Raw genomic sequence first — 57,238 nt, 5'->3', positions numbered from 1 at the left:
GGGACAGGTGATCGGCCACTGCCAGGATGCCGCCCAGGTTATCCGAAGGGTGCCCCCACTCGGCGGCTAACCAAGTGTCGTTATAATCCAGCCAGCGCACGATGCAGCCTATATCCCAAGCTGCCTTCATGGGATCAAGGCGGAATGATGTACCGGGAACACGGGCGCCGTGGGGAACAACCGTGCCTTCCACCAACGGCCCAAGGTGCTTCGTGCACTCCGGGAAACGCAACGCCAGCAGACCACAGCCGAGGGTGTCCATCAGGCAATTGCGTGCCGTGTTCCAGGCTTCTTTACTTTTCACCCGATAGGTCAGAACGTAGTCTGCAATCTGCTGCAGAACGTCATCGTAATCGGGCCGTTCGTTGAGATCGAAGGTTGCAGACATATCGGTTCCTCCTTTCGGGGCTCGTGTTTTGAGGTGAAGGGTTTAAGGTTCAGGCCTCCCCTGGTATGCGTACCCAGCCCTCCATCAGAATGCGGGCGCTGCGGCTCATGATGGCCTTGGTGGCTGTCCACTGACCGTTCACTTCTTTTGCTTCTGCGCCTACCTGCAGCGTGCCTGAAGGATGGCCGAAGGTGACCGAGGTACGATCACCGCCACCAGCCGCCAGGTTTACCAGCGTTCCGGGAATAGCCGCTGCGGTTGCGATTGAGACTGCAGCTGTACCCATCATGGCGTGATGTAGCTTGCCCATGGACAGTGCGCGAACCAGCACATCAATGTCACCTGCAGCAATCTTCTTGCCGCTTGATGAAGTGTAGTCGGCCGGTGGCGCTACGATGGCTACTTTCGGGGTGTGCTGCCGGGATTCAGCTTCTTCAATGTTCTGGATCAACCCCATTTTCAAAGCACCGTAGGCACGGATTGTTTCGAACATCGTCAGAGCTTTGGGGTCGCTGTTGATATCGTCCTGCAGCTCCGATCCTTTATAGCCAACTTCAGCCGCATTGATGAATACGGTTGGAATGCCGGCATTGATCATGGTGGCTTTCAGGGTACCAACGCCCGGTACTTCCAGTTCATCCACCAGATTGCCAGTCGGGAACATGGAGCCTTCGCCATCGGCCGGGTCCATGAATTCGACCTGAACTTCTGCCGCCGGAAAAGTCACTCCGTCCAGCTCAAAATCGCCGGTTTCCTGCACTTCGCCGTTGGTGATGGGTACATTGGCAATGATGGTTTTGTGGATGTTGGCCTGCCAGATTCGAACAACTGCGGTGCCGTTTTCCGGGATACGGTCTTTGGCCACGAAGCCGCTGTTGATGGCGAACGCGCCCACCGCTGCTGTGAGGTTGCCGCAGTTGCCGCTCCAGTCTACAAAGGGTTTATCAATGCTCACCTGCCCGAACAGATAATCCACATCGTGATCCGGTTGGGTGCTTTTACTCAGGATGACCGTTTTGCTGGTGCTGGAAGTGGCGCCGCCCATGCCGTCGGTTTGCTTCTGGTAGGGGTCCGGGCTGCCGATGACTCGCAGAAGCATGTTATCCCGAGCTGGGCCTGGTGTTTGGGCTTTTTCCGGGAGGTCGGCGAGGCGAAAGAACACGCCTTTGCTGGTGCCGCCACGCATGTATGTGGCGGGGATTTTGATTTGGGGAGTGTGTGGCATTTTAAGCCGCCCCTTCCGACTGCAGGAAGTCCTCAGCAAAACGCTGCAACACGCCACCAGCAGAATAAATCGACAGCTCCTCCGCCGTATCCAGCCTGCAAATAACCGGCACTCGCTCGGTGCTGTTGTTCTTGCGGTGGATAACCAGAGTCAGTTTCGCTCCAGGTGCAGCCGTGCCTTCCACATCAAAGGTTTCTGTCCCTTCAATATCCAGGGTTTTGCGTGTGGTGCCTTCCTCAAACTGCAGAGGCATAACACCCATACCGACCAGATTGGTCCGGTGAATACGCTCGAACCCTTCAGCGACAATCGCTTCAACACCTGCCAGCGCCACGCCTTTCGCGGCCCAGTCACGGGACGAGCCCTGGCCGTAGTCCGCACCGGCGATGATGATCAGTGGCTGCTTGCGCTCCATGTAGGTTTCAATGGCTTCCCACATGCGGGTGACCTTGCCTTCCGGCTCGATCCGCGCGTAAGAACCTTGTTTCACGTTCCCGTTTTCATCCAACACCATTTCGTTGAACAGTTTCGGGTTGGCAAAGGTTGCACGCTGTGCCGTCAGGTGGTCGCCACGGTGGGTTGCGTAGGAGTTAAAGTCGACCTCCGGCAGGCCCATTTTGTGCAGGTATTCACCGGCGGCGCTGTCCATCATGATGGCGTTGGACGGCGACAGGTGATCCGTGGTGATGTTGTCTGGCAGCACGGCCAGCGGGCGCATGCCTTTGAGCATCTTCTCGCCGACCATACCGCCTTCCCAGTATGGCGGGCGGCGGATGTAGGTGCTCGTTGGCCGCCAGTCATACAGCGGATTGGTGTTGGCCTGGGCATCACGGGTGATGTCGAACATCGGGATGTAGGTGCTGCGGAACTGCTCCGGCTTCACCGACTGTTTCACGATGGCGTCGATTTCTGCATCATCCGGCCAGATGTCTTTCAGGGTGACGGGGTTGCCGTCTTTGTCGTAGCCCAGCACGTCTTTTTCGATGTCGAAGCGGATAGTGCCGGCAATCGCGTAGGCCACTACCAACGGCGGTGACGCAAGGAACGCCTGCTTGGCATAGGGGTGAATCCGGCCGTCGAAGTTGCGGTTACCGGATAGAACCGCCGTTGCGTACAAATCGCGATCAACGACTTCTTTCTGGATGACCGGATCCAGCGCACCGCTCATGCCGTTACAGGTGGTGCAGGCAAAGGCCACTACGCCAAAGCCGAGGTTTTCCAGCTCGGACAAGAGCTTGGCGTCTTCCAGGTACATTTTGACGGTTTTGGAGCCCGGGGCCAGCGAGGACTTCACCCAGGGCTTGCGGGTCAGGCCCAGCCTGTTGGCGTTACGGGCAATAAGGCCGGCAGCCACCATGTTGCGCGGGTTGCTGGTGTTCGTACAGCTGGTGATAGCAGCGATGATAACGGCGCCATCGGGCATTTTGCCCTCTTCTTTCACCCACTCCCCGGCAATCCCGCGCTCTGTGAGCTCGGAGGTCGGCAGGTGCGCGTGTGGGTTCGACGGGCCGGCCAGTGTGCGGGCAACGGTGGAGAGATCAAACTTCAGAACGCGCTCGTACTCAGCGGTTTTCAGGGCATCTGCCCAGAGACCCGTGTGCCTGGCGTACTGTTCTACCAGAGCCACCTGCTCGTCTTCACGGCCAGTCAGCTTCAGGTAGTCGATGGTCTGGCCATCAATGTAGAACATCGCGGCTGTAGCACCGTATTCCGGCGTCATGTTGGAGATGGTGGCGCGGTCTCCAATGGTCAGGCTGTCTGCGCCTTCGCCGTAGAATTCCAGGTAGGCACCTACTACACGCTCTTTACGCAGGAACTCGGTCAGGGCCAGTACCATGTCTGTGCTGGTAATGCCCGGCTGCAGTTTGCCCGCAAGCTCAACACCTACGATATCCGGCAGGCGCATCATGGAGGCGCGGCCAAGCATTACGCTCTCGGCTTCCAGACCACCCACACCCACGGAGATAACGCCCAGGGCGTCCACCATTGGCGTGTGGCTGTCTGTGCCGACGCAGGTATCCGGGAAGGCAACCCGCTTGCCTTCCCCATCTACGCGCGCCTGCACCACCGGAGACATTTTCTCCAGATTGATCTGGTGCATGATGCCGTTGCCGGGCGGGATCACATCCACGTTCTTGAACGCGGTTTTGGTCCAGTTGATGAAGTGGAAACGGTCGTCGTTGCGGCGGTCTTCGATAGCCCGGTTTTTCTCGAATGCGTCGGCCTCAAAGCCAGCGTGTTCGACGGCCAGGGAGTGATCCACGATTAGCTGCGTGGGAACAACCGGGTTCACTTTGGCGGGATCACCGCCCTTCTCGGCAATGGCATCGCGCAGGCCAGCCAGATCTACCAGAGCGGTCTGGCCCAGGATGTCGTGGCAGACCACACGGGCCGGGTACCAGGGAAAGTCGAGATCGCGTTTGCGTTCGATGAGCTGTTTCAGGGAATCCGTCAGAGCATCCGGATCGCAGCGGCGAACAAGCTGTTCGGCCAGGATTCTGGAGGTGTACGGAAGCTTGTCATAGGCGCCAGCCTGGATATCTTCAACAGCCTCGCGGGTGTCGAAATAGTCCAGGTCTGTGCCTGGGAGGGGTTTGCGATAGTTTGTGTTCATGAGAAAAGTCGTATCCCTTGAATTATGCGCGCTTATCAATCGGCAGCCATTCAGCATGGTCCGGGCCAGTGTAATCGGCGCTTGGGCGGATTATCCGGTTGTTGGCGCGCTGCTCTTTCACGTGGGCGGTCCAGCCGGACACGCGGGACATAACGAAAATCGGCGTGAACAGCTCGGTCGGGATGCCCATGAAGTGATAAGTCGAGGCATGGAAGAAGTCAGCATTACAGAACAGCTTTTTCTCGCGCCACATAACTTCTTCGCAGCGCACGGATACCGGGTACAGAACCGTATCGCCCGCTTCCCTGGACAGCTTTTCAGACCACTTCTTGATGATCACGTTGCGGGGATCGGACTCGGTGTAGACCGCGTGGCCGAAGCCCATGATCTTTTCCTTCCGCTCGAGCATACCCATCACGCCTTTCTCGGCCTCATCAGCACTCTGGAATTTCTGGATCAGTTCCATGGCCGCTTCGTTAGCGCCACCGTGCAGTGGGCCACGCAAGGTGCCGATTGCACCGGTCACACAGCTGTGAATGTCAGACAGCGTGGAGGCGCAGACGCGCGCGGTGAAGGTGGAGGCGTTGAATTCGTGCTCGGCGTAGAGGATCAACGACACGTTCATCACCCGCTCGTGCAGTTCACTCGGCTTTTTACCATGAAGCAGCTCGAGGAAATGGCCACCAATGGAGTCCACATCACTGCTGGTTTCAATGCGCACGCCTTCGTGGGCGAAACGGTACCAGTAGGTGATGATGGACGGGAACAAGGCCAGCATACGGTCGATCTTGTCATCCTGCTCGCTAAAGTCCTTCTCGGTTTCCAGGTTGCCCAGCATGGAGCAGCCGGTGCGCATTACGTCCATCGGGTGAGCGGTTTTGGGGATGTTTTCCAAAACAGTTTTCAGGGCGTGGGGCAGCCCACGCAGGGTCTGAAGCTTTTTCTTGTAGGCATCCAGTTCCTGCTGGTTCGGCAGTTTGCCGCGCAGCAGCAGGTAGGCGACTTCTTCAAACTGGGCGTTGTCTGCCAGATCGCTGACGTCGTAACCGCGATAAGTCAGACCCGTGCCTGTTTTACCAACGGTGCACAATGCGGTTTCGCCCGCTACCTGACCGCGCAGGCCTGCGCCACCTGATTTTTTTGCTTCTGCCATGGGTTGCTCTCCCTTAATTATTTGGACTGCTGGAACAACTGATCCAGCTTCTGTTCGAAATCGTGATAGTTCAGGTAATCGTAGAGTTCCATGCGGGTCTGCATCAGATCAACCACGTCTTTCTGGTCGCCCTTCTCCAGAATGCTCTGGTACACAGTTACGGCCGCTTTGTTCATGGCGCGGAAGGCGCTGAGCGGGTACAACACCATGCTGGCACCGGATTCGCCCAGCTCTTTACGGTTGTACAGAGGCGTGGCACCAAACTCGGTGATGTTGGCCAGCAGCGGGACGTCACCCAGGGCTTCAGAGAAGGCTTTGTAGTGTTCCAGCTCGGTAACCGCTTCGGCGAAGATGCCGTCGGCGCCGGCTTCAATACAGGCCTTGGCGCGATCAATCGCCGCTTCCAGGCCGTCCTTCTGGAACGCATCGGTACGGGCCATGATAAAGAAGTCTTTGTCTACCCGGGCATCGGCAGCTGCTTTGATGCGGTCGACCATTTCTTCTTTGGAAACGATTTCCTTGTTCGGGCGGTGCCCACAGCGCTTCTGGGCTACCTGATCTTCAATGTGAACAGCCGCCGCGCCTGCGCGTTCCATTTCCCGGATGGTACGGGCAATATTGAACGCCCCGCCCCAGCCGGTATCAATATCCACGAGCAACGGCAGGTCGGTTGCTGCGGTAATGCGGCGCACGTCTTCTACCACATCGTTCATGCTGGTCATGCCCAGATCCGGCAGGCCATAGGAGGCGTTCGCCACGCCGCCGCCGGAAAGGTAGATAGCCTGGTGCCCGACTTTTTCCGCCATCATGGCCGCGTAGGCATTGATGGTCCCCACAATCTGCAGGGGCTTGTTGTCTTTCAGGGCTTTGCGGAAACGCGCACCCGGGGAGAGTTTGCTGGACATATTATTTTCCTTCTCTTCAGATGGTTAAAACCGTCAGATAGATAAAACGCCTTCCTGAATCTTTTTCTCGATGTTTTCACGAGCGGCGTTGATGTGTCTTTTCATCAGAAATTCTGCAAGCTCACCATCGCGCTGGGCAATGGCTTCAACAATACGACGGTGTTCGCCAAGGGCACGGTGGGGGCGCCCGGCGGAGGTGCTCAACCGATAGCGGTACATTCGCACCATGTAGTACAGATCACCAAGGAGCATCTGGGCAAGCTTTGTATTCCGGCTGCCGGTGGCAATACGATGGTGGAAATCGTAGTCCCCTTCGGCTTGATAATAGGCCTGTCCGCGAGCTTCGTCGATCATGGCTTCGTGGGTATCCAGAGTAGCCTGAAGGTCGGCAATTTCCTGGTCGGTCATGCGCTCCGCGGCCTGGCGTGCTGCAAGGCCTTCCATGACTTCCCGTATGCGGTACAACTCCACCAGTTCCGATGCGCTTACAGAGACGACTTTCACACCAGCGTGAGGCCGACGAACCAGAAGCCCGCGAGATTCGAGGCGGCCGAGAGCCTCTCGAAGCGGGCCGCGCGTCAGTTCGAAGCGCGAGCACAGATCCAACTCACCGATTTTGTCACCCGGAGCAAGATCGCCTTTAACGATCGCTGTTTGCAGACAATCAAAGGCCTCGTCGGCACGGGTGTAGGTTTGAGAAATGATATCCGGCATAGTTTGTCGACAATATGAGCGTGATTTCGTCAAAATTTACGCCCGATATTGGGGATTGTCAACAATCCATAGCAAGTATTGTTAACAATCCCAACGGTTCCGTTTAACTGATTGTTGATGAATCAGTAAAGCTTACGCTCGGATACAGGTGGCGGCGTGTACTGATACACCCATGTTTCGGTGAGTGGCTCATCGCCCAGGCGAAGATACATACGGATGTTAACGGGTTCTTCGGAGTCGCCCGGAACCAGGTCAAACATCCCTCTATAACCATTGATTGCAGACAATGGGCGCGCCGAGGTTATTTCCACCTCGCCGCGACTCGCACTGATGACAGCCTCAACTTCGGCATTATCGCCCAACATATCGAGTACGCCTCCCGCAAAATCCACGGCAAACCGCCAGGAGAAGTACTCTCGATCTTGACCAATAACACCGCCCAGCCCCGTGCGGGTTGCCTGCACTGTCGCAAGTTCTTGCGGGCTGACTGGCATACGCTCGCCCCAGTGCAACCGGTAGGCATACAGATACTCCTGCCCCGGCTTCAGTGGTGCCTCCGGGTGCCAGAACGCAACGATGTTATCGAAGGTTTCATCCACAGTAGGAATCTCGACCAGATCAATACTGCCCTTACCCCACTCGCCTTTTGGCTGCACCCATACGCTGGGGCGGCGCTCGTAGAACACGCCATCGTCCTGATAGTGGTCAAAATTACGATCACGCTGCAGCAGCCCGAAGCCCTGGGGGTTGTTATCGCTGAAACTGTTAAAACGCAGGTGAGCCGGGTTCTCAAGCGGTCGCCAAATCCATTCGCCACGGCCGGACAGCATGGCCAGGCCATCGGAATCGTGAATCTCGGATCGCCAGTCGTAATCCATGCGCCGGTTGTTTTCACCTACCTGGTACATGCTGGTGAGAGGCGCAATGCCGGCACGTTTCAATTCCGTACGGGGATAAAGTGCAACGTCTACATCCATCACCATGTTGCGACCAGGATCAAGAACAAAAGCATAGGCACCGGCTGTGCTGGGTGAATCGAGCAACGCCCACACCCGCATTACCTGGCTGCCGGGTTGGGGCTTTTCCAGCCAGAAGGCACTGAACCTCGGGAACTCCTCTTCGCCGTTTACACCGGTATCAATTGCGAGCCCCCGGGCAGACATGCCGTACTGCATCTCTGAACCCACCGCACGGAAGTAGCTGGCACCGAGGAAAGCCGCAAGATCCAGGGAGAAGTTGGTTTGATAGTGGAGGCGGAACCCCGCGTAGCCCAGGTTACTCGGCAGATCGCCGAGTGGCTGCTCGCCTTCGTAATCAAAAAAATCGGGGTTATAGCGAAGCGTGGTTGCTGTGCCGTCAATCACTTCGTGAATGATGACAGGGGATTGAAAATATAGCCCCAAATGGAAAAGTTGTACCTGAAACGCAGACTCGCTATCGGCCCACAGCGCGTGGTCTTTCCGGAACCGGATGGCCTGGTAGTCGTCCCAGGATAATTGTTTCAGGCTCTGCGGCAGTTCACCTTCATGAGAGAGATAAGGCTGAGCGGCCAATTCCCGCGCATGTCCCTTCAGCCATGCATAGCTGAAGGGCTTCTCGTTATCGCCACTACCAGCCTCAGACTCCTGCGCCCACAACAAAGGCGCCAGCGGCAGCGCGCTCGCCCCAAGGCCGGCTATCAGGGTTTTTATAAGCGTTCGTCGATCCATAGCATCTCTCATCCTATGCTGCTCTGCCCCTCGTTCTGAGGTCCTATGTGTCTTTGGATTGAGCACTGAGCTGCCCGATACATCGGCCCCAGAAGCTATCAGGGGAAGCACGCCAGGCACCTTCGTGCAACGCCTTCAGTGATTGCCGGTCTCTGGCAATCTGGCTCATTTCGGAACGTGACAGCGTATCCGGCCCGTCTTGAAGACATCGTGCCACGCACGATTCCAGCTCTGCCTTGCGCGAACCGAGCCGATGATCCCAGGCCAGCGCCTGGTGCAGGCGGTTGTGGTCAAGCCTCAACACCGCCTGTTCAAGCGGTGTAAGGGTTGAGTTCACAATTTCACGGGAGCGGAACAACACGGCGTCTTCAAGCAGCGGCATGGCAACGCTCTCCTCAGGTATGAGCAGGAGCCGACGCTTTCTTAGCGCCTGCCCGAGGGAATTCCGGCTGAGATAGACCGCGGTCGGCGCAGCCAGAATTAACGGCAGAGCAACGGGCAGCGACCATAAGAAAAACATGGTGTCGAGGCTCCAGGCGAACGCGGACCAGCCACCACCCAGCAGCATGCCCGGCAGCTGGGTAATAAAGGCGTCCTTCCAGGTCGTTTCCTCAGTGCGGTTCTGCCCTGCCCATTCAAGGGACACGTTCAACAGTGCCGAGACGACATAACGACTGTGTGCCCACATGCGCAGCGGCGCCAGCAAAACTGAAATCATAATTTCCAGCATAACGCTACAGAACAGGCGGAACAGGCCACCAAACTCGCCGGTGAACCTGTGGATCATGGCGTCGAGAATAGCCAGGAATTTCGGCAGGAACAGCAGGGCCAGCGTACTCAGAGCAAGACCCAATGCCCACTCGGGACGCCACTCAGGCCAGAGGGGGAAAAGCCCCTGATGGCCGTCGGGAAAGTATTCGATGGGCGACAGTGTCATATCAGCGGCTGCAATCGTGGTAAGAATCAGGAACCCCAGCCATAGCGGTGACGCCACATACGCCATGATGCCGTTAAGAAACGCCATACGATGGGCGAAGCGGAGATTGGGCTCCCGCAACATAATCCACAGGTGCTGAAGGTTGCCTTTGGCCCAGCGGCTGTCCCGGGCAAGCTCATCGGACAGTGTTGGCGGCGATTCTTCATAACTCCCACCCAGCCCCGGCTCCAGCCAGACTTCGTAACCGGCGCGCCCCATGTATGCCGCCTCAACAAAATCGTGGCTCATAATAGGGCCACCGAAGATCCCGATACCCGGCAACTTGCGCAGCCCACAATGTTTCATGAAAGGTTCGATACGGAGAATGGCGTTGTGGCCCCAGAATGCGGCGTCCCCCATCTGGATGGCCGCCAGCCCATTCGCAAACAACGTGGAGTAAAACCGATTGGCGAACTGCTGGATCCGGGCAAACAGCGACTGGCCGTTGATGATGTTGGGATTGGTTTGAAGAATACCGACACCGGGCTCGCGCTCCATGAGCCGCACCATGCGGACAATGGTACTGCCGGTCATAAGGCTATCGGCATCCAGCACCACCATATACTTGGAGCGCTTACCCCAGCGCCGGAGAAAATCCGCAACGTTGCCACTTTTATAGTTGAGATTCACCGGGCGCCGGCGGTAGAAAATCCGCCCCTCCGCGCCCAACTCTTTAGCCAGGTTGTTCCATGCCACCTGCTCTTCCAGCCAGACGTCTGGATCCCGGCTGTCGGAGAGTATGTAAAACTCGAAGTGTTCGATCTGGCCGCTGCGCTCGATATCCCGATACACAGCTTTCAGGCCGCTTAAGGTCCAATGCACCGGCTCGTGGTAGATGGGCAGTAACACGGCTGTTTTCGCCAGCGGCGTTTCCATCAGCTCCGGTTCCGTGTGGCGTTTGAGTATCGAGTGGCGGTCGCCGCCCGTCAGCCTGATCACGAACCCGAATACTGCTGTCCAGAATCCAACGGCAATCCACATATAAAGTATGGCGAACAGCACCAGCATGCCGATTTCCAGCAGAGTGCCTCCGTGGTACGGCAGCACCCAAAGCAGGTAATAAGATGCCACGGCGGTCTGACCGAATACGAACAACATCAACAATGCTCGGCGCACATTTGCAACCATCCGCCATCGGTGTTTCACGGGGGTTTCCGTTGCAGCGTTATCCACGGCGGCTATATCCGATGCTGCCCCGGCATAGGGGCGGTGCGGCTGGGGGAATCTGTACTTCAGGAACCGTGAAGTAATCCGGTAGCTTGTTCATCGCATTTTCCAACAAGCGATGACCGCCCTGGTCCGCGCCAACTTCGGCAACGGCATCGTCAATAAGCTGCAGCATCTGCCGGCACTGTTCACTGGCCATTTCGACGCCGGCCTCACACAGATAGTTATACACACGGCTGAACACATGCTGGAAGGAAATGTCTTCCATGTTTTCTCCCTGCCCGCTATTGCCCGCTCGTTGCGGCTACCGAGAATTTGCGCGAAGGTCTGTTGAAGGCCCGAGCAGGTAAGTCCACGTTTCCGTGACCGGTTTGTTGTCCTTGTTCAGGAAGCCTCGCAAGGTGAGCGGCTGCCCTGCCGGGGGCTTTGCGAGAATCGACAGACGCCACACATCGCTGGCTTCGATGTACTCAACAAAGTGCTCAATCACTTCAACGCCATCACCGCCACTAACCTGGCTGACAACCGTCGCATCCGGACGCAGCCCTGCGAGCTCACCGCCCCTGAAGTCAACAATCAATCGTAAGGCCTCGCTCGAACCCTCTCTCGCATTTGCGCTCCCCACAAACGTACGTACGGCGCGGCCATCAGGATGACCGGTGATTTCAGGCTCGCCAAACATCACAGAGTATTTCAGGTTGCGGTTTTCACCGGCTTTTACCGGCTGCCCCGGCTTGAAGAATGCCACAATGTTATCGTTGGTTTCTGAGCGTGACGGTATTTCAACCAGCACGACCTGCCCTTCTCCCCAGCCTTCTTCAGTGTTGCCAAGAGGCTTTATCCACATACTTGGACGGCGGTCGTAGCGAGCTTCATTATCCTGGAAATCATCGAACTTCCGGGCGCGCTGAATCAGGCCGAATCCATTCAAGCTCTGTACATGGTGATAACTCAACTGCAGATCGGCCGGGTTCACAAGCGGACGCCAAAGCCATTCACCGGTTTTGCCGTCGTTGATCAACAGTCCGTCAGAATCGTGTACCTGAGGGCGCCATTCTCCCCGCGGGCGCAGTGTGTTGTCGCCATAGAAAAACATGGATGTGAGCGGTGCCTGGCCCAACTGCTCGATATCATTCCGGAAAAACAGCTGCGCAGTTACATCCATTTGCGTGTTTTTACCGGGGTGGATTTCAAAGCGGTATGCCCCCGTCAGGCTTTTGCCGTCCAGCAAGCCATAAACAACCATGACATCGCTACCTGCCTTTGGGTGTTCCATCCAGAACTCAGTGAATGCCGGAAACTCTTCACCGGATGGCAGGCCAGTATCTACCGCTATTCCCCGGCCGGAAAGCCCGAAGTTCTGATTTGCACCCACGCCACGAAAGTAACTTGCACCACCAAACACCAGAAACTGGTTTTGTTCACCCTTGCCGGATAAGGGGTAGGTCAACTTGAACCCGGCATAACCAAGGTCGGCAGGAATCCGTTTCGCCAGTTCAGGGTCGGGATAGTCAAACCGGGTTTTATCAAACCCGATCGGGTGCACACCTTCACTATCGATAACATTGAGCTGGACAGCGTTGGAGTAGAAACTGCCCTGTGGAATCATCATCACTTGAAACCGTGAGCCGCCAGAACGCCAGAGGCTCTGTTCGGGGTTGAAGCGGATCGACTGGTAATCCGTGTAACTGAGGTTTCTGAGGAAGTCAGGCGCCCGTGCTGGTTTCTGATACTTTTCATTGGCCAGGGTTTTGGCTTTGTCAGTTACCTCTTTGAACCCGAACGCCTGCGCGTAGCCCGAGAGTGTTATCAGAATAATAAGGCTGGAGAAAAACGCTGGCAGCCGAGACCCAGTCATAGAACAATTCCTTTTAAGCATGCCTGTAAATGTAACACCCGCTGCATGGCAGGCCTCAAGTGACATCTTAGTAACAAGGAGACTGAAAAGACACAGAAAGACAGGAAGGCCGTGTTCAGATACCGACTGAAATTGAGAACGAGAGATCAGGGCTGGTGGGCATCAGGAGCGCCGCGTTGGAAGCATTGAGCATCTGACCAATGCTCATGTCAGCCCGAAAATCTCTGGCATAGAGCTGAAGGGAGATTTCGCCGGTGCTGGTGCTGCCAAAACGGTCGGACTGAGCCGCTGAATAGGGTGCCCAGCCCTGCAGCAGGGAAAACGTAATGAAGGAATTGAGTTCGGATGCAAAAGGCCAGTGATAACCCGGGCTGCGCGCATTCATGCGAAGCCAGCCACCTTCGGCCACCCGCACCGACTGGCCGTTAAACCCCCGCATCATGCCTGGGCCCGCAATACCAAGGTACTCTGAGGGCGGCAAATCTTCCGGAGCAAACTGATAGCGGCCGTTAAGCCCAACGTTCCAATTCAGCATTTCCCTGCTGAGAGACGCCGCCACAGCCAGCCTGTGAAAGCCCGCAGCATCGCTGCTATGGCCCGATGCGCTGAAGGTTTCTTCGGCATCGAGCCCACCAACGGCAATCAGAGAGGTGGATGCGTAAAGCCCACCGAAAAGCTCACGAGAGGCCGAACCCTCAAGCCCAAAGCTCGAGAGACGATGAGTCGCATCTTCTACCCATTCGGTATCTTCAAATGCGCTGCTGCTGCCACTGACATGGGAAAACACACTGTTGACTTCAACACCCTGCCAGGACCAGAGAGACCGGTTGCCCGTTACCTTAAAATTACGGCTTTCTGCCCGGGCTTCGTAACGCTGCCCCGAACCGCTCACGGCGCCAGAATAATCCCGGTTTTCGAGATCTATCCGGAAATCACTGCCCGCCAGCGGGAACGAGTACCTCAGCGCAAGCGATGTGGATTCGGCGCTACCCTCCCGGGCAACGGAGTCGCTGAAATCGAGACCTAACACGTGTTGGGACCAGATCAGGTTATTGCTGGTCAGGTTAAGGCGACCATCTGCTTTGTCGCTGGTCTGGCTGGAGTCACCGGAAAACTCTAAATGGGAGGCGACGTAACGGGTAACCGACTGAAGAAGATCTGAAGGATACAGATCCCACAAAGGAGACTCGGAGGTGGATTTGTCGGTGTTAGCTGAAATCTGGCCGGCAAACATGCCAAAAACAACGGCAGCCAGCAGTGTACGTCCCACGGAAAAGCCTCATCGGAGTGTAAAACGGGAATTACGGAACTTTAAAAACACCAGCCACACCTTAAAAAAACACAGAGCCAAAATCCAGTCGCCGTTTCCAAAAATTACAAATTTAAAAACCTTAAAACAGTAGGTTATAGCGACATTTGTATGTACTGCATGAGACTTGGCGGGTATCTCACGCGAGTAGCATAGGCTAAACGGACGATTACAAAGCGTAATGAATCCTTTGTGCCCTCTCCCCTCAGGCGGATAACTTGATAAACTTGCCTCAAATTACGGAAACGCTACGAATCCCGACAAAAGGATGAATCAAATGATCAAAAAGTGCCTCTTCCCCGTTGCCGGTTACGGCACCCGCTTCCTGCCAGCCACGAAAGCGATGCCGAAGGAAATTTTGCCCATCGTTAACAAGCCGCTGGTGCAATACGGCGTTGAAGAGGCATCCGAAGCCGGCATTCATGAGTTTGGCTTTGTGACCGGGCGCGGCAAGCGGGCGATTGAAGATCATTTTGACATCAGTTATGAGCTCGAACACCAGATTGCGGGATCAGGCAAAGAAGGTCTGCTGAACTCCATCCGCGACCTGATCGACCATAATACCTTTGCATTTACCCGCCAGGTTGAAATGAAAGGGCTCGGCCATGCCATTCTGAGCGGCCGAAATCTGATAGGCGACAACCCGTTTGCTGTGGTACTCGCCGATGACTTTTGCGTTGGTCCGGGTGAAGGCGAAGACGGCGTGCTGGCGCAGATGGTCAAACTGTATAACCAGTTCCGCTGCTCCATTGTTGCCATTGAAGAAGTTCCGGCGGATGAAACACACAAGTACGGCGTGATTGCCGGTGAGTCCATGAAAGACGGCCTGTACCGCATTACCGACATGGTTGAAAAACCTGCACCGGAAGATGCACCGAGCAACCTGGCGATCATTGGCCGTTATATTCTCACACCGGATATTTTCGACATTCTGGAGCGTACGCCGGCGGGTAAAAACGGTGAGATCCAGATTACCGATGCGCTGCTGGAACAGGCAAAGAGTGGATGCGTACTGGCGTACCAGTTCAAGGGCCGGCGCTTTGACTGCGGCAGCATTGACGGCTTTGTAGAAGCGACCAACTACGTGTACGAGAACATTTACAAGAAGCAGAAATAACGGGTAAACGCGCGGAGCCGGGCTGCTCAGGCGCCCAGAATCTGCAGAATCATGCTCCGGTTCTCCGCCGTTGTCTTGCGGAACCGGCGCAGCAGCTCGACCTCTTCCTCGGACAGCTGAACCCGGTTTATCTCCTGCTCCAGCTCTTTCAATGCTATTGAGAGGTCGTCGCTTTTGCTGAAGGCCAGCCCCGGCAATTCAAGTTGCCCATTGTCGCCTTGCCCGGTCAGATCCAGCAGATCTTCGAGAGGTGTCTCGGTTTTAATGCAGAAATCCAGCAACGCCGATACATCCGGATAAGTGCGCTGCCTAGCATCCGATGCCTCCCAGCTTATAACCTGCGCCTCTTCCACACCGCAGATCTCGGCGACATCCTGACAGGATAAGCGCCCTGCCTCGCGCATCTGCCGCAACCGGCGGTTGAATGTCTGCAGGTAACGCATGGTATTCGCCTCTGCAAAATTGCCCGGAAAAGAGAGTCAATCGGGAAATGTAACGTACATATAGCTTTATGCACAATCTGTCTATACTGGTTTGAACGCAATCACACAGGAACCTTATGACTTCTCACACTCTGGATACTGAAGCCGCCTGGGACCTGATTTTGCAGGCAGAGGACCGAGCGGGGGTAACCCTTGCGTTACCCGGTTCTGACGAACCTGCGCTTGAGGTGAGCGGCAACGGTGAGTGGCACCTGCTGCAACCCGCCAAAGAAGAGGCTTTAGCCTTACTTGAGATGTTTTTACCCTTATGCCAGCCGCGGGCTGCCGGGGCAGCGCAGCACGTTATCGGCCAGTTAGGACAAAGTCTGGATGGCCGTATAGCGACCGCTACCGGGCACTCGCGCTTTATTAACGGCGAGGACGGGATTGTTCACCTGCATCGTATCAGAGCCCTTTCAGATGCGGTTGTTGTTGGCGCCGGCACGGCGGCAACCGACAACCCCCGCCTGACGGTGCGCTGTGCCCGTGGATCAAACCCGGTAAGAGTGATTATAGACCGCAACCGCAGGGTGCCGGACAGCCACCATTTGTTTACAGATGGAGAAGCGCCGACACTGCGGCTTGTCGCTGGCGATTATACGCCCGGGAATGCTCACTACGATGGCCAGAACACTGTGACAGAAATTCCCTGCCTGGGCAGCGGATCAGAGCCGGCTGATCCAGAGCTGATTCTTAAGGTTCTGGCAGACTTTGATCTGAGAAAAATCTTTATAGAAGGCGGGGGCCTGACCGTTTCAAAATTTCTTCAGGCGGGCTTGCTGGACCGACTTCATGTAATGGTTGCGCCAATGATTATCGGCAGCGGCCGGCCGGCGTTTTCTCTGCCGGAAATTGACTTTCTGGATGACGCACTCAGGCCCGCTTCCCGGTTTGTGAACCTGGGGAGTGACATGCTGTTTGACCTGGATTTCAGCGTTGCCTTACCGGCGAACTGAACAGGAAAAGGGCGCCCGGCAAGCTGGAGACCAATATCAGGGCGCCATACGCGACACTCAGAGCCACACCCTGCTCCGCAGGCAAGCCCACCATTGGCCATAAAATAACCGCTGCGCCTTCGCGGACGCCCCAACCAGAAACGGTGACAGGTATCACCATACTGAGCAGGAGAAGGCTGCATAGAGCTGCAACCACGCCTGCCGAAGGAAGATCAGCCAGATAACCTGCGCCGTTTGCCAACACAAGAAATACGGCCAGATAGCTTGCCACCACCAGCAGAGATGTCAGCACCTGCAACGGGAAGGCCGGCCATGACAGCAAGGCCCGGGTGAGATCTCCGCGCAACGTGCCAACATAAACGGATATCCGTTTATTCTTCCTCGCGAGGAACCACGTCAGTAAAATCACAGCAGACACACCTGCAAGCAGCCAGTGAAGATGGCTCAAAGAACCAGCGCCGGTAGGGCTAGCCCCCACAACCCTGCCCGTGATAACCAGCCACGCCAGGCCGGTTACAACCACCGCCGCCAACACTACCTGCCCGGACAAACGCTCGATAGCAACACCGTGGGCTGCGGCCAGCCGGTTGTTGGTATCAGCACCATGGCGAAGCGCCCGGTTCACATCACCCAAAACGCCGCCTGGCAAAACCTGGTTGGTAAAGGTTGCCAGATAATATTCCCGCACTGCCTGCATGTAGGGTATCGGGAGGCCCAGAAGGTTGGCGGTATAACGCCACCGCCAGGCCGACAAAAACACCTGGCCAATCCCTAGAACCAGCCCCGCGACCATCGCAGCCGGTGGGATACTGGCAACTTCGCGAAGCAGTGTTTTACCATCCACAAAAAACAATACCGCACCGATGATCAGAGCTGTCACCAGCCATTTCAATGCGATGCGACTACCCGTGTTGCCAAGAAAATTCATGCTGACCGTTTGGGTGTATTTTCTGCAGAGTGACTCGGCGGCAGCCCGAGGACGTCCTGATGACTCACGGTGATTTCCAGTTTGCTCGCAGCCAGCTGTTGCTTTCGGGCGACAAACCAGGCGTTCAGCCGATCAGCCGACCCCGGGCTTCGTTGTATGGCCGCGCTTACCCAGCCTGCCATCAGCATCGTAGCCAGCCCTGAGTCCCTGCTGTTGAGTTGCCAGGGCGTATCGGCAACCTGCACCTCATAGCCCCCGCTCATCAGTTTGTCCGCAAGCACAGCAGCGGCATCCGGCCCAAGCGCCGCACCTGTTCCTTTGTCACCATGCTGATGCTGGTTTACCAGCTCCCTTAGCAGAGAGTCGTCTTCATGGGCCGGTGAAAGCTCAAAGCGACCGGTATAGCTCAGTACGACCAGGATGGCCGCCTGCTTTGAAACCACTTCGGCCAACAGCGCTGCCAGCCAGGGTTCAGAGACCAGATCAATAAGCGCCGAGGCTGTCACAACACCCGTGCCATGAGGGAGAAAACCTTGGAAATCCTCCGGCATTAAACGGCGCTGAAGAGTCTCAAAAGGCACATCCAGCTGGCTTGCGCGCCGGGAAGCCTCAGCCAGCAAGCCCTCATCCTGATCAACCAACACCCAGCTCTGTGGCAAGGATAACGCCGGGGCAAGATAGGCGGCGTTTGAGCCCCGACCAGTGCCTATATCAACGACTCTGACTGGGCCGGGGCCGTTTCGTTTTAAGGTCTCCCCGGCCCACTGTTCCAACCGCTGCGTAAGTTCCACGGAGCGCGCACGATGATCTGCGGCCTCACGGGCCTGCAGCCACTCCTCAGGAAAATAAGTGTCGCGATGGCATTGGTCAAAATAGCCAAGCCCCTTCAGAAACAGGCTTGCCGTGTCCGCCCAGGTTCTTATGCTGTGAGACTGGTGCGCGGCCTGTTTGCGAGCCTGCTCCAGGACTTCTGGATCACCAAGCCAGGCACGCAGCCTCTCTCGCAGAGCCTCTGTATTCCCCGCTTCGTATAAGGCTACTCCGGGCCGGTCTCCGGTATTCTTCAGGGCGCCCCCGTCCGAACAAATGACGGGTAACCTTGCCGCTAAAGCTTCGTCAATGACCATGCCGTAGCCTTCATACAGGGATGGCAATACAAACAGGTCCGCTTTCCTGTAGAGGCTCGCCAACTGCTGCTCATCAACTTCCCCTACCAGATCAATCCGCTCGCTGAGGCCCGCGCCATGAATCTGCTGCCGGACGCCATCAGCGTAGAGCAGATCCCGCTCGCAGGAGCCGGCCAGAGTGCACTGCCAAGGCAAATCACCCAGGCCGGCAAGAGCCTCTACCAGATGGTGCTGGGCTTTGCGCGGCGACAGGTGCGCAACGCAGAGAATTTTCGGAGCATGTGGCATCCGGGGTCTATCGCCCTGTCCAGAGGGCTCGGTGTCGCTTGGCAACGCATCAACCACCGGGCTTTCAGCTCCGGGCTCAGCGGTTCGAATGCGCCCGGCGGTAACGCAATAATCGGCCAGCCGTGACGCCGTGAAAGGACTTGTTGTGAAAACGTCACGAACTATTTCCAACGCCCGTTTCTCACGTTCAAAAAACCAATCCTGCTCGCTCTGGCTTAACCCGGTTTCGTCTGCCAGTGGGTGATGAATAAGGGCCGCCAGACGCAAACGCTGAGCATGTTTTTCGAGCACGTCGGGCATTGCACTCATCGCGAGCCCGTCCAGTATTACCCGGGAATCATCGGCAAGTTGTGACAACAGGCTCTCCATGGAGCCTGTCGCAACAGCATCTGGCCTGGGAAACCTGCCGGGCAACCCCGTCACCTGAGCGCTGGTTCCTGCCTGGTTCAGCGCTGCAACCAGTTTCCGTACATAGCGATAGCCGCCTGTGTTCTGATCCGGATCCCCTGGCACTATGAAGTGCAGCGCCGTGTCAGACTTCGGCATGGTAACTGGCCCAGGCAATGTGCGACTCAGCCAGAGTGACCTTCAACGCATGCACGGCTTTTGCCGTTTCGCCCAGTCGCCCTGCGTGAATGGCGGCAACCATCCGGTCAAACACTTTCTTTGCCATGAACTCGGTGGTGGTGTTTCGGCCACGGAAGTCTTCAATATTATCGAGATTCTTCATGTTGAATTCGCTCAACACTTGCTTGAGCACCTCAGACGCCAGGCCGATATCAATAATCAAATCATCGCTATCAAGTTCGTGGCGCTCGAATGTCATATCAACCACGTAGGTGGCACCGTGGGTTTTTTGCGCCGGGCCGAAAATCTCACCATTAAAACTGTGCGCGATCATCATGTGATCCCGAACTGTCAGACTGAACATAAGAGGCTCCTCAGTATTTTATGCGGTGGCAAAGCGTATCACTGCCGTTCGAAAGAATCCGGCTCATGGTTTCCGGCATCTGCTCGAAAGGCGTTTCTCCGGTAATCAGCTGGTCCAGAACATCGTGTTGCAGCAACTCGAGCGCCAGCTCAAGGCGTTTACGGTATGTCCACCGGGGCTGGCGAGCCGGCGGGATCTGGCCGACCTGGCTGGATTGAAGCGTAAGCCTGCGGGAGTGAAATGCGCCCCCAAGTGAGACAGAAACAGGCTTGTCGCCGTACCAGCTCATTTCCAGCACGGTTGCATCCTGACCTGCCAGAGCAAGCGCGGCTGTCAGGCCGGATTCATGACCACTGGCGTGAATAACCAGATCGTGATCATCTGCCGAAGACTCCGATGCAAAGGTCAGCCCCAGAGCCTCTGCGACCGACGCACGGGCGGGATTGGTATCAATCGCCGTCACCCGTGTTCCCGGAATGCGGCTGGCAAGCCAACTGACAAGAAGGCCGACAACACCAAGACCTACCACAGCAATGCGATCACCCACAGCAGGCATGGCGTCCCAAAGACCATTGATCGCGGTTTCCATATTGGCTGCAAGAATGGCCCGTTCCGGCGGAACGCCAGCGGGAACAGGTGTTACCGCACTGGCCGGGACTGAATAACATGCCTGATGGGGGAAAAGACAAAACACCGTTTTACCGACAAGTTCGTCCGGCCCTTCAACCACACGCCCCACGTTGGCGTATCCGTATTTTACCGGCCATGGAAACGCCCCTTCCTGAAAAGGTGCCCGCATGCGATCAAATTCGCTTTCCGGGACCCGGCCGTTGAACACCAATGACTCCGTACCTCTGCTGACAGCAGACCATAGCGTTTGAACAACGACCCAGGGTTCGTTGTTATCCGGCTGGCCGGATGCCACCGGTGCTTCCAGAATACGACCTTCGCCAGGCCCGGTTACCCAAAAGGCCCGGGACACGGATTGCTTTGTTGAACAACTAAAACCGGAACTCATCCAGCACTCCCTGTGTCAATAATGTTAATCGAATAATCAGGTGCCTCTGAAACGGGCTCCCTGTCGTATGCAATAACCTGTTCCGGCAACTATAATTATGAACATTAGCCCGGCACTGACTTACGCCTGAAACCTATACGCTGGAGCTCCATTATGGATTCTGAAAGGCAGCCGAAACAGCCCTTGGTGGCGGCCACGACACCGACCAAAGTATCAGCTTGCAGAGTACCAGCTTGGGCCGATCTTCTCTGGGGCGCTGCGCTCACTGCATTGTGGATAGCTTTTGCAGACATCCTGTTTTCATCATCCTGGCCGATGTTTGTAATCGCAACCCTGATATATGGTGTTATCTGTGTTGCCGTGTTTACAAGCTGGCCTGCCGATAAAGATTTTGGTTGGGCAAATCGAGCTACTCTTTTTCGCAGCAGCCTTATTGTTGCGTTAGTGGCCGCGGCGCCGTTCATCTCCATGCACTCCACCGACTATGCGCTCTGGCTCTATGCCATTGGCGCTCTGCTTGCCCTGATTCTCGACGGCGTCGACGGCAAGCTTGCCCGGGTGACCAACTCAGGGAGTGAATTCGGCGCCCGTTTCGATATGGAAATGGATGCACTGCTGATTCTGGGGCTATGCCTGGCTGTTATGGTAAGCGGCAAAGCCGGTGCATGGGTTCTCGCACTGGGTATTATGCGCTACCTGTTTGTGGCCGCATCTTATGCGCTGAACTGGCTCAATGCCCCCCTGCCCGAAAGTTTCCGACGCAAAACCATCTGTGTGTGGCAGATCGTTACCCTGATGGTCGCCATCCTGCCGCCCGTTTCACCTTCCTTCGCCAGCCTGACGCTGGCAACCGCACTGTTGTTACTCGCCTGGTCGTTTTTGACCGACGTGTACTGGCTTTATCAAAGGAGATTTCATCATGAAACAGTCTAAACAGTTTTTTCTGACACCGGCTTTTCTTGCCTGTTTCTCTCTGGCATCTATTGTGAACGTAGCAAATGCGGCGCCCGCCAACTTTGAGGTGGACGATGAGCATTTCTCGATGGTCTTCGAAATCATGCACATCGGCTACGCCCCGGTAATGGGGATGTTCCGGACGGTTGAAGGCGAATTTGTTTACGACGAAGAAACCCGGGAACTGATCTCGGGCAAGCTCGTTTTCAAAAGCAAAAGCGTGTTCACCAATCACGAAAAGCGCGACGACCACCTTACTGGCAAAGATTTTCTTAACAGCGGCAAATATCCGGACATTACATTTACAGTAACCGGCTTTGAGACGACAGGGGAATCATCTGGAATAGTCACCGGGGACTTGAACATGCTCGGGCAAACAAAGCCTGTCGAACTGGACGTGACTCTGAACAAGGCTGCCGAATACCCTATTGGCCATGAAGAATACACGCTGGGTATTAGCGCTGAAACAACCCTCAAGCGCAGCGAATGGGGCATGACCTACGGGCTCGATCCGGCTCTGGTAGGGGATGAGGTAAATCTCCGTTTTGGCTTTGAAGCGGTAAAGGATTCCGGCTGGTTTTGAGTAATATTGAGAAGGAGAGATGAATGCTCGGAAAGGCGCTCGTAGTCGTTATAGTTGCAGCCTCCATTGTGGTCGGCACCGGATACCTGTTGTCTGAAAATAACCGCTTCGGTTTTAGTTGGGACACAAAAACTGCGGGGGGTGAAGACCAGCTTAAACCTGCCAGGCCGGGCTCCCCGCCAGGACCTTCTCAGGCGGCTGCGGGCTTTGAGAAATATCCACCTTCGGATAATCCCGTTGGGTTCATGCTCGCTAAAGTGGCGGACCAGTATGCCCAGTCCGTTCGTTATCCGCCCTGGTCGGTTCCTTTAACCGAGGCTCAGGCGAAAGGTTACCAGGGTAATCGCTACGAACCCGTGGCACTGCCTCTCGGAAACGGCGGCCAGTTCACCGTCACCCTCGATAAGTTCCGCTTTACGCGAGGTGAGGACATCCTTGTTGTCGCCTCATTGCAAGGCCCTCAAGTGATGGGTTATTCGCTTCAGGCGACCCTTGAGCACCCTGAATCCAGGGATTCGGTCGGGAGCACAACGCTGGAACAGGATGGCCAGACAGGCTACTACCAGGGCAGCCTGACAACCGACGAAGAACCGGGAGAATACCGGCTTATTGTGGAAGCAACCGTTGACGGAAAGCCTGTGAGACATGCCTCCAGCCTCACCATTGAGCCCTATCTCGGCGATTTTGAAGGCCTGGAAAACACCTACCTCAGCAACAACAATCTGGTGATTCCCGTCAGCTTTTCGCCACAGGCTTCCGGTTTCTATGCACTGTCTGCCCAGCTCTATAATGGCCAGCAACCTGTCGCTCAGCTTCAGGCCGAGAAACGGCTCGACCGTACCTCTGGCACCATCTCACTGAAAGCTCACGGCACTGTGCTTGCCAACAAATCGTTCGACGGACAGTTCCAGCTGCGTAACTTGCAGATACGGCAACTGCCGGCTCAGCCCGGTGACCGCACCCATTATGCCTTCGGCCCGGATGACGGTTACAGCTTTGAGCCGCCGGATCTTGATGATCTTAATGACACTCCGGCGGTAAATCCCGAATCAGAACAGCGTGCAGCTCTGCTGAAACAGCTGGCTGACAAGTTCTGAGGTACCACAACAACAATCAAGCAAAACGGAGCAATCATGACAACAAAAAAGACCCGATATGCCTGTAAAATTGCGCTGGCCACCGTGCTGACCAGCAGTATGATGGCCGGAACCGCCCAGGCGCAGCTAGCCGGGCACAATGTGATTCTGGTTCACGGCTTTCAGATGGAGGACCTTGATACGCCCCCCGCTAACCTGCAGGCGATCAGAGACGCCGGCGAGGATTACTGGCAGACATTCTGGCTATCCCGCTCAGAAGCCCGCGTTGACTGGCCAAGCGATGGCAGGATTGAAGGCAGCATTGCGCAAAGGGCGTATGAGCAGATCCGCGAAATCAGTCAGCAAGGACTGTGCAATGACTTCTGCATAGTTGTCTCGCACTCAACTGGCGATCTTGTTACCCGCTATCTGTTGGAAAATCAGGCGCGCTGGTTGCAGAACGAGGGTTTACCTCCACTGAAAATCCTTGCATCCATAGACTACGCTGGCGCTGGTGGTGGCACAGACCTGGCTAACCTTGCGCTGAGCCTTGCGTACAACCCGACCTGGTATAACTGGCCTCTTCGTGCCGCCGTGCAGGCGTTCACAGGCATAGAGCCTGAGCCAGGGAAACTGGGCGTGGTAAATGACCTGCAAACCAATACAGCGAGAAATCTTGCCCTGAGCCCCAACTCTGTTCCAAGGCTCCGCTTCGTCGCGGGTGGTTCACCCTACGCGGGCATCACCAAGCCCTTCATCGCCGGTAAAGACGACGGCGTTGTACCTGCGCATTCATCCTGTGGCGCAACCTCTGCTCAGGGTATCGATTCGTGCACCGGTAACCTCAGCCTTGCTGGCAAGGTAACCAGCCAGAATGGTCCTGCCGGCCTCTACTACAACCATTACCCGATATTGATGAACGAAGGTGTTACCCATGGCGGTGTTCTTGGATCGGAAACCGGAAACATCTCGGTGCCGGTAGTGAACAACACAACGCTGAACAGCCTGCAGGTAGACTTTGCCAGCAGGACTTACAGCAAGCGCCCCTGGTGGAAGCTCTGGGGTTCAAAAGACCGGTATATAGAAGTGCCTGGCTCAGACCAGACCGATATGTCTACACTGGTGTACTCTACACTTAACAATTAACAGCCATTGGCATCAGGGATTCCAGCGGGCTCACGGACGAGCCTTCTTTCCTTTTTACTTCGCAAACTATACATTGTTGGGCTACGCCACTTCCCTAACTCTGGTGACGCCCTTACACCATGTCCGACGCCCATAAATCCGACCTGCTTCTCGTCACCGTTACCCTGCTTGCAGCCATAAGCTGGATCTTCTCCAAAGAAGCTGTGCTGCTCATGCCGCCGTTATTGTTTATGGGGTTGCGGTTTCTGATTGCCGGCGGCCTTCTGGCTATGTTCGCCTGGCGACGGCTGGCCCGCTTGAGCGGGGATCAGCTCAAACGCGGCATGGGCGTTGGGTTGGTTTTTGGCGTTGCCATGAGCTTCTGGGTGATGGGCCTGTTTCATGGCACCAGCATGGGTGAAGGGGCCTTTATTACCAGCCTTGGCGTGGTTATTGTTCCTGTCATTGCCCGTCTGGCTTTCAAGGAATTGCAACCTGCAAGTACTTGGCTGGCCATTCCCGTTGCCGTAGCCGGGCTCGCCCTGCTCTCACTGCGCAATGGTTTTCAGCCCGAGCCTGGCCAGATGTTCTTTGTGGCGGCCGCAACTATTTTTGCGCTGTTTTTCACCCTGAACACCCGGGCTGCGAATCAGCGCACGGTGATCAACCGCCAGGGTAAAACAATCGAAAAGCACCGGGTTCCCGCCTTGCCTTTGACGGCCATCGCGCTGGTTACAGTCGGGCTGGTGACTCTGACTGAATCACTGTTTCTGGAACCCTGGCAGCCAACCTTCAGCCATCCTCCACCCCTGCTGATCTGGTGGGTTCTCGCCAGCGCGACGATAGGCACCGCCGGGCGCTTTCTTGTGCAAACCTATGCTCAAAGCCTGTCCACACACAGTCACGGCGCCGTTATTCTGGTGCTGGAACCTGTTTGGGTATCTCTGTTTGCGGCTGGATGGTTTGGTGAAATCATGACCACAACGCAGCTGGCCGGCTGTGCGTTGATCTTCGCGGCATTGATCGTTAACCGCTGGAGTGCCTTGAGCAAAGCGCTTAGAGCCTCGCTGAGAAAAAGAAAAACCGGATAAAAGAGGTTGACCAAAAACACGGGAGTCAGTATATTTCGCCCCGTTGCAGAACACAGGACCATAGCTCAGTTGGTTAGAGCGCTGCCTTGACATGGCAGAGGTCCCCAGTTCGAATCTGGGTGGTCCTACCAATTCTGCAAGGAAAGTCAGTTGCTTACGATCTCCGTAAGAACTGGCTTTTTTGCTTTCTGGTACCTTCCCTGACCAACCGCCATTCGCATCGCTGGCTTTACCCAAACTTTGCAGTGTAAACCCGCACCATTTGTGAAATCATCAGCTTGTCAGTATCGCTTTGATTTTTTTCATAGATGAAAGAGGAACAAGAACTATGCGTAAATCAGGATTTTTTGTGGCCTTGGCGCTGAGCGCTGCCGTAGCGACACCCGTTGTGGCTCAGATGGACGTGAAAGACCAGATTGAAACCCGCCAGAGCGCGTTTACGTTTGCCGGATGGAACATGGGCAAAATCAAGGCTCAGGCCATCGATGGTGATGTCGCCTACAATGAGCAACAGATACTGGCTGCAGCCAACGCCATTGCCGCCGTAGCTAACTCCGGCCTGGGCGCCCTCTTCGGGCCCGGTACAGCCATGGACAAGAACGACAACACCGACCTTAAGCCGGAGTTTTTCGACAAGCCGGACAAAGCCCGTGAAGTGGCTATCGGCTTTGCCCAAGCTTCTAACAAGCTTCAGGAAATCGCTGCAAACGGCGGTGATAAAGCCGCAATCGCAGCCCAGTTCAGCGAAGTAGGCAAGTCCTGCAAGGCCTGCCACGACGAGTTCCGCGCCGAGTAAGCTCTGCAAGCAAAACCTGCCCTTCTCCCTGTTACCACCCCAGATCGGGTGCTGGCGGCGGAGGGGGAGGCAGCAGCCCACCGTTCGCTACCCACACCGCAAACCCTGCTATCGCCAGCGCAATAATCAGAGCAACCAGGCCACCGCCTTGGCGGTCTTTATCCGGCTTTTCATTTACGATTTTGCGCCCGCTAATCATCGGGGTGATCAGGTTGTCCTTTTTTACCAGTGTGTAAAAGAACACGCTGGCAATGTGTAAACCAATCAAACCGTAGATAAACCATTCCGTCAGCTTGTGCCACGAAGTGATCGTGTCATTCCACCCAGACGATACCGCGCCGTAGAGCGGCCCGTTAAACGCAATAGTATCTGTTGCAAACAGTCCGGTAACCGCCTGAAAGCCCAGCAATCCGAGCATGGCCAGCACCGACAAAGCACCCAGAGGGTTGTGCCCCAAACCTTGCCATTCACCTTTGAGGTATGCTGATATGGCTGCCGGCCCGGGTATAAACTGCCAAAACCGCGCATACGTGGAGCCAACAAAGCCCCAGGCCAACCGAAAGCTGATCAGGCCGACAATGGTGAGACCAAAGCGTTCATGCCACAGCATCCAGGTGCCACCAAGCTTGACCGCTACTATTGAGCCAGTGACCGCGAGCACCAACAACCAGTGAAACAGCCGTGTGGGTAGGTCCCACAGGGAAATCGACTTCATTTGCAGTTCCTTATAAAACTGTTTCGCACACGCACAGATTACCCGAACGATACCGGTTTTGCTTTATACTGCCCACCGGAATTCATGTATCAAATTAAAGGTTTATTCAATGCGAGTGGTTATCCGTTATTTTTTCCGGACGTTACGCCTTATTCTGACTCCGTTCGTACTTTTGAGCGAAAAGCTTGGCGGTGGAAAACCGTTGGAGCGCAGTGCCGAAGAGCAACAGAAAGTAGACGCAGCCTGTGAGCACCTGGCGTTGTATCAGTTCAAAACCTGCCCATTCTGCGTAAAAGTTCGCAAACAGATAGCGCGACTGAACCTGAATATTGAAAAGCGGGATGCGCAGCATAACGAGACCCACCGGGCCGAACTGGAACAGGGGGGCGGGAATGTAAAAGTGCCTTGCTTGCGGATTAAAAATGATGATGGCGGCGAGCAGTGGTTGTACGAATCCTCGGATATTAATGCATGGCTGGAAAAGCGTTTTGGGAAGCCAGCCTGATATCCCGTATGTTGGCTCAGCAGAGTTGTCATTAAAGCTGGCAGTCTCAGTTTCTTTTGAAATCCTCTCATTAAAAAACCGCTGGGACCGGGAGTCCGCAGCGGTTTTCTTACACGATCAATGTCTCAGGCAGCCATTTTCCGGCGACGCAAGAACATACCCATCAAACCAAGACCCAGCAGCCCAAGCGTTGCGGGCTCGGGAACGTTAAAGATTTCCCGCTTCAGTTTTGCAGTCAGTACGGCCTCGAAGTCGTTGAAGTTATTTGCGAGCTGCGAGAACGAGTTCAGTCCATAATCGAAATCCAAGACTGCGGAAGTTCCGATACCAATAGCGTTGAGAACAGTCGCGTCGCCATTCTCCACCGCCCAGGCAGCAGTACCGGTCGTGGAAGCCACACCATTAGGATTAGTACCTTCATTCCATCCGCCATCCGTCGACACGTCGATAATGGATCGCCCTGCGGTACCAGTGAAAGTGGATTCTGCCTGAAAAATACCGCAAGAAATACAGGTCACATTGCCATTGCCGGATTGACTGAGGCCCAGGAAAAAGGTGCTGATATTCGTCACGTCAGTGCCGTTGGCAATCGTCGTCATAGACTGAACTATCGACGCGCTCTGAGCAAAGCGAATCACAGATATCGCAACTGAACTGTCGGTTGGTAAAACTGCGGTCAGCGCATTGGCGTAACCCTGCATTTGCAGGTCCCAATCGCTACCACTGATACTTCCCGAAGCATCTACCACCAAAGCCAGTTCAATAGGGACAGCATTAGCAGAGACAGGTGCTAAAGCGATAGCGCCAGCAACCACGGCTGACCCAACTACATATTTCATTGTTTTCATGATTTTTTCCTATTTAGTCCTTTAAACGATGACAGCGCGACTCCGACAACTCCGAAATCAGACAGGGCCATGCACTGAAGCGCCTTGGCAACGGGTATAAATGAACAATTCACAACGCTCACCCAAGGTTCCAATACAACACTTGCAGGAATTAGGCCACCTGAAGTATGGAAAACTTTATTACTTCAATTTCATCACCTTATGTGCGCCAAAATTATGGGGGAGCTTTTCTTGAAGAAAGACATGTAAAAAACTTCGACGTTCGAAGTGACCAGGGCACACGCTTCTCTGTAGTAGCGCCCAAGACCAAGAGCAGCTAAATGCAAGTAATGCGGAAAGATGATAATCAGAAGTCAGTCTAATGAAACCAAGCGGTACCAGCGTCTTTTGGTTAAATCTGATAAAACTCTCGATACCACTCAACAAACTTACCAATACCCTCTTCCACGCCCGTTGCGGGCTTGTACCCTACGTCGCTGATCAGGTCATCGACATCGGCGTAGGTGGCTATTACATCACCTGGTTGCATCGGTAGAAGGTTCTTCTGAGCCTTTTTTCCCGTTCGCTCTTCAATTATTTCGATGAAGCGAGACAGCTCAACCGGGTTGTTACTGCCAATGTTGTAGATGCGGTACGGGGCTTTGCTGGTACCAGGATCAGGGGCCTGCCCGCTCCAGTCATTGTTAGGCTGTGCGACCTGGTCAAGCGTACGCACAACACCTTCCACAATATCGTCAATATAGGTGAAGTCGCGTTTGTGGAGGCCATGATTGAAAACATCAATCGGCTCGCCGGCAAGAATCTTTTTGGTGAAGATAAACAGCGCCATATCCGGACGGCCCCAGGGGCCATATACCGTAAAGAACCGCAGTCCTGTGGTGGGCAAGGCATACAGATGGCTGTATGTGTGAGCCATCAGCTCATTGGCTTTTTTAGACGCCGCATACAGGCTCAGTGGGTGATCGACGTTGTCGTGCACCGAGAAGGGCATGGCCTCGTTGGCTCCGTATACAGAGCTGCTGGAGGCATATACCAGGTGCTTCACATCGTTATGGCGGCACCCTTCCAGTATGTTCATGAAACCAACAATGTTGGCGTCCACATAGGCGTTAGGGTTTTCCAGTGAGTATCGCACACCTGCCTGGGCGGCAAGGTGCACGACTCGTTCGGGGCGATACTTTGCGAAGATTTCCGCCATCACAGAACGATCTGCGATGTCCTGGCGCACTTCAGTGAAGCGGTCATTTCCGGTAAGACGAGCCAGCCGGGCTTCCTTAAGACTGACATCGTAGTAGTCGTTAACGTTGTCAACGCCGATGACTTCGTCTCCCCGCTCAAGTAACCGGTGCGCCAGTTGCGCCCCGATAAATCCGGCGGTGCCCGTTACCAGAATCTTCAAGTCTTTCGCTCCTATTAATTCGTTTAGAAGGTTACGCCAGCGCTGATAAACGGCCCGTCGACCTTTACGTCGAAAACGTCACTGCCGTCTTCGTAATCGACTGCGATCTGACGGTAGCCCGCGCGCAGCTGAAGCAGTGAAATGCTGTACTGGCCATACACGTTGAAGTCGCGCATGGAATCACCGTCAAAACTGATGAAGTTACCCTCAGCGCCAACGGCTACGCCGGTCAGGGGCAGATCAAAGCGGGCGGCGATATAGCCCATGGGCAACACACCGTCGGCTTTAGTGCGGCTTGACTGGATACCGTTCTGTACCAGCAAGTCACCCGAGAAGTCACGCACGGTCAGGCCCAGATCAAGGTTTGCCCAGTTATCCAGGACTTCGTAGTACAGCGTTAAATCCAGTTGTTCCAGATCCAGATCTGAGCGCACCGGGCCCGCACTCACACCATCGTAAGGACTGGTTAGCGCACCGCTTCCGCTTTGCTGAACCAACGTATAAGCCAGACGCACATTCGGTAGCAGAGGTACCGGGTGCTCCAGGTAGATGCTGGCGTTTGCATTGCCGTCATCCTCCAGTCGCAACTGATCATTCACGTCAACCGAGTCGTTATCAGAATTTACGTTCCCGGACGAATCAGAATCCCAGTAGCTCAGGCTGGCGCCCAGGCCAACCACGTCGGCGTGCGCCAGAGGAGCGGCCAGAATAAGAGAACTGCCTACCGCAAGTGTCAATTTACGCATGGTGCACCTGTGTCGTTATTGTCTGCTTGGATTTATCGTTAAAATCAGTCGAAGTTGATACCAAGACGGCGGCCAACTTCTTCATAGGTTTCGATAACGTCGCCCAACCCCTGGCGGAAGCGATCCTTGTCCATCTTTTTACGGGTTTCCTTGTCCCATATGCGGCAGCCGTCCGGGCTGAATTCATCGCCCAGTACAATCTCAGCACCGCTGCGACCGAACTCCAGCTTGTAATCCACCAGCAGCATTCCGGCTTCATCAAACAGGTTCATCAGTACGCCGTTCACCTTGTACGTCAGCTCTTTCATCCGCGCGAGCTCGGCTTCACTTGCCCAGTTAAAGCTGACAGCCAGAGATTCGTTCACCATTGGATCGTGCAGGGTGTCGTTTTTCAGAAACAGCTCATAGGTGGGCGGATTAAGCTCCAGCCCCTCTTCCACACCCAGGCGACGACACAGACTACCCGCAGAAACGTTTCGCACCACGCACTCTACCGGGATCATATCCAGCTTTTTTACCAGCGTTTCGGTAGCGGACAGCAAGCCTTCAAAGTGTGTTGGTACGCCGGCAGCTTCCAGCTTCTCCATGATGAACGCGTTAAAGCGATTGTTCACCATGCCTTTGCGATTAAGCTGCTCTTTCTTTTCACCGTCGAATGCCGACGTATCATCCCGGAAGACAAGAACAAAGCGCTCCGGATCGTCGGTACGGAACACGGATTTGGCTTTGCCTGCGTAGAGTTCTTCGCGTTTTTCCATTATAAGTCTCCGAAACGGAGGCCCGCACCGCGAGCGCCCCTTCTGAATCAGTATAGGTAATCGAACAGCTGTGTCAGCAGGTCTTCAGCACTCCGTTCACCGCTGTAATCTTCAGCTGCTTCAGCCGTAACGTCTACCTGGCCATCGCTCTTGGTAAGAGTGACCGTGTGGGTGTGGCGAGGTTTTTCTTTATCACTGAACCAACTGAACCAGCCCGGGTCGCGCTCGTCTGCGGTGCGGAAATCGACAAAAAGCCAGCCTTCACTTCGGTTAAGGTCAACCACGGCGATATCCGACTCGGTGAGCGCCCGGTTAACCTCAGCCCAGGAGCGGCCGTAGTCCAGATCCATGCGAATAGCTTTCGCGGTGTCATTCTCGGATAAAAGTTTCACCAGGGGCTTGGCAACCATCCCGGACGCTGCCCGGGAGAAAGACTTGCTTTCTTCGCGAGCTTTCAAAAATTCGCCAAGATCCGCAAGCAGGCGCTTCTGCAGCGCCAGCTCTTCCATTGTCGGGTCAGCGATTCCACGCCAGGAAATAAGCTCCACTGGCCAAGAGGCTTCTTTTTCTGCAGTGTCTTCTACAACGTTCTCGGAGGTGAGCTTGCGCACCTGGATTTCAGTGGTTTTTCGGCGCACTCCAGGCGCTATGCGAGCCTGCAACAGTACTTTAGGCTCCGCACCGGCCGCTTCGGCGGGCGCACTGGAAAGCTCCAGAAGCTCACGGGCGCGCATACTGAAATTGGCCAGCTCACTTTGCAGCAGGCCGAGTTGCGGGTTGTCGTAGGCGACACCCAGGCCCTCTTCATTCATATAAGCGGTTACCGCCGGCCAGATGCGGCCGGGTACGTCGTTTACCAGCAGCCATACCCGGCCATCCAGTTCTTCAACCACGTAGTTTTCTTCGAGAATTCCCGAGGTCATATCCGGAGGCTGGGGGATATCGGACGGATACATTTTGTTGGCATCCGCCGGATTTATCCCGCGAATGGGCATCACCTGAGTGAAATGGGAAGAGTCTGCCGTTTCAGGCAGAGCCAGCGCATCACCTTCCTTTGCATTCACATAACGTTCGGAACGATCTTCAACCAGGCTGCAACCAGACGTAGCGATGGTCAATAATAGTCCGGACGCAATAGCTATGGATCGAAAAGCAACAAACTTACGGGTTCCTGAAAGAACCGGCATCGGCCTACTCTCTGTATTGGACTGTTTCAGGGCGGGTATCTGCAAACTCAGAGTACACCCGAGGCTTTCATAGCTTCTTCAAGTTCAGCGTGAAATTTCTCGCTGAACGGTGTCAGCGGGAGCCGGATACCTTCGCCAATCATACCCATACGCTGAAGCGACCACTTGACCGGGATAGGGTTCGCCTCCAGAAACAGCTTGCGATTCAAGGGCATCAGAAGCTCATTCAGGCGCTCCGTCTCTTCCCGGTTGCCCGCAATAGCCGCTGCGCATAACTCGGACATAGCTTTGGGCGCAACATTGGCGGTAACGGAAACATTACCCTGGCCGCCCGCGAGAATCAGTTCAGCCGCAGTGGCATCGTCACCGGAGTAGACCGCCAGACGTCCGTCAAGGGCGGCAATCAGTTCCGCACCCCGGGGAATATTGCCGGTGGCGTCTTTGATGGCAACAATATTCGGAATGTCGGCCAGGCGAAGAACGGTTTCGTTGAGCATGTCGCAGGCCGTACGTCCCGGCACGTTATAGAGCATCTGGCTAATGCCGGGCACCGCCTCTGCGATCGTCTTGAAGTGCTGGTAAAGGCCTTCCTGGGTCGGCTTGTTGTAATAGGGCACAACCAGCAGGCAGGCGTCCGCACCAAGCTTGTAGGCCTCGGTTGTCAGCTCAATGGCTTCCCGGGTACTGTTGCCACCGGTACCCGCAATAACAGGGATCCGCCCGTTCACACGTTTGATGATGTGACCAATTACCCGGCAGTGCTCTTTTTGATCGAGCGTTGCGGATTCACCGGTGGTCCCCACAGCAACGATACCGTCTGTACCGTTCTCCAGATGAAAGTCCACCAGTTTATCCAGATCCTCCCAGTGAATGTCACCGTTTGGATGCATGGGCGTGACCAGTGCTACAAGGCTACCCGTAATCATAAAAACTCCGTCCGAATAAAACGGTTATGGTAATGTTGGGCACGAATTGACACAAGGGAATTAAAGGAGATGTCATGTCATCTGTTGAACTGAACAAGCCGGTACCAGACTTTGAAGCGGCAGCCACGGGCGACCAGACCGTTCGGCTGGCAGATTTGCGCGGCAAGAATGTCGTTATTTATTTTTACCCGAAGGACAATACACCAGGCTGCACAACGGAAGGGCAAGACTTCCGGGACCAAATGAAAGCGTTTGCTGAACTGGATACAGAGATTTTCGGGGTTTCACGGGACGGACTCAAGGCACACGAGAACTTCCGGACAAAGTTCGAATTTCCGTTTCACCTGATTTCCGATAAAGACGAAGCGCTGTGCCAGCTGTTTGACGTTATAAAACTGAAGAAATTATACGGCAAAGAGCACATGGGAATCGAACGCAGCACGTTCCTGATTGACCAGGATGGCGTGCTGCGCAAAGAGTGGCGCGGCGTGAAAGTACCGGGACACGTGGATGAAGTGCTCGCGGCCGTAGAAGCGCTCTGATAAACGCCGTAATTACATCTGATCTGGCGCGGTTGAGGGGAAAGAATCCTTCACCGGCCAGGCAGAGAACACGGCTTTCAGCATGGTTGCCAGCGGAATGGCAAAGAAAACGCCCCACAATCCCCAGATACCACCAAAAAACAGTACCGAAACGATGATGACAACCGGGTGCAGGTTATTCACTTCCGAGAATAGCACGGGCACCAGCACGTTACCGTCCAGGGCCTGAATGATCCCGTATATCACCATTACCCAGATGAAGTGGGTGCCCCAGCCGAAGGCGAACAGCGCTATCACCGCAACCGGAATGGTAACAACGGCCGCACCGATATACGGAATAACAACACTCAGGCCTACCAAAAGCGAAAGCAGAGCTGCATAAGGCACACCCAAGAGCTTGAACGCGATGTAGGTTGAGCCGCCAACTATCAGAATTTCCAGGGCCTTCCCTCGCACATAATTGGCACATTGAAGATTCACTTCGTGCCAGATTTTCAGCATCATAGGGCGCTGAGGCGGAAGCAGTCGGGAAATGGCGCCAAGCAGCAATTCACGGTCTTTCAGGAAGAAAAATACCAGGATGGGCACCAGCACTATGTAAATAAGCAGTGCTACCAGATCGGGAATACTCGATAACGAGAAGGACACCAGCCACTGGGTCATGTGCCCTACTTCCGTGTTCACCTGCTGGTAAAGGCTGCTAACCGCCTGGGCAGAGATAATATGCGGGTATTCTTCAGGCAGCAGCTCAAGATAGGACTGCAGCTCGCCGATGATTCGGGGCGCCTCGCCCGCCAGGGTGCTGAGCTGGGTCCATATAAGCGGCAGCAGGCCAAACATAAAGCCCACCAGTACGCCGAGAAACACCAGGAATACGCTAAGTATTGCTATACCCTCGGGAACGCCGATAGTGTTCAGCCTGGTCACAAGCCCCTGCAAAATAAACGCGACGATGAGGGATCCGATTACCGGTGCAAGCATGGCACCAAACCAGATGATAAAAACTGTGCCTGTCACCAGGATCAGGAAAAGAATGACAGCTTCTTCATCTGAAAAGTATTTGTACGCAAGACCGCGTAAAATTCTGTACATCAATGACTCCGGGAAATTAACCGCCGCACTCTATCACAAACCGGTAGTGGCCATCCGTTTCAGAGGAGTTCACCAGGCGGTGGCGGGATAACTCCAGAAAGGCCGGGATATCGCGGGCAGAGCCTGCATCGGTGGCGATTACCTCAAGCTTCTCGCCGGGAGACATGCCATTGAGTTCCAGCTTTGTTTTCAGCAGGGGCATCGGGCAGCGAAGCCCTGACGCATCCAGTGTACGATCAGACATGTAGAAAGTGCACCATCACAAGACATGAAATTCGCAAGCCGGCATTATGCCTCCAGTGAGGCTGTATTGCATCACAATACCTGTTAATCGGCAGATCCGGACTTTCCACCGGAATTTCAGCGGTAATCTGCTGTCACAGGAGCAGTTGAAACCAGGAGCACACAGCATTACATGAATATCCTTCTTACAGAGTTTCGCTGTTACCGAAAGCTATCAACGGCTGTGGTTTTTGCTTTTGCGCTGGTATCAAGTTCTGCGTCCACCGCACAGGAAACCCGGCTGCCAAACATTGGAGGCAACGGTGGTGGCCTTATTTCCGGGCAACAGGAAAGCGACATCGGGCAGCAGGTTATGGTGTCGATCCGGCGATCAGCACCACGCATAACCGATCCTCTGGTCTACGATTATCTCAGCGCCATCGTTTATCGACTCGTGCCCTCAGCACCGCTGGAAAATCGAGATCTCACCTTTGCGCTTATTGACAGCCCCGCCCTGAATGCTTTCGCGGTACCCGGCGGTATTGTTGGCGTAAACGGAGGTCTGTTTCTCAACGCGGCCACGGAGCAGCAGTTCGCATCGGTGCTCGCTCACGAGCTTGCTCACCTCAGCCAGCGGCACTTTTCCCGCCGGCTGGAGCAACAGGAAACCAGCGCGCCTCTCACCATTGCCGGAATGATCGCCGGCATCGTGCTCTCTGCGGTCACTCAATCTGATATAGGCATTGCAGCCATTGCCGGCACTCAAGCCCTGGCCATACAGAATATGCTGGCGTACAGCCGGCTGAACGAACAGGAAGCCGACCGCGTGGGGCTGGATATTCTGGCAACCGCAGGAATGGATCCACGCGGCATGCCTGAAATGTTCGAGATCATGATGCGGCAGAACCGGCTACAGGGAAGCAACGTGCCGGAATATCTTTCAACCCACCCTCTGACCCAGAACCGGGTGGCAGATACCCGCAACCGTGCAGAGCAATATCCGGAAAAGACCATCAGGGACGGCCAGGAGTACCATTTGGTGCGCAGCCGCCTGCAAGTGCACTATTCGTCCTCTCCCGAAATTGCAGTGGAAACCTTCGAAAGCTACCTGAAAACAGCAAATGCCCAAAGCAATGAGGCGATCCGGTATGGGCTGGCCGTCGCTTACCTGAATAACAATCAGTTTGAAAAGGCAGCCAATATTATTAACGAGTTACTGGCCAGCAATCCGGGCAGGATAACCTTGCAGGTAACGCTCGCAGAAATACGGATTCAACAGAATAGACTTGACGAGGCGCGATCGCTTCTAAAAGACGCCCTGAGCAGAAACCCAGGCAACTACCCGATTACATCCACCCTTGCGGATGTGGAAATTGCAGCGGGTAACGGTACCCAGGCGACCGAGTACCTGAAACAACTGACCCGCAGAATGCCGCAACAGGATTACCTGTGGCTGAGGCTCGCAGAAGCCGAGGGCATGGCCAGGAACATCGTGGGCGTCCACCGTGCCCGAGCGGAATACGATGCCCTTATGGGTGACCTGGAGTCTGCCCAGAGGCAACTCCGGCAGGCTCAGGAGAAGTTGCCCACGGGCTCAGCCCAGCGACAGGTTGTGAGTGAGCGGCTGGGAGAAATTACCAGCCGCCTTCAAACGCGCCGAAACAGCTAGGCGTTACCGGCAGCCTTCAGATTCATCCCTGCGGTGAAATCCAGCATGCGCCGCAGAGGCCTGAGTGCGTTCTCACGGGTTTCCGCATCCACAAGCACTTCCTGATCGCCGTGCTCAATCACATGCAGCAGATTTTCCAGGCCATTCATCGCCATCCACGGGCACTGGGCACAGCTTCGGCATGTAGCACCGTTGCCCGCCGTAGGTGCTTCAATAAGCGTTTTATTGGGTGCAAACTGCTGCATCTTGTAGAAAATGCCATTATCGGTAGCGACAATGAATTCCTGATTCGGCAAGGTCTGTACCGCGTGAATCAGCTGCGAGGTTGAGCCAACCACATCCGCCAATTCCACGACAGCATCCGGAGATTCCGGGTGGACCAGAACCACCGCGTCCGGGTACAGGGCTTTGAGGTCTTCCAGGCCGCGATGCTTGAACTCCTCATGCACGATACAGGAACCTTCCCACAGCAGCATGTCAGCACCGGTGGTTTTCTGCACGTAGTGGCCGAGGTGCTTGTCAGGGGCCCAGAGAATTTTCTCTCCCCGTGCGTCGAGATCTTCCACAATAGCCTGAGCACAACTGGACGTTACAACCCAATCCGCGCGGGCTTTGACAGCGGCCGACGTATTGGCGTAAACCACCACGGTACGATCGCTGTGCTCATCGCAGAAGGCTTCAAACTCATCCGCCGGACACCCGACATCGAGCGAGCAGGTTGCTTCCAGGGTGGGCATTAACACGCGCTTTTCAGGATTAAGAATCTTGGCCGTTTCACCCATGAAACGCACACCAGCGACCACTACAGTCGTGGCCGGATGCTGGTTTCCGAAGCGGGCCATTTCCAGTGAGTCTGCGACACAACCACCGCTTTCCTCAGCAAGGCGCTGGATATCCGGATCCACGTAATAGTGCGCTACAAGCACGGCGTTTTTTTCCTTGAGGACAGCCTTGATACGGGTTTCAAGCCGCGCCTTCTCATCAGCGCTGAGCAGCTTCGGCTCCGCTGCGTGGGCCAAGTGTTCCTGAACAAGGATTCGGTCTTCAGCTTTAGTCATGTAAGGCTTCTCACAGTTACTTTCCGCCAGTTACTTTCTACGCACGAGTATATCATTTCAGGTAACGGTAGCACTTTACGGACTAAACCTTGTCCCGCAAACCTGTTTTGATTGTGGGTAAACCAGCAAGCAAAAAAAAGGGCTGCATCTCTGCAGCCCTTTAAGCTTCAATTTTTAAAGCTCTAAAATATGGTGGGTCGTGATGGATTCGAACCATCGACCAATTGGTTAAAAGCCAACTGCTCTACCAACTGAGCTAACGACCCAAAACTAATGACCAGTGCCTGGACCCTGATCGATTCCGAAGCGGCTCAGAAACTGCCCCGGAATATCGAATATGGTGGGTCGTGATGGATTCGAACCATCGACCAATTGGTTAAAAGCCAACTGCTCTACCAACTGAGCTAACGACCCAAGCGAGGCGCATATAGTAATGATTTTTCCCCGACGATCAACCCTTTCACGCCATGTTCTTTAATATTTTTTTCAACCTTCCGGTCTCAGCCCTGATCAGAGCCGAGAAATTTCCTGGCAAGTCGGGCAGCTTCGCTTTTGGGATAGTCATTAACAACCTGCTCCATCTGTCGACGAGCCTCGGTTTTTTTATCCAGCCGATCGAGTGTTATGCCTAACTTGTATACAGCATCCGGCGCTTTGCGATGATCCGCATAACGGGTTGCTACAATAGAAAATGCCTGACGAGCCTGCTCAAGCTGCGGTTTTACCAGGTAGACCTCGCCCAGCCAGTAATAGGCATTCACCGTGAGATCCCCTTCGGGATACTTGTCGATAAACTCATAAATCCGGCTAATGGCTTCATCGTACTTTTTCTGGCTGTGGATAAGATCCTGAATGGCTTGATATGCCTTTCGCTCCTCGGCCTCAGGCTGACGGTACTCGCGCATCTCAGCCGCCCCCTTAGCCTTTGCACCGGCTTCTCCGCCGGCACTCTCAACGGCCTGAGGCTGGGCTGAGACCTTCTCGGAAAGATCGAGTATGCGCTGATCCAGATCGATGTAACGATCCCTTCCCTGGTCCTGCAGGCGCTTAATGAGATGTCGCTGCTCTTCTGTCTCACCCTGAAGCCGCCGGACTTCGCCCTGCAGCTGCTGGATCATGTAGAAGAGCTCAGACGTCGCCTGGCTGGCATTAGCCTTACGCTGGGCCTCAGAAGCATTGCTCTGAAATGCGGACGTAGATGATTGCGCCAGCGTCATTCCCGCGTGCCCAATGGCAAACGGGAAGATCACTGCCGCCATGAGCTGTTTTCTCATGGGCTTAACCTGATGTTGTGTGTGCGTTTACTCGAATACGAGTTCCACACGGCGGTTCTGTGCCCATGCACTCTCGGACGAACCCATTACCGCCGGCTTCTCTTCACCATAGCTTACGGTTTGCATCTGGCCCCGTGAAGCACCATTCACAATAAGGAAACGCTGAACGGCGTTGGCACGGCGCTCACCCAGAGCCAGGTTGTATTCCTTCGACCCGCGCTCATCACCGTGGCCTTCAAGCCGCACATTCTGGCCGGGGTTGCTGGAAAGGTAGCGAGCATGTGCCACCAATACGTCACGGGCTTCTGGCTTGATTTCGGAGGTGTCAAAATCAAAATAGAACGTGGTGATCTCACGCAGAGCTTGTTGTTCAGCTTGCTGCTGAACTTCCATCCGCTCTTCTTCAGTCATTGAAGACGAAGAAATACCGCCCTGATCGCCGCCGCCATAAACGGTGGAGCCACCATCCTGATCGATGGCCGCAACGTCGGAGTCGTAGCCCCCTTCTTCCATGTTTTCACCGGTAGTGCTACAGCCGGCAAAAAGGCCTGCAGAGAATAAAAGAGCGAGTACTTTGGCTTGAACTGACACCTTCATGTTTATTTCCTTTCCATTGATTGATTTCAACTTCTGCCTTTCGGATGAGCACCTTCGCACTCACCGACTACCGAACAATAGGCCCCCAGGCCGGGTCGCGAACATCACCTTCCGAGGCGGGAAGACTGTACGCAGCGCCGCCATCAGCAGAGATGACCGTCAGTACGCTTTCACCACTTTGTTTGGTGGCATAGATCAGCATGCGGCCATTTGGCGACACGCTGGGGGACTCATCGGATTCTGTACGAGTGAGAACCGTCTCCTCATCGTTTTTCAGATTGGTACGGGCGATGGTGAATGCCCGGTCACGCTGGTGCACGTAATACACATAATTACCTGAGCTGTCCGGGCGCGGCCGTGCGTTGTAACGGCTACCGAACGTAATGCGGCGCGGCTCGGCGCCCGGTTTTGCCATGTAATAGATCTGGGGGCCGCCCGAGCGGTCTGAAGTGAAGAATATGCCATCACCTGAACTGTCCCAGGCTGCTTCGGTATCGATCGCCCAGTGGTTGGTGAGCTTTGTCACTTTGCGGGACTGAAGATTCATCTGATAGATTTCGGCGTTACCATCCTTCGACAGAGTCATCAGCATGGATTGCCCGTCCGCTGACCAGGTCGGAGCCGAATTCAGGCCCGGGAAATCGGCTACCTTTGAACGCTTGCCAGACCTGAGTTCGTGAACAAAAATAACCGGCTTATCGGTTTCAAATGAAACGTAAGCCAGCTTCTCTCCATCCGGCGACCAGGCGGGTGACAGAATCGGCTCCTTGCTCTCAAGACGAACTTTGGGACGCTTTCCGTCGATATCACTGACCTGCAGCCTGTAGCGGCGCTCCCCGTTAGCCATATCGAGAGTTACATAGGCCAGTTTGGTGGAGAAGGCTCCCGAGACTCCCGTGATAGCTTCATACACTTTATCGCTGATGTGGTGGGCCAATGACCGCATATTCGACGCCGGCGCTGCAGCTGTCTCACCGAGTATCCGCTCTTCACGGTTCACATCAAACAGCTCGTAACGGGCCTCCACACGATCGCCGTTACGGGTCAGCTCGCCTACCAGCACGTAACGCTGCCCCAGCAAGCGCCAATCACGGAAATACACATCGGCGCGTTTTGACGGCAGGCTCAGCATTTTCTCAGGCGGCAAGGCGCGAAACTCGCCGCTCATGGCCAGATCTGCCTGCACAATGCTGCTTACCTTATCTCCCGCAGGCATGCTGCCGTTTTCTGCAAACGGCACCACGGATACCGGGATAGCTGAGTCGGCACCTTCGGTAACCCGGATCAATAATTCGGCCTGAACACTGGTCGCCACCAGAAGCATCAGGGCAGCCGCTGCAAACAACGCCTTTAATGGCCTGAACGAAATTCTCTGTATCATGGTGTTACCCGCTTCCTTATCTCAATCTTCGAGGATTGAATTCGATCGTGAACTGGCGGAAATAGGTTTCAAACGTGTCCCGCTCACTCGGCACCGGATACCGGGTCAATGACCTTACTGCGCCCAGCGCAGAGTTATCAAATGCTGTATTCCCGCTGCTGGTGACAAGTTTTACGCCAGCCAGTTCACCGGTTGGCAGCAGTGTAATCTGCAAACGCGCCGTCATGTCTTCTGTCGCCGAGGAAGGCGGATACCAGGCCTGGCTGAGACGCTCACGGATCAGTGCCTGATATTTCTGGCTCTCCGACAGCATCTGCGTTTCTCTGGCTCTGGCAGCGGCAGCCTGTTCTTGACGCCGCGCTTCATCCGCGCGTGCTTTTCTGGCTTGCTCTGCCTGGGCCTCCAGTTGCTGCTCCTGAAGACGTCGCTCAGCTTCAAGCCGCTTACGCTCGGCTTCCTGTCGCGCCTGCTCCTCTTTTTTCTTACGCTCGGCTTCTTCTCGTTTGCGCTGCTCTTCTTTGCGCTGTTTTTCTTCTTCTGCCTTGCGCTTTGCCTCTTGCTGGCGCTGTTTCTCTGCCTCAGCCTCAGCCTCGGCTTTACGGCGTTCACGTTCTTTCGCTTCAGCCTCCGCTTTCTGGCGCGCAGCTTCTGCTTCGCGGGTTTCTTTGGCCTTACGCTCTTCGGCTTTCGCCTGCTCTTCAGCTTTACGCTTGGTCTCTTCGCGTTTTTTCTGCTCAGCGACCTTGCGGGCTTCTTCTTCCTTTTGCTTCTGGAGCTTCTGTGCTTCTGCCTGCTTCTGTTTCTCGAGCTCTTTCTGTTCCTGCTCTCGATCCGGCTGTTCTACCGGCTCAACAACCGGGCTCGGCTCCGGCTCCTGCTGGGTAATAAGGCGAGCGGAAATACTGCTGGGAGGAGGCTCTTGGATAGGAGACGACCACGACCAACCTGCAAGGGCGACGCCGACGATAAGCAGGTGCAAAGTAACCGACAACACGACTGGCGACTTCCATGGCGGCGCTCCGGTACTGATAAATTCCCGTTCCTGACCTGTCACAACAATTCCGCCTGCCCTGATCTCACGTTTCGTCCGGGAGCGTGTCGGTAATCAGACCAATGCTGGTTGCCCCCGCACCCTGAAGAGTTGCCATCAAACGAACTACCGTGCCGTAATCTACATTCTCGTCGCCACGCACGAGTATGTCTCTGGATGTCCTCTGAGACAGGATTTTGGCCACCTGCTCACGCACTTCCGAAAGCGGCATGGGATCGCTGCCCTTGTCGCCGACTTCAACGTAATAAGCACCGTTGGCATCCACAGACACGATGATGGATTCCACATTTTTGTCTGCCTGAATCGGGTCAGACGCGGTCTCCGGAAGATCAACTTTCACGCCCTGAGTCAGCATGGGCGCCGTGACCATGAAAATAATCAACAGCACCAGCATAACGTCGATGTATGGAACGACGTTAATTTCCGCCATCGGCTTACGCCGATTTTCGGGCATCATCCCGATACCTTTCATAGCGCTGTACTCCGGCTGCTAACAGTAAACGTCATCAGGCTGTGCCCTTCTCGGCGCTGTTATTGGCACTATGAACCCGACGATGCAGAATGCTGGAAAACTCTTCGGCAAACGTTTCGTAATTCTTCAGAAGCGCATCCGACTTGGTCGAGAAGCGGTTGTAGGCAATGACCGCAGGAATAGCCGCAAACAAGCCCATGGCGGTGGCAATGAGTGCTTCTGAAATACCTGGGGCCACAGTGGCCAGCGTAGCCTGCTGAACCTGAGCCAGACCGCGAAACGAATTCATGATGCCCCAAACTGTGCCGAACAGGCCGACATAGGGACTTGTTGAGCCCACTGTGGCAAGAAACGGCAGATGGGCTTCCATGCGTTCCTGCTCGCGGGAAAATGCGACCCGCATGGCTCGCTGGGTACCTTCCATAACGGCATCTGCATCCCTGCTTTGCTGGCGCAGCCGGGAAAACTCTTTGAAGCCAGCACGAAATAACGACTCCAACCCGGAGAAAGGTGTCGGCTCAGCGTTCACTTCGCGATAGAGCTGCCCCAGATCCATGCCGGACCAGAAACGCTCTTCAAACGCAAGCTGCGCCTTCCGGGCCTTGCGAAACACCTGAGAGCGCTGAAAGATAAGCGCCCAGGACATAACCGATGCGGCTGCAAGCAACAACATGACCAGCTGCACCAACACACCGGCATTTGAAATCAGACTCCAGACTGATAATTCCGAATCCACCGCTTACTCCTGGATTGTTCCGTTTTCTGTTTCAGGGTGCGGCCTGCTCTGCTCAAGCAAACCCCGCATATTTTCCGGTAAACGTATCGGCCGCCCACTGTCGAGGGCTATGCACGCCACTTTTACATCTGCCTCGCACAACTTTTTCCGATCCTGCACCCGCACAACCCGTTGCCTGAACTCCATCCAGACCCGGCCAAACGCCAAAGGTTCTGCCGTTACGATGAGCTCATCATCAAGCCTGGCAGGTGCGGCATAGTGAATTGAAAGGCGCTGTACAACGTAACTTATGTTATCGGCCATCCCGGCCCGGAGACCAATTCCGCAGCTGCGAACCCACTCTGTACGGGCACGTTCCATAAAATGAAGATAGCGGGCGTGAAAGACAACGCCGCCGGCGTCTGTATCTTCAATATAAACCCGGATTGGCCAACCAAACTTTGCAGCCGTTTCGCAGTCACTCAAAAGGGCCTCCTTCTGAACCTGAACTCTCCCTTACAATCCCGAAGTGCTGATAAGCGTGGGATGTCACCATGCGACCACGGGGCGTACGCATTATATAACCCTGTTGAATCAGAAAAGGCTCGAGCACATCTTCAATGGTGCCGCGCTCTTCACTGATCGCTGCTGCCAGGCTTTCAACGCCCACCGGGCCGCCATCAAACTTTTCAATCATCGCCAGCAGCAGGCGCCTGTCCATATGATCGAAACCCTCGCTGTCTACTTTCAGCATGTTCAGAGCCTGGTCCGCGATCCCGGCATTGATGTGCCCGTCTGCCCGCACTTCCGCATAGTCTCTTACCCGACGCAACAGACGATTGGCTATCCGTGGTGTTCCTCTTGAGCGGCGCGCTATCTCATAGGCGCCCTCTTCATCAATATCGACACCTGAAAGCCGCGCGGAGCGCACGATGATATGGGTGAGATCCGCAGTGTTATAAAACTCCAGCCGCTGCACTATGCCGAAACGATCCCGCAGAGGAGACGTCAGCAGACCAGCACGGGTGGTTGCACCAACGAGTGTAAAGGGTGGCAGATCCAGCTTGATCGAGCGCGCAGCTGGCCCCTCGCCGATCATGATGTCCAGCTGGTAGTCTTCCATCGCCGGATACAGTATTTCTTCCACCACAGCGCTGAGGCGATGTATTTCATCAATAAAGAGAACATCACCCTCTTCAAGATTGGTAAGCATCGCGGCCAGATCGCCTGCTTTTTCAAGAACAGGCCCTGAGGTGGTCTTTATTGCGACCCCCATTTCATTGGCAATAATGTTGGCAAGCGTGGTTTTACCAAGACCCGGCGGCCCGAAAATAAGAACATGATCCAGCGCTTCCCTGCGACCCCGGGCAGCTGAAATGAAGATGTCCATCTGCTCCCGCACCGCAGGCTGCCCTACATACTCGGAGAGCAACGCAGGCCGGATAGCGCGATCCTGAACCTCTTCGTTGTCACCGGCCCGGGCTGAGATCAGTCGGTCGGATTCAATCATTTACTCGTCCGTTTATCGGGAATCAATAGACTGCCACTTAAAGCCATAAGTATTCCAATTGTACAAACAGCTATCTGCGTGTCACGTTACGCTCTCTACAGGTTTGGCGCTACATAAGCGACACATTAAAGTAACGTCATCAAGCAGGGATCATATTTCTGAGAGCAAGGCGAATCAGGGCCTCACTGGACATACCTTCTTCTGCCACTTTAGTGATTGCTCGCGCTGCCTCTTGGGGCTTATATCCAAGCGCTATGAGCGCAGCCTCGGCTTCGTCTGCAGGGTTGTGCGCGGTAAATGACAGCTCAGGCGCATCGGTTTCGGAGCCCGCTGTGCCTGCCGACGCAGGTATAAACTGCCCTTCCAGTTGACTTATGCGGTCTGCCATCTCAATCAGCAGGCGTTCTGCCGTCTTCTTGCCAACTCCCGGAAGTTTTACCAGAGACGTGATGTCACGCCCTTCCACACAGCGAATAAATTGCTTTGCATCCAGGCCAGACAGAATGCCGGCAGCCAACTTCGGGCCCACACCGTTCACCTTGATCAGCAACCTGAACAGATTACGATCAAGACGTGAAACAAAACCATAAAGGCTCTGGGCATCTTCACGAACCACGAAATGTGTATGAAGGGTAACTTCCTGCCCGACTTCCGGCAGGTGAAAAAAAGTGGTGTAGGGGATGTCAACTTCGTAACCCAGGCCACTGCATTCAACCAGCGCCTGCCCGGGTGTCTTTTCGACCAGAATACCTCGGATACGACCTATCAAGGAATGCCTCCTGCCGCTCCTCAGAGCAGTTTATTGTTGTCGCACGCGCCCGCTGCGAGCCTTGCCCGCACCGCCGGCTACTCTCAGAATGCTTTGATTCATATGCGCGTGACACAGTGCGATTGCCAAAGCATCGGCTGCGTCAGCCTGAGGCTTGCGGGAGAGTGACAGCAACACCTGAACCATGTGCTGCACTTGAGATTTGTCGGCACCGCCCTTACCGACCACAGCCTGCTTGACCTGCCGTGCAGAGTATTCATGCACCTCAAGCCCGCTGGTCGCAGCGCCAACAATAGCGGCACCACGAGCCTGCCCGAGCTTGAGGGCTGAATCGGGGTTGCGCGCCATGAAAACCTGCTCGATGGCAAACTCCTGAGGCCGATATTCGCCAATCAGGCTCACCAGGCTCTGGAAAATGATTCGCAGGCGCTCCGCCATAGGCTTTTCGCCCACACGGATGCACCCGCTATCGATATATTCTATGTGCCGGCCCTCGGCGCGGATAATACCGTAACCGGTGATCCTTGAGCCGGGGTCCACACCCAGAATAATCGCCACATCAGTGCCCTATTTATTCTTCGCCCGTTTCGGACGTATTGCCTTCAACCGCTTTTACCGGCTTACGCAGGCGAATGTGAAGCTCGCGCAACTGCTTTTCATCAACTTCACCCGGCGCCTGGGTCATCAGGCAGGTTGCGCTCTGGGTTTTCGGGAAAGCGATTACATCCCGAATCGAGCTGGAACCGGTCATCAGCATGATAAGGCGATCCAGGCCGAAGGCAAGACCACCGTGGGGCGGGCACCCGTACTTGAGCGCGTCGAGCAGGAACCCGAACTTGGCGCGAGACTCTTCCTCACCAATGCCCAGAATGCGGAACACTTCCTGCTGCATTTTATCGCTGTGGATACGAATCGAACCGCCACCCAGTTCGGTGCCGTTAAGAACCATATCGTAGGCACGGGACAAAGCCGTTGCCGGGTTCGCAGCAAGCTCTTCAGGGCTGCAGCTTGGCGCCGTAAACGGGTGGTGAATGGCGGTAAGGCTACCATCTGGCAGTTCTTCGAACATGGGGAAGTCGACCACCCACAACGGAGCCCAATCGCAGGTCAGCATCTTCAGATCGTGACCAACCCGGATACGCAGTGCGCCCAGGGCTTCATTAACAACTGAAGTTTTGTCGGCGCCAAAGAACACGATATCGCCGTCTTCGGCACCCGTGCGCTCGATGACTGCCATGGCAACTTCGTCACCCAGGAACTTGACGATGGGCGACTGCAGGCCTTCTACGCCTTTGGCCAGGTCATTCACCTTGATGTACGCCAGACCTTTGGCACCGTAGATGCCCACAAACTTCGTGTATTCATCAATCTGCTTACGGCTCAGAACACCGCCCTTGGGCACACGCAGGGCCGCCACGCGACCTTTCGGATTCTTTGCTGGCCCGGCAAAGACCTTGAAATCAACGCCGGCAACCAGGTCACCCACATCCTGAAGCTCCAGAGGAATACGCAGATCCGGCTTGTCGCTGCCGAAACGATCCATGGCTTCAGCGTGTGACATGCGCGGGAAAGCCGGCAGTTTAACATCCATGACGTCTTTGAACAGATTGCGAATCATGTCCTCGTTCAGGCTCATCAGATCTTCTTCATTGATGAACGACGCCTCGATATCCACCTGGGTAAACTCAGGCTGGCGATCTGCCCGCAGGTCTTCATCACGGAAGCACTTGGCAATCTGGTAGTAGCGATCCACACCCGACACCATCAGCATTTGCTTGAACAGCTGAGGCGATTGCGGAAGCGCGAAAAAGGCACCCTCGTGGGTGCGGCTCGGCACCAGGTAGTCACGGGCACCTTCCGGTGTTGCACGGGTCAGGATGGGTGTCTCCACATCCATGAAGCCGTTGCTGTCGAGGTAGTTACGGATATAGCTGGTTACCCGTGAACGGAAGCGCAGACGGTTCAGCATTTCCGGGCGACGCAGATCGATAAAGCGATAACGCAGGCGCACGTCCTCGCCCACATCCACATGCTCGTCCAACGGGAATGGAGGCGTGGCGGCGGCGTTCAGGATGGTCACTTCTTTGCCGAGCAGTTCAACCTGGCCTGTGGCCATGGTGCTGTTTTCGGTGCCCGCCGGGCGGCGACGGACGAGGCCTTTGATCTTCACCACATACTCACTGCGCACTTTTTCGGCAAGCGCAAAGCTTTCGGCGGTATCCGGGTCTACCACGACCTGGGATATGCCATCCCGGTCGCGCAGATCCAGGAAGATAACCCCACCATGGTCACGGCGGCGGTGTACCCATCCGCAAAGTGTAACTTCCTGATCGATGTGAGATTCGTTGATCCCACCGCAATAATGACTGCGCATACCGGTTCCCGTAGTGTCTGAGTTTTACGTAATTGTCTGAATAAGTCTGGCAAGCAAGCGGGCGTATGGCCTTCTGAAACACGCTGTAAATATGTCCATGTTCGCTCGGCTCCGCCATCCATGGCTCCGCAAGGTTTCAGAAGGCCATACGCCCGCTTGCCGTCAATTTGATTCTGGCCCGCCAAATAAGCAGGAACCATACTTTAAAGGCGCACCATTATAAACATATTGGCGCCGGAAATCAGGCGTGTTTGCCCCGGATTAAAGGGGTACGGATGACTCCCGGTAGACAGGTCGCTAGAATGCAGCGTCAATGAGTCACTGGAGCCATTACTTTGTCAACCAGAGCCGAGCAAAAACTTCTCACCCGGCGCACCCTTATGGACGCTGCGCTCGGCCAGCTGAGCGCAGATCGAGGCTTCGGGAGCCTGAGTCTGCGGGAAGTGGCGCGGGAGGCTGGGATAGCGCCAACATCGTTTTACCGCCATTTCGCAGATCTGGATGAGCTAGGCCTGGTACTGGTGGATGAAGGCGGTGTGGCCCTGCGGCAGCTGATGCGCCAGGCGCGCAAGAGGATTGCCCGGAATGGCAGTGCCATCTCTACGTCCGTAGAGACTTTTATGGAGTATCTTGGCAACAACGCCAACCTGTTCCGGCTCATGCTCCGGGAACGTACCGGTGGCTCCAAACCGTTCCGGACAGCCATCAAGGCTGAGATTGATCATTTCGTAACGGAACTTGCCGACGATTTGCGACGTTTTGCGGAAGAACAGCACAAGCCTTTGTCTGATGCGCGGCTGGTCGCCGAGGCGATGGTCACTTTAGTTTTCAACCAGGGCGCGGACGCGCTGGATGCAACGCCAAAGGAGCTGAATGAGCTGAAAACCAAGCTTAAAACTGAACTCCGGATGATTCTGATCGGCTCCCAGAGGCTTGCCAAGCATGCAGCAACCCGCTAATCCGCAGTAACAGACTACGACGCTCAGACGGCGTCAAGCTGAGACAACACAGGCGCCAGAGACTGCTTAACCTCTGCCAGCTGTTCTTCATCATAAGGAACCGGCGGCTGCTTCCCCCACACCGGGCCTGGCCAGGCAGGATCACCCTCAAAGCGAACAATATGATGCAGATGCAACTGGGGAACCATGTTTCCCAATGCCGCCACGTTCATTTTGTCACCGCCGAATGCCTCCATCATGCCGCGACTGAGCGCCGAGGATTCCTGAATCAGCGCTTGCTGCTGCTCCGTGCTTAACTCGTAGATTTCACGGATGCCGGCAAACGCCGGCACCAAAATCACCCAGGGCCAGGTTCGATCGTTCATCAACCGAATTTCGCATAATCCACTCCAACCGAGGCTGATGGTATCCGCCGCCAACCGATCGTGAAGACGGTATTCCGAACCCTGATTCATCATCGCATCCTGTGCTAGCCCATCAAGAATGGAACTGGTTACGGCCCCGGCCGATGGCGTAGTAAATCAGGCCGTGACGTTCCAGCATCTCCGGCTCGTAAAGGTTACGGCCATCAAACACAACGGGCGAACGCAATGTTGATGCGATAGCTGCGAAGTCCGGTGAGCGGAACTCTTTCCATTCGGTGCAGATCGCAAGCACATCTGCTCCCCGAAGCGCCTGCTCTTTGGTGCCACACAGAGACAAGCCTTCATGGTCGCCGTAAATGCGCTGGGTTTCTTCCATGGCTTCCGGGTCAAACGCCTGAACTGTAGCCCCGGCATTCCAGAGATCGTCCATCAGCGTGCGGGCCGAGGCTTCGCGCATATCGTCAGTATTTGGCTTGAACGCCAGCCCCCAAATCGCAACCACTTTGCCCTTCAGGTCACCGCGGAAATAGTGGCTGATCTTGTCGAAAAGCACGTGCTTCTGAGCGTAGTTGACTGTCTCTACGGCATTGAGCAAATGCGCATCATAGCCGCAGTCGCTCGCCGTGCGTGCCAGAGCCTGCACATCCTTGGGGAAGCAGGAACCACCGTAACCGCAGCCCGGATAAATAAAGTGATAGCCGATACGCGGATCTGAGCCTATACCACGACGCACCGCTTCGATATCAGCGCCCAGGCGCTCAGCCAGATTGGCAATCTCATTCATGAAGCTGATCTTGGTGGCCAACATCGAGTTGGCCGCGTACTTGGTCAGCTCCGCAGACCGGATATCCATGAAGATCATGCGGTCATGGTTGCGGTTGAACGGGTAATACACTTCCCGAAGCACATCGGCCGCTCTATCGCTGTCGGTCCCGATAATGATGCGGTCCGGCTTCATGAAATCGGTGATCGCCGCGCCTTCTTTCAGGAACTCCGGGTTAGAGACCACATCAAACTCAAGCTCCAGGCCGCGATGATCGAGCTGTGCTCGTACGGCTGCCTTGACCTTATCGCCGGTACCGACCGGCACCGTGGATTTGTCCACAATGACTTTGTAGTCATCCATGTACTGCCCGATAGACCTGGCAACCGCCGTTACGTACTGCAGATCGGCGGAACCGTCTTCATCCGGGGGCGTGCCCACTGCAATGAACTGGAGGGTTCCGTGCTGCACGGCTTCCTGTGCATCCGTGGTGAACGCCAGACGCCCGGCTTCGACAGTGTGCTTGACGATGTCGTCAAGCCCGGGCTCGTAGATGGGAATCTGACCATTCTTCAGCTTGTCGATCTTGGCCTGATCAACGTCCATGCACATTACGTCATGGCCAACATCGGCCAGACAAGCTCCGGTAACAAGCCCGACATAACCGGTACCAAAAATCGTTATCTTCATCCTTTAAATCCCGATATTTTTAATATTTCAATAAAGTTTTTACTGGCTAGCAGCAGCTTTTTTCTTCTGCCAGATTGCTTCCCAGGCCAGAGCGGTACCCACGATCGTTTCCAGATCATCATAGGCAGGCTGCCAGCCCAGGGTGTTCTTAATCAGTGCATTGTCTGCCATCAGCGCGGCTGGATCACCGGCTCGACGGCCGGTTTCAGCCACCGGGAAATCGACACCGGACTGCCTGCGCACCACATCAATCACTTCCCGCACCGTAAAGCCGCGGCCATAGCCGCAGTTCATAACTTTCGACTCGCCGCCGCCAGCCATGTAATCCAGAGCCATTACGTGCGCACTGGCGAGATCTTCCACGTGAATATAATCACGGACACAGGTGCCGTCGCTGGTATCGTAATCCGTACCAAATATACTCATCCCTTCGCGCTGCCCGGTTACGCACTCACAGGCCACCTTGATAAGGTGAGTCGCTTCCGGTGTTGCCTGGCCCAGCAAGCCGTCCGGATTGGCACCCGCCACGTTGAAGTAGCGCAACACAACGTAATTAAGACTGGAAGCCGCCGCAAGATCCATGATCATCCGCTCGCTCATCATCTTGGATGCGCCATAGGGGTTGATCGGGGCAAGAGGGAGGTCTTCTGTAAGAACCGTCTGCTCCGGCATGCCATAAACCGCAGCAGTTGAGGAAAACACCATGTACGGCACTTTATGCTTGTCGACGGCCTTGAGCAGATTCAGTGTGTTGCAGGTGTTATTGCTGTAGTACTTCAGCGGGTTTTCAACAGACTCCGGAACCACAATATTGGCAGCAAAGTGCAATACGGCTTCAAACTGATGTTTACTGAATACCGCGTCAATAGTGGCGGTATCGGCCAGATCGCCCACCACCAGCTCGCCAGCGGTGACGGCCCAGGCGTAGCCGGTAGACAAGTTGTCGAACACCACAATGTCGTGGCCGGCAGCAGCGAGTTGGCGCACGACGTGGCTACCGATATAGCCGGCACCGCCGGTAACGAGAACTTTCATGTTTATTTACTCCGTTGCTGACGCTTGGTTTCGCGCCGGCGATTGAAAAAGCCACTGATGAGACGGCTACATGGCTCTGCCAGCAAACCGCCACAGGTTTCAACACTCCAATTCAGATGAGGTTCATCAAAAGTACGCCGGGCTGACTCTACCGCTCCGGACTTGGGCTCGGTGGCACCGTAAACCACGCGACTGATGCGGCTGTGCACAATGGCACCCACACACATGGTGCAAGGCTCCAGTGTAACGTAAAGCGTAGCTCCGCTTAACCGATAATTGCCCAAGTGTGCCCCAGCCTGACGCAAGGCGCAGATTTCTGCATGGGCGGTTGGGTCGCAGCTGCTGATAGGTCTGTTGAACCCCGCACCGGCTTCCTGGCCATTCACCACAACCACCGCACCGACCGGCACCTCACCCAGCGCTGCCGCCTGCTCCGCCAGCGCCAAAGCACGTCGCATCCAGTGTTCGTCGTCAGTCCGCAGCTGAGTCAAAGGTTTATTCATCAGATTCCCATAAACGTGATCTTAAAGTTTCAACTTCCAGCAAGCGGTTGGCCGCCCGCTTCAGAATATCCCGGTTACGAGCGAGAATCTCGAAGGCTTGCTCTGTCACTTCGCTCAGCAACTCACGCTGCTGTTCTCCAATAGGAAATTGGTGCAATCAGGCAGGAATTGATCGAATCTTGAACCGGCATCAGTCAGTAAATAAGGGGCACAAAACGAAAGCCAGGGAAATTACTCTGTTCAATGCTGCCGTCCTCGCGCTTAAAAATCACAACCATGTCGTTCTGGACTGGGATCACCATGATGCCGCCGGGGTTTAGCTGCTGGATCAGTTCTTGAGGGAGTTCTTCTGCGGCGGCCGAGACCAGAATTTTGTCGAACATCTGCCCTGGAACGCCAAGAGCCTTGCCGGCTATCTGCAGCTCGATGTTATCAAACTGGTATTTTTTAAGATTACTTCGAGCCAGCTCCAGAAGCTCGGGAACGCGCTCAACCCCCGTCACAAAACCCGATTTGGCCGTTTGAGCCAGAAGCGCTGTGCTCCAACCCGAACCACAGCCTATGTCCAGAATACGGTCGCTTTCTTCAAGCTGCAAAAGCTCCAACATAAAAGCGACGGTGTAGGGTTGGGAGATCGTTTGTCCTGCACCGATGGCAAGAGGATGATCTCCATAGGGCTCATCCTGCAAACCTGGGCTCACAAAATCTTTACGGTCAATACTGTTAAAGCTCTCGATAAGCAGTGGTGATCTGAGCACTGCGCGTTGCTGCAGATAACGAGAGAGTTCGTGATGACTTTTCATACGCTTTCCTGAATACACCCCTGATCCAAACATAACAAACCACCTCTCGGAGTGCTACCGGTGGCAAACTTGCTTTCCAAAAGATAGTAAGTTATCACTATTGTGACAGGGCCTTTGATGAAACCATCAACCAACCGCATGGCCCGACCCGGTAGCTGAGTAGTCGATTTCTGCCTGATGACGGTTCGTCGTAAGGAGTACGACATGTCTGAATCTGAACTCCCGACGGAGGCTCCGCAGTCGGGCCGCCAGTTCGCCGAGCAACCCATCCTTCGCCAAGTCCTGGCCTGTGTTGATTCGCCTCCATTGGCGCTCGATGCAGCTCCCTTTACGGAAGCCGTGTTGGCGCATGCGGCCGCAGTGGCCGAGGCCGTCGGTGCACGCATGACCGTCATGCACGTGCTTGAATCGCCAACGGCTCAGGAGCCGATGGATCCGGTGGAGTGGGCGTTGCGTCACCGCGACGCGACGGCGTATCTGCACGATCACATGTCGCGCTTCAGCGATCTTCACGCCGATGAGGTGATCGTGGCCGGGCCGCCCGCCGAGCGCATCAACGCATGGGCTCATGATAACGCGGCAGACCTGATTGTGCTGGGTCGAGGCGGCGAAAGCGATGGGGCCTTCGTCCGACTGGGCGACACGGCGCGTCGGGTCGCCCAGGTCGCCAACGCATCGGTGTTGCTCGTGCCATCGATGCAGGTCGGCGACAAGCCGATACGGTATCGCAAGGTGCTCATCCCGCTCGACGGCTCATCACGATCGGAATGCGTCTTGCCACTCGGTTTGGAGATTGCAGCTGCCCACGGCGCCGAAACGGTGCTCGTCCATGCCGCCCCAAAGGCCGATCTCATTGAGTCGGACCTGCTCGATGCGGAGGCCGTCGCCTTGCGCGATCAGTTGTACCGCCGCAATGAACTCGCCGCCCGACGCTATCTGGACTGGATTCGATCCCGATTGCCCGCCACGCCGACAACCCGGATCCGGTTGTTGCCAAGCGGCGATGCGCGCCGTGCGCTTGCACTCACGGCCGCGGAAGAACACGCCGATCTGATGGTGCTTTCCTCCGCCGGCAAGAGCGGACATGCGGACATGACCTTGGGCAGCGTCGCCGACTATCTAATCAACCGCATGAACATCCCGGTGCTGCTCGTGCGGCAAAACAGGAGAAATCCGCCGACACCAGACCACGCCATGGACACGAGGCTACCGAGCCAGGGGATGATGTGACACCGGCCGCTCCGCCATTGGAAGACACCACCGCACCGGCTAGCGTGTATGCACGGGGCGCGGCCGCACTCCGGGCTCACCACGACATCGTCGCGGGTCCGCCCGAGGCGGCCTCCGCCTGGCGGCAGCTCTCCGCCTTCCTCCCCTGGCTGGATCGCGTTCGTGACCATTGCATTGAGCCACCACCCAATGTGGCCAAGGCCTCGGAGTGGCTGTTCGACAACGAGTTTCACCTGCGCCGCGCCGTCCGACAGGTGCGCGAGGATCTCCCCGCCTCGTTCTATCGGCGCTTGCCGCGACTCGCCGCGACCGATTACTGCGGCATCCCGCGAGTCCTGGCACTGGCGCGAGGCATGCTCGACGTGGCGCAGATACAGGTCGGCCTCGCAGAGGCAGCTGATTACACCAATACCTATCAGCGCGACGGACCGCTGACGATCGCCGAACTCTGGGCGTTTCCGGCGATGTTGCGCCTGGTCTGCCTGGAGGAGCTCGTTCAGTCGTTTTCCGAGCTTTTGCCCCAGCTCGCTTCGCCATTCAAACCCACGCCGCGGTCGACGCTGCACCAGCCGCTCGACCCGGCCGAAGGCGTCTCACGCGCGATCTCGGCCCTCGTGGCGATCTCGAACATCCCCTGGAAGAAGTTCTTCGAACAGGTGAGCCGTGTCGAGGCGATCCTGCAGGATGATCCCGCCGACGTCTATTCGGCCATGGATTTCGACACGCGCGACCAATATCGCAAAGCTGTTGAGGACATCGCCGACGGTGCGCCGGTCTCCGAGTGGGAAGTCGCCGACGCCGCACTGGAACTGGCGCGCGCTCATGCTGGAGCAAGGCGCTCAGGGCACGTCGGCTGCTGGCTGATCGCGGAAGGCCGGGCAGAGCTCGAGCGGCAAGTGGGCTTTCGCGCCGGATGGCGCACGAGCTGGCGCCGCTGGGTCATGGCTCATCCTGGCAGAAGCTATGCCGGGGCACTGACAGGTTTCACCGTGGCGGCACTGTTTTTTCCGGCACAGCTGCTCGCCATGTTCGACGCCAGCGCGGCAGCGTGGGTGGCGGGACTTGCGCTGGCGCTCACGCCGGCCATGATCATCAGCGTCACGTTCACGCACTGGCTCGTCAGCCGGTTCGTCCCGCCCCGGGTGCTGCCAAAACTCGCCATCGAGAACGGCCTGGACGCCGGCTGCGAGACGGTATTGGTAGTGCCGGTGATTCTGCGCCACGAGGCCGAGGTCGCGCCGCTGATCGAGCGGCTGGAAATGCACTGGTTGTCGAATCCGGACCCGCTCATACGCATGGCGCTGCTGAGCGATCTCGCGGACGCCGATTCGGAACACACGCCGGTAGATGCGCCGATCGAAGCCGCTCTCGTCGCCGGTGTGCGCCGCCTCAATGCGCGCTACGCTGAGCAGGCACCGTTCGCGCTGCTCCACCGCAAGCGCCGCTGGAATGCCGCCGACGGCCGCTGGATGGGCTGGGAGCGCAAGCGCGGCAAGCTCGAGGAGCTTGTAGGCCTCATCCTGAGCCACCTGCCGGATGCGTTTGTCTTGCGTGAAGGCGATATCGACACACTTTGCCAGGCGCGCTTCGTTGTCACGCTCGATGCAGACACCAAAGCGCAGCCGAATGCCATCAACCGGCTGGTGGGAACGCTGGCTCATCCGCTGAACCGCGTCGAGTTAGATTCGGCCACCGGAAGGCCGACACGCGGTTATACCTTCATCCAGCCCAGGGTCGAGATTTCACCCGATGCCGGAGACCAGTCGCTGTTCACCCGTCTCTACACCGGCGATACCGCGATCGATATATACAGTCGCGCGGCCTCGGATGTCTATCAGGATCTGTTCGGCGAAGGGATATTCACCGGCAAGGGCGCGTTCGACGTTGCCGCATTCCACGAATGCCTGCACGGACGCGTACCGGAAAACGCGATCCTTAGCCACGATCTGTTCGAGGGGCTTCACGGCCGCGCCGCGCTCGCCAGCGACATCGTCTTCTACGAGGATTTTCCCGCGAACTATCTCGCCTACAGCCGGCGCGCCCTGCGCTGGATCCGGGGTGACTGGCAGCTCACCCCCTGGCTGGGCGGCATCGTGCCAAGCCGCGGCGACAGGCGTGTCGCCACCCGGCTTTCAGCGCTCGACCGCTGGAAAATGTTGGACAACCTGCGCCGCAGCCTGATCGCCCCAATGCTCGTTGCCTTGGCGACGGCCGGATGGCTGATGCTGCCGGGACAGGCCCTGATCTGGACGATGCTGACCGTGGGTGCGCCGGGTGCTCACCTGTTCACCGACATCATCCCCCGCCTGGCACGTGGCCGCAAGCGAGGCACGACGCGAAGCATGCTGCACGCGCTGGCCGACCATGCCGGGCGCTGGCTGCTTGCGGTTATCTTCCTGGCCCACGAGGCCGCGGTCGCCAGCGAAGCGATCGCACGCACCCTTTGGCGCGTGCGTGTATCGCACCGCCGTCTGCTGGAATGGACCTCGGCGGCCCATTCGGCTACGGAGGTTTCACAAACCTGGCTCGGTACCTGGCGCGAAATGGCCGCCGCACCCGCCCTCGCGGTTGTGATCACACTGACCCTCGT

The 57,238-nt window shown here is 55.8% G+C and carries 56 protein-coding genes and 3 tRNA genes (2 of these 59 running past the window's edge); 15 read left to right on the top strand and 44 right to left on the bottom strand.

Going from position 1 to position 57,238, the window contains the following annotated elements:
• The 11 genes from prpD to BUA49_RS10420 form a co-directional block, all read right to left on the bottom strand.
• Positions 1-388, bottom strand: partial view of a 2-methylcitrate dehydratase gene (prpD, locus tag BUA49_RS10470; RefSeq protein WP_072797109.1) — the 5' portion only. The gene continues 1,097 nt to the left of window position 1, outside the view; 388 of the gene's 1,485 nt are visible here — the first part of the coding sequence; it begins with the start codon at positions 386-388; its stop codon lies beyond the left edge, outside the window.
• A gap of 49 nt (positions 389-437) precedes the next feature.
• Positions 438-1,613 carry a 2-methylaconitate cis-trans isomerase PrpF gene (gene prpF / locus BUA49_RS10465; RefSeq protein ID WP_072797107.1) on the bottom strand — a complete coding sequence of 392 codons (1,176 nt, stop codon included), beginning with the start codon at positions 1,611-1,613 and terminating at the stop codon, positions 438-440.
• 1 nt (position 1,614) lies between these two features.
• Positions 1,615-4,227: a Fe/S-dependent 2-methylisocitrate dehydratase AcnD gene (acnD, locus tag BUA49_RS10460; RefSeq protein ID WP_072797105.1), complete on the bottom strand. Its 2,613-nt coding sequence runs from the start codon at positions 4,225-4,227 to the stop codon at positions 1,615-1,617.
• Positions 4,228-4,249: 22 nt separating this feature from the next.
• The gene (prpC, locus tag BUA49_RS10455) at positions 4,250-5,380 is read right to left on the bottom strand and encodes a bifunctional 2-methylcitrate synthase/citrate synthase (protein ID WP_072797103.1); all 1,131 of its coding nucleotides are present in this window, start codon (positions 5,378-5,380) and stop codon (positions 4,250-4,252) included.
• 17 nt (positions 5,381-5,397) lie between these two features.
• Positions 5,398-6,285, bottom strand: coding sequence for a methylisocitrate lyase (prpB, locus tag BUA49_RS10450; protein ID WP_072797102.1), 888 nt, complete (start codon positions 6,283-6,285; stop codon positions 5,398-5,400).
• Positions 6,286-6,318: 33 nt separating this feature from the next.
• Positions 6,319-6,999, bottom strand: coding sequence for a GntR family transcriptional regulator (locus BUA49_RS10445; protein WP_072797101.1), 681 nt, complete (start codon positions 6,997-6,999; stop codon positions 6,319-6,321).
• Positions 7,000-7,121: 122 nt separating this feature from the next.
• Entirely contained in the window at positions 7,122-8,708 is a 1,587-nt protein-coding gene (locus BUA49_RS10440) for a glucan biosynthesis protein (RefSeq protein ID WP_084063534.1), read from the bottom strand.
• Between the two features lie 43 nt (positions 8,709-8,751).
• Positions 8,752-10,830: a glucans biosynthesis glucosyltransferase MdoH gene (gene mdoH, locus BUA49_RS10435; protein WP_407656677.1), complete on the bottom strand. Its 2,079-nt coding sequence runs from the start codon at positions 10,828-10,830 to the stop codon at positions 8,752-8,754.
• 19 nt (positions 10,831-10,849) lie between these two features.
• Positions 10,850-11,119, bottom strand: coding sequence for a hypothetical protein (locus BUA49_RS10430; RefSeq protein ID WP_072797098.1), 270 nt, complete (start codon positions 11,117-11,119; stop codon positions 10,850-10,852).
• Between the two features lie 36 nt (positions 11,120-11,155).
• Complete coding sequence (locus BUA49_RS10425; RefSeq protein WP_072797096.1) at positions 11,156-12,709, bottom strand: glucan biosynthesis protein G; 1,554 nt, start codon at positions 12,707-12,709, stop codon at positions 11,156-11,158.
• A gap of 115 nt (positions 12,710-12,824) precedes the next feature.
• Entirely contained in the window at positions 12,825-13,979 is a 1,155-nt protein-coding gene (locus tag BUA49_RS10420) for a ShlB/FhaC/HecB family hemolysin secretion/activation protein (RefSeq protein WP_072797095.1), read from the bottom strand.
• 316 nt (positions 13,980-14,295) lie between these two features.
• On the opposite strand from BUA49_RS10420, the gene galU reads away from it, so the two are divergent.
• A complete protein-coding gene (gene galU / locus BUA49_RS10415) occupies positions 14,296-15,135 on the top strand; it encodes a UTP--glucose-1-phosphate uridylyltransferase GalU (protein ID WP_072797094.1) in 840 nt (279 codons plus the stop codon).
• Positions 15,136-15,161: 26 nt separating this feature from the next.
• Here the strand turns inward: galU and BUA49_RS10410 are convergent, their stop codons facing one another.
• Complete coding sequence (locus BUA49_RS10410; RefSeq protein ID WP_072797092.1) at positions 15,162-15,578, bottom strand: helix-turn-helix domain-containing protein; 417 nt, start codon at positions 15,576-15,578, stop codon at positions 15,162-15,164.
• Positions 15,579-15,694: 116 nt separating this feature from the next.
• Between BUA49_RS10410 and BUA49_RS10405 the strand changes: the two genes are divergently transcribed.
• A complete protein-coding gene (locus tag BUA49_RS10405) occupies positions 15,695-16,573 on the top strand; it encodes a RibD family protein (RefSeq protein ID WP_072797090.1) in 879 nt (292 codons plus the stop codon).
• On the opposite strand, the gene BUA49_RS10400 is transcribed toward BUA49_RS10405, so the two are convergent.
• From BUA49_RS10400 to BUA49_RS10385, 4 genes are read right to left on the bottom strand one after another with little or no spacing between them, the layout of a single operon-like run.
• A complete protein-coding gene (locus BUA49_RS10400) occupies positions 16,548-17,501 on the bottom strand; it encodes a lysylphosphatidylglycerol synthase transmembrane domain-containing protein (protein WP_072797088.1) in 954 nt (317 codons plus the stop codon). The genes BUA49_RS10405 and BUA49_RS10400 overlap by 26 nt on opposite strands.
• Positions 17,498-19,462 carry a glycosyltransferase gene (locus BUA49_RS10395; RefSeq protein ID WP_072797086.1) on the bottom strand — a complete coding sequence of 655 codons (1,965 nt, stop codon included), beginning with the start codon at positions 19,460-19,462 and terminating at the stop codon, positions 17,498-17,500. Before BUA49_RS10395 ends, BUA49_RS10400 begins: the two co-directional genes overlap by 4 nt.
• On the bottom strand, positions 19,449-19,847 hold the full coding sequence (locus BUA49_RS10390; RefSeq protein WP_072797084.1) for a 6-pyruvoyl trahydropterin synthase family protein: 399 nt from the start codon (positions 19,845-19,847) through the stop codon (positions 19,449-19,451). The genes BUA49_RS10395 and BUA49_RS10390 overlap by 14 nt, the downstream gene beginning before the upstream one ends.
• 10 nt (positions 19,848-19,857) lie before the next feature.
• Positions 19,858-20,865: a zinc-dependent alcohol dehydrogenase gene (locus BUA49_RS10385; RefSeq protein ID WP_072797082.1), complete on the bottom strand. Its 1,008-nt coding sequence runs from the start codon at positions 20,863-20,865 to the stop codon at positions 19,858-19,860.
• A gap of 153 nt (positions 20,866-21,018) precedes the next feature.
• On the opposite strand from BUA49_RS10385, the gene BUA49_RS10380 reads away from it, so the two are divergent.
• The 7 genes from BUA49_RS10380 to BUA49_RS10350 all read left to right on the top strand — a co-directional run bounded on the left by BUA49_RS10380 (position 21,019) and on the right by BUA49_RS10350 (position 26,490).
• Complete coding sequence (locus BUA49_RS10380; RefSeq protein ID WP_084063532.1) at positions 21,019-21,798, top strand: CDP-alcohol phosphatidyltransferase family protein; 780 nt, start codon at positions 21,019-21,021, stop codon at positions 21,796-21,798.
• Positions 21,785-22,402 (top strand): YceI family protein, encoded by a 618-nt coding sequence (locus BUA49_RS10375; protein WP_072797080.1) that lies wholly within the window; start codon positions 21,785-21,787, stop codon positions 22,400-22,402. Before BUA49_RS10380 ends, BUA49_RS10375 begins: the two co-directional genes overlap by 14 nt.
• A 23-nt stretch (positions 22,403-22,425) precedes the next feature.
• Complete coding sequence (locus BUA49_RS10370; RefSeq protein ID WP_072797078.1) at positions 22,426-23,499, top strand: hypothetical protein; 1,074 nt, start codon at positions 22,426-22,428, stop codon at positions 23,497-23,499.
• Between the two features lie 36 nt (positions 23,500-23,535).
• Complete coding sequence (locus tag BUA49_RS10365; protein WP_072797076.1) at positions 23,536-24,624, top strand: hypothetical protein; 1,089 nt, start codon at positions 23,536-23,538, stop codon at positions 24,622-24,624.
• Positions 24,625-24,743: 119 nt separating this feature from the next.
• The gene (locus BUA49_RS10360) at positions 24,744-25,694 is read left to right on the top strand and encodes a DMT family transporter (RefSeq protein WP_072797074.1); all 951 of its coding nucleotides are present in this window, start codon (positions 24,744-24,746) and stop codon (positions 25,692-25,694) included.
• A gap of 54 nt (positions 25,695-25,748) precedes the next feature.
• A tRNA-Val gene (locus tag BUA49_RS10355) sits at positions 25,749-25,825 on the top strand.
• Between the two features lie 197 nt (positions 25,826-26,022).
• Positions 26,023-26,490: a c-type cytochrome gene (locus BUA49_RS10350; protein WP_072797072.1), complete on the top strand. Its 468-nt coding sequence runs from the start codon at positions 26,023-26,025 to the stop codon at positions 26,488-26,490.
• A 31-nt stretch (positions 26,491-26,521) separates the two neighbouring features.
• Here BUA49_RS10350 and BUA49_RS10345 read toward each other — a convergent pair whose 3' ends face one another.
• On the bottom strand, positions 26,522-27,205 hold the full coding sequence (locus tag BUA49_RS10345; RefSeq protein ID WP_072797070.1) for a cytochrome b/b6 domain-containing protein: 684 nt from the start codon (positions 27,203-27,205) through the stop codon (positions 26,522-26,524).
• A 109-nt stretch (positions 27,206-27,314) separates the two neighbouring features.
• Between BUA49_RS10345 and BUA49_RS10340 the strand changes: the two genes are divergently transcribed.
• Complete coding sequence (locus tag BUA49_RS10340; protein ID WP_072797068.1) at positions 27,315-27,710, top strand: glutaredoxin family protein; 396 nt, start codon at positions 27,315-27,317, stop codon at positions 27,708-27,710.
• A gap of 125 nt (positions 27,711-27,835) precedes the next feature.
• Here BUA49_RS10340 and BUA49_RS10335 read toward each other — a convergent pair whose 3' ends face one another.
• The 6 genes from BUA49_RS10335 to dapA all read right to left on the bottom strand — a co-directional run bounded on the left by BUA49_RS10335 (position 27,836) and on the right by dapA (position 33,574).
• Entirely contained in the window at positions 27,836-28,558 is a 723-nt protein-coding gene (locus tag BUA49_RS10335) for a DUF1194 domain-containing protein (RefSeq protein WP_072797066.1), read from the bottom strand.
• 391 nt (positions 28,559-28,949) lie between these two features.
• Positions 28,950-29,957 (bottom strand): NAD-dependent epimerase, encoded by a 1,008-nt coding sequence (locus BUA49_RS10330; RefSeq protein ID WP_072797065.1) that lies wholly within the window; start codon positions 29,955-29,957, stop codon positions 28,950-28,952.
• A gap of 23 nt (positions 29,958-29,980) precedes the next feature.
• Complete coding sequence (locus tag BUA49_RS10325) at positions 29,981-30,703, bottom strand: TIGR04219 family outer membrane beta-barrel protein (protein WP_072797063.1); 723 nt, start codon at positions 30,701-30,703, stop codon at positions 29,981-29,983.
• A gap of 44 nt (positions 30,704-30,747) precedes the next feature.
• Positions 30,748-31,461, bottom strand: coding sequence for a phosphoribosylaminoimidazolesuccinocarboxamide synthase (purC, locus tag BUA49_RS10320; protein WP_072797061.1), 714 nt, complete (start codon positions 31,459-31,461; stop codon positions 30,748-30,750).
• 47 nt (positions 31,462-31,508) lie between these two features.
• Positions 31,509-32,648: an outer membrane protein assembly factor BamC gene (bamC, locus tag BUA49_RS10315; protein ID WP_072797060.1), complete on the bottom strand. Its 1,140-nt coding sequence runs from the start codon at positions 32,646-32,648 to the stop codon at positions 31,509-31,511.
• A 47-nt stretch (positions 32,649-32,695) separates the two neighbouring features.
• Entirely contained in the window at positions 32,696-33,574 is an 879-nt protein-coding gene (dapA, locus tag BUA49_RS10310) for a 4-hydroxy-tetrahydrodipicolinate synthase (RefSeq protein ID WP_072797058.1), read from the bottom strand.
• A 74-nt stretch (positions 33,575-33,648) separates the two neighbouring features.
• On the opposite strand from dapA, the gene BUA49_RS10305 reads away from it, so the two are divergent.
• Positions 33,649-34,116, top strand: coding sequence for a peroxiredoxin (locus BUA49_RS10305; protein ID WP_072797056.1), 468 nt, complete (start codon positions 33,649-33,651; stop codon positions 34,114-34,116).
• Positions 34,117-34,128: 12 nt separating this feature from the next.
• Here BUA49_RS10305 and BUA49_RS10300 read toward each other — a convergent pair whose 3' ends face one another.
• Both BUA49_RS10300 and BUA49_RS10295 read right to left on the bottom strand, forming a co-directional pair.
• Complete coding sequence (locus BUA49_RS10300) at positions 34,129-35,208, bottom strand: AI-2E family transporter (RefSeq protein ID WP_072797054.1); 1,080 nt, start codon at positions 35,206-35,208, stop codon at positions 34,129-34,131.
• A gap of 16 nt (positions 35,209-35,224) precedes the next feature.
• Entirely contained in the window at positions 35,225-35,452 is a 228-nt protein-coding gene (locus tag BUA49_RS10295; protein WP_072797052.1) for a sulfurtransferase TusA family protein, read from the bottom strand.
• Between the two features lie 171 nt (positions 35,453-35,623).
• On the opposite strand from BUA49_RS10295, the gene BUA49_RS10290 reads away from it, so the two are divergent.
• Positions 35,624-37,099 (top strand): M48 family metalloprotease, encoded by a 1,476-nt coding sequence (locus BUA49_RS10290; protein ID WP_072797050.1) that lies wholly within the window; start codon positions 35,624-35,626, stop codon positions 37,097-37,099.
• Here BUA49_RS10290 and nadA read toward each other — a convergent pair.
• From nadA to aspS, 14 genes are all read right to left on the bottom strand, one after another.
• The gene (nadA, locus tag BUA49_RS10285) at positions 37,096-38,157 is read right to left on the bottom strand and encodes a quinolinate synthase NadA (RefSeq protein ID WP_072797048.1); all 1,062 of its coding nucleotides are present in this window, start codon (positions 38,155-38,157) and stop codon (positions 37,096-37,098) included. The genes BUA49_RS10290 and nadA overlap by 4 nt on opposite strands.
• Before the next feature lie 190 nt (positions 38,158-38,347).
• A tRNA-Lys gene (locus BUA49_RS10280) sits at positions 38,348-38,423 on the bottom strand.
• 72 nt (positions 38,424-38,495) lie between these two features.
• Positions 38,496-38,571: transfer RNA gene (locus tag BUA49_RS10275), tRNA-Lys, on the bottom strand.
• 86 nt (positions 38,572-38,657) lie between these two features.
• Positions 38,658-39,431, bottom strand: a complete 774-nt coding sequence (gene ybgF / locus BUA49_RS10270; RefSeq protein WP_072797046.1) for a tol-pal system protein YbgF — start codon at positions 39,429-39,431, stop codon at positions 38,658-38,660.
• Between the two features lie 27 nt (positions 39,432-39,458).
• Positions 39,459-40,028, bottom strand: coding sequence for a peptidoglycan-associated lipoprotein Pal (gene pal, locus BUA49_RS10265; protein WP_072797044.1), 570 nt, complete (start codon positions 40,026-40,028; stop codon positions 39,459-39,461).
• Positions 40,029-40,095: 67 nt separating this feature from the next.
• The gene (gene tolB / locus BUA49_RS10260; RefSeq protein WP_072797042.1) at positions 40,096-41,409 is read right to left on the bottom strand and encodes a Tol-Pal system beta propeller repeat protein TolB; all 1,314 of its coding nucleotides are present in this window, start codon (positions 41,407-41,409) and stop codon (positions 40,096-40,098) included.
• A 16-nt stretch (positions 41,410-41,425) separates the two neighbouring features.
• Positions 41,426-42,463: a cell envelope integrity protein TolA gene (gene tolA, locus BUA49_RS10255; protein WP_228704448.1), complete on the bottom strand. Its 1,038-nt coding sequence runs from the start codon at positions 42,461-42,463 to the stop codon at positions 41,426-41,428.
• Between the two features lie 22 nt (positions 42,464-42,485).
• A complete protein-coding gene (gene tolR / locus BUA49_RS10250; RefSeq protein ID WP_072797040.1) occupies positions 42,486-42,932 on the bottom strand; it encodes a protein TolR in 447 nt (148 codons plus the stop codon).
• Positions 42,933-42,966: 34 nt separating this feature from the next.
• A complete protein-coding gene (gene tolQ, locus BUA49_RS10245) occupies positions 42,967-43,668 on the bottom strand; it encodes a protein TolQ (RefSeq protein WP_072797038.1) in 702 nt (233 codons plus the stop codon).
• 3 nt (positions 43,669-43,671) lie between these two features.
• Positions 43,672-44,133 (bottom strand): tol-pal system-associated acyl-CoA thioesterase, encoded by a 462-nt coding sequence (ybgC, locus tag BUA49_RS10240; RefSeq protein WP_072797035.1) that lies wholly within the window; start codon positions 44,131-44,133, stop codon positions 43,672-43,674.
• Complete coding sequence (ruvB, locus tag BUA49_RS10235) at positions 44,126-45,157, bottom strand: Holliday junction branch migration DNA helicase RuvB (RefSeq protein ID WP_072797033.1); 1,032 nt, start codon at positions 45,155-45,157, stop codon at positions 44,126-44,128. The genes ybgC and ruvB overlap by 8 nt, the downstream gene beginning before the upstream one ends.
• A gap of 139 nt (positions 45,158-45,296) precedes the next feature.
• Positions 45,297-45,926 (bottom strand): Holliday junction branch migration protein RuvA, encoded by a 630-nt coding sequence (gene ruvA / locus BUA49_RS10230; protein WP_072797032.1) that lies wholly within the window; start codon positions 45,924-45,926, stop codon positions 45,297-45,299.
• 30 nt (positions 45,927-45,956) lie between these two features.
• Positions 45,957-46,484 (bottom strand): crossover junction endodeoxyribonuclease RuvC, encoded by a 528-nt coding sequence (ruvC, locus tag BUA49_RS10225; protein ID WP_072797030.1) that lies wholly within the window; start codon positions 46,482-46,484, stop codon positions 45,957-45,959.
• A gap of 13 nt (positions 46,485-46,497) precedes the next feature.
• Complete coding sequence (gene aspS, locus BUA49_RS10220; RefSeq protein ID WP_072797029.1) at positions 46,498-48,300, bottom strand: aspartate--tRNA ligase; 1,803 nt, start codon at positions 48,298-48,300, stop codon at positions 46,498-46,500.
• 335 nt (positions 48,301-48,635) lie between these two features.
• Here aspS and fabR point away from each other — a divergent pair, with 335 nt between their 5' ends.
• The gene (fabR, locus tag BUA49_RS10215) at positions 48,636-49,259 is read left to right on the top strand and encodes an HTH-type transcriptional repressor FabR (RefSeq protein WP_072797028.1); all 624 of its coding nucleotides are present in this window, start codon (positions 48,636-48,638) and stop codon (positions 49,257-49,259) included.
• Between the two features lie 23 nt (positions 49,260-49,282).
• Here fabR and BUA49_RS10210 read toward each other — a convergent pair whose 3' ends face one another.
• From BUA49_RS10210 to pcm, 5 genes are all read right to left on the bottom strand, one after another.
• Positions 49,283-49,717, bottom strand: a complete 435-nt coding sequence (locus BUA49_RS10210; RefSeq protein ID WP_407656676.1) for an HIT domain-containing protein — start codon at positions 49,715-49,717, stop codon at positions 49,283-49,285.
• Between the two features lie 19 nt (positions 49,718-49,736).
• Positions 49,737-51,077 (bottom strand): UDP-glucose dehydrogenase family protein, encoded by a 1,341-nt coding sequence (locus tag BUA49_RS10205; RefSeq protein WP_072797026.1) that lies wholly within the window; start codon positions 51,075-51,077, stop codon positions 49,737-49,739.
• A gap of 39 nt (positions 51,078-51,116) precedes the next feature.
• Entirely contained in the window at positions 51,117-52,112 is a 996-nt protein-coding gene (gene galE, locus BUA49_RS10200; RefSeq protein ID WP_072797025.1) for a UDP-glucose 4-epimerase GalE, read from the bottom strand.
• 2 nt (positions 52,113-52,114) lie between these two features.
• Entirely contained in the window at positions 52,115-52,615 is a 501-nt protein-coding gene (gene tadA / locus BUA49_RS10195; RefSeq protein WP_175547566.1) for a tRNA adenosine(34) deaminase TadA, read from the bottom strand.
• A gap of 194 nt (positions 52,616-52,809) precedes the next feature.
• Positions 52,810-53,418 carry a protein-L-isoaspartate O-methyltransferase gene (pcm, locus tag BUA49_RS10190; protein ID WP_072797024.1) on the bottom strand — a complete coding sequence of 203 codons (609 nt, stop codon included), beginning with the start codon at positions 53,416-53,418 and terminating at the stop codon, positions 52,810-52,812.
• A 204-nt stretch (positions 53,419-53,622) separates the two neighbouring features.
• Between pcm and BUA49_RS10185 the strand changes: the two genes are divergently transcribed.
• Positions 53,623-54,648: a universal stress protein gene (locus BUA49_RS10185; RefSeq protein WP_072797023.1), complete on the top strand. Its 1,026-nt coding sequence runs from the start codon at positions 53,623-53,625 to the stop codon at positions 54,646-54,648.
• A protein-coding gene (locus BUA49_RS10180) for a GH36-type glycosyl hydrolase domain-containing protein (protein ID WP_217650404.1) crosses the window boundary here: on the top strand, positions 54,645-57,238 show its start. It continues 5,857 nt past the right edge of the window; only the first 2,594 of its 8,451 coding nucleotides appear in the window; its start codon is at positions 54,645-54,647; its stop codon lies beyond the right edge, outside the window. The genes BUA49_RS10185 and BUA49_RS10180 overlap by 4 nt, the downstream gene beginning before the upstream one ends.

The sequence above is a fragment of the Marinobacter antarcticus genome, assembly GCF_900142385.1.
Lineage (GTDB): Bacteria > Pseudomonadota > Gammaproteobacteria > Pseudomonadales > Oleiphilaceae > Marinobacter > Marinobacter antarcticus.
This window is presented reverse-complemented; position numbering and strand designations above follow the sequence as displayed.

Coding starts and splice junctions, on each gene's coding strand:
- bamC (WP_072797060.1), bottom strand. CDS start 32,648: ATGCCGGTTCTTTCAGGAACCCGTAAGTTTGTTGCTTTTCGATCCATA.
- BUA49_RS10410 (WP_072797092.1), bottom strand. CDS start 15,578: ATGCGTTACCTGCAGACATTCAACCGCCGGTTGCGGCAGATGCGCGAG.
- galU (WP_072797094.1), top strand. CDS start 14,296: ATGATCAAAAAGTGCCTCTTCCCCGTTGCCGGTTACGGCACCCGCTTC.
- BUA49_RS10325 (WP_072797063.1), bottom strand. CDS start 30,703: ATGCGTAAATTGACACTTGCGGTAGGCAGTTCTCTTATTCTGGCCGCT.
- aspS (WP_072797029.1), bottom strand. CDS start 48,300: ATGCGCAGTCATTATTGCGGTGGGATCAACGAATCTCACATCGATCAG.
- BUA49_RS10405 (WP_072797090.1), top strand. CDS start 15,695: ATGACTTCTCACACTCTGGATACTGAAGCCGCCTGGGACCTGATTTTG.
- BUA49_RS10445 (WP_072797101.1), bottom strand. CDS start 6,999: ATGCCGGATATCATTTCTCAAACCTACACCCGTGCCGACGAGGCCTTT.
- BUA49_RS10300 (WP_072797054.1), bottom strand. CDS start 35,208: ATGTACAGAATTTTACGCGGTCTTGCGTACAAATACTTTTCAGATGAA.
- BUA49_RS10380 (WP_084063532.1), top strand. CDS start 21,019: ATGGATTCTGAAAGGCAGCCGAAACAGCCCTTGGTGGCGGCCACGACA.
- BUA49_RS10295 (WP_072797052.1), bottom strand. CDS start 35,452: ATGTCTGATCGTACACTGGATGCGTCAGGGCTTCGCTGCCCGATGCCC.
- ruvB (WP_072797033.1), bottom strand. CDS start 45,157: ATGATTGAATCCGACCGACTGATCTCAGCCCGGGCCGGTGACAACGAA.
- BUA49_RS10205 (WP_072797026.1), bottom strand. CDS start 51,077: ATGAAGATAACGATTTTTGGTACCGGTTATGTCGGGCTTGTTACCGGA.
- BUA49_RS10340 (WP_072797068.1), top strand. CDS start 27,315: ATGCGAGTGGTTATCCGTTATTTTTTCCGGACGTTACGCCTTATTCTG.
- BUA49_RS10350 (WP_072797072.1), top strand. CDS start 26,023: ATGCGTAAATCAGGATTTTTTGTGGCCTTGGCGCTGAGCGCTGCCGTA.
- BUA49_RS10185 (WP_072797023.1), top strand. CDS start 53,623: ATGTCTGAATCTGAACTCCCGACGGAGGCTCCGCAGTCGGGCCGCCAG.
- prpB (WP_072797102.1), bottom strand. CDS start 6,285: ATGTCCAGCAAACTCTCCCCGGGTGCGCGTTTCCGCAAAGCCCTGAAA.
- BUA49_RS10345 (WP_072797070.1), bottom strand. CDS start 27,205: ATGAAGTCGATTTCCCTGTGGGACCTACCCACACGGCTGTTTCACTGG.
- pcm (WP_072797024.1), bottom strand. CDS start 53,418: ATGAAAAGTCATCACGAACTCTCTCGTTATCTGCAGCAACGCGCAGTG.
- BUA49_RS10210 (WP_407656676.1), bottom strand. CDS start 49,717: ATGATGAATCAGGGTTCGGAATACCGTCTTCACGATCGGTTGGCGGCG.
- prpF (WP_072797107.1), bottom strand. CDS start 1,613: ATGCCACACACTCCCCAAATCAAAATCCCCGCCACATACATGCGTGGC.
- BUA49_RS10360 (WP_072797074.1), top strand. CDS start 24,744: ATGTCCGACGCCCATAAATCCGACCTGCTTCTCGTCACCGTTACCCTG.
- BUA49_RS10375 (WP_072797080.1), top strand. CDS start 21,785: ATGAAACAGTCTAAACAGTTTTTTCTGACACCGGCTTTTCTTGCCTGT.
- ybgF (WP_072797046.1), bottom strand. CDS start 39,431: ATGAGAAAACAGCTCATGGCGGCAGTGATCTTCCCGTTTGCCATTGGG.
- BUA49_RS10365 (WP_072797076.1), top strand. CDS start 23,536: ATGACAACAAAAAAGACCCGATATGCCTGTAAAATTGCGCTGGCCACC.
- prpC (WP_072797103.1), bottom strand. CDS start 5,380: ATGGCAGAAGCAAAAAAATCAGGTGGCGCAGGCCTGCGCGGTCAGGTA.
- BUA49_RS10290 (WP_072797050.1), top strand. CDS start 35,624: ATGAATATCCTTCTTACAGAGTTTCGCTGTTACCGAAAGCTATCAACG.
- tolB (WP_072797042.1), bottom strand. CDS start 41,409: ATGATACAGAGAATTTCGTTCAGGCCATTAAAGGCGTTGTTTGCAGCG.
- tadA (WP_175547566.1), bottom strand. CDS start 52,615: ATGAATAAACCTTTGACTCAGCTGCGGACTGACGACGAACACTGGATG.
- BUA49_RS10395 (WP_072797086.1), bottom strand. CDS start 19,462: ATGCCGAAGTCTGACACGGCGCTGCACTTCATAGTGCCAGGGGATCCG.
- purC (WP_072797061.1), bottom strand. CDS start 31,461: ATGGAAAAACGCGAAGAACTCTACGCAGGCAAAGCCAAATCCGTGTTC.
- BUA49_RS10385 (WP_072797082.1), bottom strand. CDS start 20,865: ATGAGTTCCGGTTTTAGTTGTTCAACAAAGCAATCCGTGTCCCGGGCC.
- pal (WP_072797044.1), bottom strand. CDS start 40,028: ATGAAGGTGTCAGTTCAAGCCAAAGTACTCGCTCTTTTATTCTCTGCA.
- BUA49_RS10305 (WP_072797056.1), top strand. CDS start 33,649: ATGTCATCTGTTGAACTGAACAAGCCGGTACCAGACTTTGAAGCGGCA.
- BUA49_RS10400 (WP_072797088.1), bottom strand. CDS start 17,501: ATGAATTTTCTTGGCAACACGGGTAGTCGCATCGCATTGAAATGGCTG.
- BUA49_RS10425 (WP_072797096.1), bottom strand. CDS start 12,709: ATGACTGGGTCTCGGCTGCCAGCGTTTTTCTCCAGCCTTATTATTCTG.
- BUA49_RS10335 (WP_072797066.1), bottom strand. CDS start 28,558: ATGAAAACAATGAAATATGTAGTTGGGTCAGCCGTGGTTGCTGGCGCT.
- BUA49_RS10440 (WP_084063534.1), bottom strand. CDS start 8,708: ATGGATCGACGAACGCTTATAAAAACCCTGATAGCCGGCCTTGGGGCG.
- dapA (WP_072797058.1), bottom strand. CDS start 33,574: ATGATTACGGGTAGCCTTGTAGCACTGGTCACGCCCATGCATCCAAAC.
- tolR (WP_072797040.1), bottom strand. CDS start 42,932: ATGAAAGGTATCGGGATGATGCCCGAAAATCGGCGTAAGCCGATGGCG.
- BUA49_RS10430 (WP_072797098.1), bottom strand. CDS start 11,119: ATGGAAGACATTTCCTTCCAGCATGTGTTCAGCCGTGTGTATAACTAT.
- BUA49_RS10370 (WP_072797078.1), top strand. CDS start 22,426: ATGCTCGGAAAGGCGCTCGTAGTCGTTATAGTTGCAGCCTCCATTGTG.
- BUA49_RS10390 (WP_072797084.1), bottom strand. CDS start 19,847: ATGTTCAGTCTGACAGTTCGGGATCACATGATGATCGCGCACAGTTTT.
- galE (WP_072797025.1), bottom strand. CDS start 52,112: ATGAAAGTTCTCGTTACCGGCGGTGCCGGCTATATCGGTAGCCACGTC.
- acnD (WP_072797105.1), bottom strand. CDS start 4,227: ATGAACACAAACTATCGCAAACCCCTCCCAGGCACAGACCTGGACTAT.
- nadA (WP_072797048.1), bottom strand. CDS start 38,157: ATGACTAAAGCTGAAGACCGAATCCTTGTTCAGGAACACTTGGCCCAC.